The following is a 56,825-nucleotide window of genomic DNA, read 5'->3' as shown; positions in this document are numbered from 1 at the left end:
GCGGTACTGGAACTGGGTAACGCCACCGGTTTCGACGTGTACTTGCAGGATCAGGGCGGCGTGGGTCACGCCAAGCTGATGGAAGCGCGTAACCAGCTGTTGGGGATGGCGGCACAGAGCAAGATTCTGGCAGGCGTGCGTCCGAACGGTCTTAACGATGAGCCGCAATACCAACTGGTTATCGATGACGAGCGTGCGCAGGCCCTGGGCCTGAGCCTGTCGGACATCAACACCACGCTGTCCATCGCCATGGGTGGCAACTACGTCAACGACTTCATCGACCGCGGTCGGGTCAAGAAGGTGTACGTGCAGGGCGATGCCAGTGCGCGGATGAAGCCGGAAGACTTGAAGAAGTGGTACGTGCGCAACACCGCTGGCGAGATGGTGCCGTTTGCCTCGTTCGCCACCGGCGAGTGGGTGTTCGGCTCGCCGAAACTCTCGCGTTACAACGGTGTACCGGCAGAAGAAGTGCTGGGTACTCCGGCGCCGGGTTACAGCACCGGTGAGGCGATGGCCGAGGTCGAGCAACTGGCGAAGAAGTTGCCGGCGGGTGTTGGTCTTTCCTGGACGGGTCTGTCCTATGAAGAGCGGCTGTCCGGTTCTCAGGCGCCCGCGCTGTACGCACTGTCCATTCTGATCGTGTTCCTGTGTCTGGCGGCGCTGTATGAAAGCTGGTCGATTCCGATCGCGGTGTTGCTGGTCATCCCGCTTGGAGTTATCGGTGCGCTGATCGCGACGAGCCTGCGCGGCCTTTCCAACGACGTGTTCTTCCAGGTAGGTCTCTTGGTGACGGTGGGTCTGGCGGCGAAAAACGCCATTCTGATCGTCGAGTTCGCCAAGGAGCTGCATGAGCAGGGCAAGGGCATCGTCGATGCAACCATCGAAGCCTGCCGGATGCGTCTGCGGCCCATCGTGATGACGTCCATGGCGTTCATCCTCGGTGTGGTCCCGCTGGCGATTTCCTCGGGCGCCGGTGCCGGTAGCCAGCATTCGATCGGTACAGGCGTAATCGGCGGTATGATCACCGCAGTTATTCTGGCGATCTTCTGGGTACCGTTGTTCTTCGTTTCGATATCCTCGATGTTCAAAGGCAAACAGAAACACACTCCACACGATGAGGCTGGCCAATGAGCAAGTCCCTGATCTCGCTGGCGGTCACCGCGTTCATTCTCGGCGGCTGCTCGTTGATCCCCGAATACAAGCAGCCCGCCGCACCGGTGCCGGCTCAGTTCCCGCAAGGTCCGGCCTATTCGCCGGCCCAGGCGGCGAATCAGGCGGCGGCCGAGCAAGGCTGGCGTCAGTTTTTCCATGACCCGGCGCTGCAGCAACTGATTCAGACGTCGCTGCAGAACAACCGTGACCTGCGCGTTGCTGCGCTGAACATCGACGCTTACCGCGCGCAGTACCGCATTCAACGTGCGGATCTGTTCCCGGCCGTGGCAGCATCGGGCACCGGTACGCGTCAGCGCGTGCCGGGCGACCTGTCGCAAACGGGCGAGTCCGGTATCACCAGTCAGTATTCGGTGGGTCTGGGCATCAGCTCCTATGAACTGGATCTGTTCGGCCGGGTGCGCAGCCTCAGTGAGCAGGCGCTGCAGACTTACTTCGCCGGTGAAGAAGGCCGTCGCAGCACGCAGATCAGTCTGGTCGCCAACGTCGCCAACGCCTATCTGACCTGGGAAGCGGACAAAGAGCTGTTGAAGCTGACCCAGGACACGTTGGGCGCCTTCGAAGAAAGCTTGCGTCTGACCTCTCGCAGCAGCGAAGTGGGTGTGGCCTCGGCGCTGGACCTGGCGCAGTCGCGCACTTCCGTTGAGAGCGCCCGCGTCAAGCTGGCCCAGTATCAGCGGCTGGTAGCCCAAGACGAGAACAATCTGGTGCTGCTGTTGGGCACCAGTCTGCCGGCCAACCTGCCCGCCTCGAAACCGTTGAGCGCTGACATGCTCAATGAAATGCCAGCGGGTCTGCCGTCGGAATTGCTGCAGCGTCGTCCGGACATTCTTCAGGCCGAATACAGCCTGAAAGCCGCCAACGCCAACATCGGCGCGGCACGTGCCGCGTTCTTCCCGAGCATCAGCCTCACGGCCAGTGCCGGTACGGCAAGCGGCGATCTGAGCGGTCTGTTCAAAGGCGGCTCGGGGACGTGGCTGTTCGAGCCGACGATCAATCTGCCGATCTTCAACGCGGGCAGTCTGCGCGCAAGCCTCGACTACTCGAAGATCCAGAAAGACATTGGCGTCGCCAACTACGAGAAGGCGATTCAGACGGCGTTCCAGGAAGTCTCCGACGGTCTGGCCGCACGCAAGACCTACACCGATCAGCTCAAGGCGCAGACCGATTTCGTCAACGCCAACCAGGACTACTACCGTCTGGCCGAGCGTCGTTATCGCATCGGGATCGACAGCAACCTGACCTTCCTCGACGCCCAGCGCCAGTTGTTCACCGCGCAACAGTCGTTGATCACCGACCGCCTGTCGCAGCTAAACAGCGAGGTGAATCTGTACCGCGCGCTGGGTGGCGGCTGGTACGAACAGACCCCGACCGGCGAGCGTCAGCCCACCGCTGGCGATGTGCCGTCTACCCGCTTGTTCTGATACAACGTGCATGAAAAAACCCACCGATTGGTGGGTTTTTTTTTGCTGTCACTAGGGGTAACTCAAGCAGTGCGCGAGGATTCCTAAAAGGTCACGCCAACAAAAACTCCGTCACGCGCAGGGCGAAGACTTCACCCAGCTCGACGCTGGACAGGTGCGCCGCGTAATAGTCGGACAGTTCGCTGCCGTGGATGTGGTTCTGCAGGAAGTGCCCGTCCGCCACGGTGGTGACGGCGTCATGGCTGCCGCAGATGATCAGTGTGGGCACGGTGATCGAACCGACTTCCTTGCGCAGATCGGCATCCCGGACAGCCGCGCAGCAGGCGGCGTAACCCAGCGGAGAAGTCGCCGCCAGTACGTCGGTGACGGGCGTGACCTTGTCGGCGTGCTGGCTGGCAAAGTCAGGGGTGAACCAACGCCCAACCGCGCCGGCGCCCATTTCCTTCATTGCCCGCTCACCGCCCTTCTCCACCTGGGCGATGCGCGGCGCCCAAGTTTCCGTGTCGCCGATCTTCGCGGCGGTGTTGCACAGCACCAGCTTGTGCAGCCGATCGTTGGCATGAATACCCAGCCACTGACCGATCAGGCCACCCATGGACAATCCGCAGAAATGCGCGCGGTCGATTTTCAACGCATCAAGCAGCGCCAGCACGTCTTGTCCCAGCTGCGAGAGCGTGTAAGGCCCTTGGGTGACGAGGGACTGACCGTGGCCGCGGGTGTCGTAACGCACGACGCGGAATAACTTGCTCAGCGCCGGAATCTGCGCGTCCCACATGTGCAGGTCGGTGCCCAGTGAGTTGGACAGCACCAGCACCGGCGCATCCACCGGGCCATCAATTTGATAATGCAGTTCACCGTCTTCGAGTTGTACGAACGCCATGGCAGTCGCTCCGTGAAACACGTGGAATAAGTGTGATGAAGATGGACAGCACGCGCCCTGCAAAGACGCGCGCTCCAAGATCCGGGATCAGTGGTCTTCGTGCAGGTAAGCCGGCTTCTTCGGCAACCGCAGGCTGAACAGGAAAGCAATCGCCATCATCGCGGTGACATACCAGTAGAAGGTGTTTTCCATGCCCATGTTCTTCAGGCCCAGCGCCACGTATTCAGCGGAGCCACCGAAAATAGCGTTGGCCACGGCATAGGCCAGACCGACGCCCAGCGCACGCACCTGCACCGGAAACATCTCGGCTTTCACCAGACCGCTGATCGAGGTGTAGAAACTGACGATGGCCAATGCCAGGGTGATCAGCACGAACGCGATGACCGGGCTGGTAGTGGTTTTCAACGTCAGCAGCAGCGGCACCGTGCACAGGGTGCCCAGCCCGCCGAACCACAGCATCGAGGCGCGGCGGCCGATCTTGTCAGCGAGCATCCCGAACACCGGCTGCATGCACATGTACAGGAACAGCGCGCCGGTCATGATGTAGCTCGCGACCTTGGCATCCATGTGCACAGTGTTGACGAGGTATTTCTGCATGTACGTGGTGAAGGTGTAGAAAATCAGCGAGCCGCCGGCGGTGTAGCCCAGCACGGTAATGAACGCCGCTTTGTGATCGCGGAACAGCGCAGACATGCTGCCCGCGTCCTTGTTCTGACGCACTTCGGCGGTGGTGGTCTCTTTCAGCGACCGGCGCAGCACCAGCGAGATCACCGCCGCGACCGCACCGACCACGAATGGAATCCGCCAGCCGTAGGCTTTCAGCTCATCGGCACTGAGAAACTGCTGCAGGATGACCACGGTCAGCACGGCCAACAGCTGGCCGCCAATTAACGTCACGTACTGAAATGAAGCGAAAAACCCGCGTTGCCCCCGCAACGCGACTTCGCTCATGTACGTGGCGGTGGTGCCGTACTCACCACCCACCGACAGGCCCTGGAACAGGCGCGCCATCAACAACAGAAACGGCGCCCAGGCACCGATCGACGCGTAGGTTGGCAGACAGGCAATGACCAGCGAGCCGGCGCACATCATCAGCACGGAAATCATCATCGAGTTTTTGCGGCCGTGCTTGTCGGCCACGCGACCGAACAGCCAGCCGCCGATGGGACGCATCAGAAAGCCTGCGGCGAAGACGCCCGCGGTGTTGAGCAACTGAACGGTCGGGTCATCGGAAGGAAAGAATGCAGGCGCGAAATAGATGGCGCAGAAGGCGTAGACGTAGAAGTCGAACCATTCGACGAGGTTGCCCGATGAGGCGCCCACAATTGCGAAGATCCGCTTGCGCCGCTCTTCTCCGGTGTAGTGAGTCGTTGTCATTATTATCTCCCCAGGTGTTAGTAAGGTCAGCCAGTCTAAGACATAACCTGCAACATTTAGACTTAAGCAGTAACGTTTCGACATCACAAGGACAACCACCCAAGTCAGCAAGTTGCCCCTTTCGCGGAGGCAAGCGATGACTCGGAGGGCTGAGTTGCAAAAATGTCGTCTAGCGCTCTATTGCGAGGGCCAGCCCCTGCCCCACGCCGACGCACATCGTGGCCAGCGCTTTGCTGCCGCCGGTTTTCTCCAGTTGATGCAACGCCGTCAACACCAGCCGCGCGCCGCTCATGCCCAGCGGATGCCCCAGCGAAATCGAGCCTCCGTTTGGGTTCACCTTGGGTGAATCGTCAGCGATGCCCAATTCACGCAAGACCGCCAGGCCCTGGCTGGCGAATGCCTCGTTGAGCTCGATGACGTCGAAATCACTGACAGCCAGCCCCAGCCGTGCCACCAGCTTGCGTACCGCCGGGACCGGGCCAATGCCCATGACGCGAGGCTCAACGCCGGCGCTGGCCATCCCCAGTACGCGAGCGCGCGGCGTGAGGCCGTGTTTCTTTACCGCTTCGGCGGACGCCAGAATCATCGCCGCCGCGCCGTCGTTCAGGCCTGCCGCGTTGCCCGCTGTGACGGTTTTGCCAGCCCCGTTGACCGGCTTGAGCTTGGCGAGCGCTTCAAGGCTGGTGTCGGCACGAGGATGCTCGTCGGTGTCGACGACGGTCTCACCCTTTTTGTGGGCGACGCGCACGGGCACGATCTCCTCAGTGAAGAAGCCCGCGGCTTGAGCCGCCGCCGTACGCTGCTGGCTGCGCAGAGCAAAGGCGTCCTGATCCTCCCGGGATATGCCGAAATCCTCAGCGACGTTATCGCCGGTCTGCGGCATGGTCTCAACGCCGTACTGGTCTTTCATGTGCGGATTGACGAAACGCCAGCCCAAGGTGGTGTCTTCCAGCTTTTGGCCGCGTCCGAATGCCGTGTCGGCCTTGCCCATCACGAATGGGGCGCGGGACATGGACTCAACGCCGCCGGCAATGGCCAGCTCCATCTCTCCGCAGGCAATGGCGCGGAACGCAGAACCCACCGCGTCCAGGCCGGAAGCACACAAGCGATTGAGGGTCACGCCCGGCACGCTGGCCGGCAGACCCGCCAACAGCGCAGCCATGCGCGCGACGTTGCGGTTGTCCTCCCCGGCCTGATTGGCACAGCCGAGAAACACTTCGTCCAGCTCATCCCAATTGACAGACGGGTTGCGCGCCATCAGGGCCTTGATCGGCAGCGCTGCCAGATCATCCGCTCGAACGGTCGCCAGGCCGCCGCCAAAACGGCCGATGGGGGTGCGAATCGCATCGCAGATAAAAACGTCACGCATCATGCTTCTCCCGGCGCCTGGCCATGGGCGGCAGCGGTTCGCGCCTCCAGATCGCGCAGCGCGGTCAGTTCGTACTCGCTGGGTGCATCGGAAGTCTTCACGGTGTCGGCAAAACGCACGTCCCAACCGGTGGCGGCGATCACCTGCTCGCGGGTCACGCCGGGGTGCAGCGTGGTCACGACGAATTCGTGGGTGCCCGCTTCCGGCTCCATGATGCACAGGTCGGTGATGATGCCGACCGGTCCGGCGCCCGGCAGGCCGAGGCGCTTGCGGGAGTCGCCGCCTTCGCCGTGGCCAACCGAGGTCAGGAAGTCCAGCTTGTTGACGAAGGTCCGTGGCGATTGCTTGAGGATGATCAGCACTTCTTTGGCCGACCCGGCAATTTCCGGCGCGCCTCCGGCACCCGGCAGGCGTACTTTCGGCTGGTGATAATCGCCGACCACCGTGGTGTTGATGTTGCCGAACCGGTCGACCTGAGCCGCGCCGAGAAACCCGAGATCGACCCGCCCGCCCTGCAGCCAGTAACGGAAGATCTCACTGGTGGACACCACGGTATCAGCGGTTTCCGCCAGTTCGCCGTCACCGATGGACAGTGGCAGCACGTCAGGCTTGGCGCCGATCGGCCCTGATTCGTAAATCAGCACCACGTCGGGCGAGGAAGTGAGGCGCGCCAGATTGGCCGCTTTCGAGGGCAGACCGATGCCGACAAAGCACACGGCGCCGTTTTTCAACCGGCGCGCGGCGGCGACGGTCATCATTTCGTTGGTGGAATAAGTCATTGGTGAGCCTCCGCCGCGTGGGCCAGCTTGTTCTTGAACTCACTGAAGTCGCGGGTGCCATGGATGTATTCGTCGATCCAGGCGGTAAAGGCGTCACGGTCGCGGGCGATGGCGTCCCACGCCTGATAGAAACGGTTGTCGCGCTCGTGATAGCCGTGGGCGTAGGAAGGATGCGCGCCGCCTGGCACGACGCAAACCGCACTCAGCGCCCAGATTGGCAGCACGCAAGCGTTCATCGGCGCCTTGAGGTCATCGACAATTTCCTCGACCGTGACAATGCAGCGCTTGGCCGCCAACGCCGCTTCTTTCTGAACCCCGAGAATGCCCCATAGCAGCACGTTGCCTTTACGGTCAGCTTTCTGCGCGTGGATCACCGTCACGTCGGGGCGTACCGCCGGCACCGCCGCCAGCACTTCTCCGGTGAACGGGCAAGTGACCGACTTGATCAGCGGGTTGACCTTGGGCAGGTCCGAACCGGCATACGCCCGCAGCACCGCGAACGGCAGCCCGGATGCGCCCGCCACATAGGCATTGGCGAGGTCGGCGTGGCTGTGTTCTTCAATCTCCATGGGCTGCGGCCATTGCCGTTCGACGGCATCGCGAAGCCGATGCAACGAGCCAACCCCGGGATTACCGCCCCACGAGAAAATCAGCCGTTTCGCACAGCCTGCGCCGATCAATTGGTCATAGATCAAGTCAGGGGTCATGCGCACCAGGGTCAGATCTTTCTTCTTCTGACGAATGAGCTCATGTCCCGCCGCGGTAGGAATGAGGTGAGTAAAGCCTTCCAGTGCAACGATGTCGCCATCGTTGACGAACTGCTTCACGGCCTCGTGAAGGGAAAGAATTGCAGCCATGGGGTGCTCCAGGTTCACACTCGTTTGCCCCGCCATTTAAGGCGTGGCGTTGAGAATGAGGTTATGCCTGGGCACGGGCTGGAACAATCCGATAACCGACTAAGTGTTCGATCACCGAACGGAGAGTGACGGGCAGCTCATGGGTTCAACAGGCTGGGTCAGGTAAACAGCTGCGTGCTCAGGTCACGGCTGGCATTCAGCATGATCGGCAGAAACTTCTGCTCCAGGTCATTGCGCGCTACCCGACCCGCACTGGTGCTGACATTCAGCGCCGCGAGCACCTGACCCGAGGCGTCGTAGACCGGCACCGCGATGGAACGCAAACCCTGCTCCAGTTCCTGATCGACAATGCACCAGCCCTGTTGCCGCACTTGCTGCAGGCATTCGAGCAAGGCTTCCGGGGTGCGTAAGGTGCGGCTGGTTTTGGGTTGCAGATCGACGTGGTCGAGGTATTCCCGCAACGACACATCGTCCAGCGCCGCCAGCAGAATCCGGCCCATGGACGTGCAGTACGCCGGCAAACGTCCGCCCACCGCCAGATCCACAGAGATCAATCGCTGAGTCGTCGCGGAGCGGGCTATATAAAGAATGTCATCGCCTTCCAGCGTGGCCATGTTGCAGGCCTCGTGCAGTTGGTCACTCATGCGGTCGAGATAGGGCTGTGACGAAACCGCCAGGGGGGTCGAGGACAAATAGGCATGGCCAAGCGTCAGCACTTTAGGCAGCAGCGAGTAAGTGCGCCCGTCAGTGGTGGCGTAGCCCAACTTGATCAATGTATGCAGGCAACGACGAACCGCCGCCCTGGGGATTTCAGTGCGATGGCTGATCTGCGCGATGGTCAGGTGCCGCTTGCGTTCCTGGAACGCGTGAATGACGGCCAACCCTCGCGCCAGAGAGGTCATGAAATCAGGATCACCCGTGAGCGCCTGAATCCTTTTAGCAGGGGACGCAACAATCGGCGGCGCAAGTGACGTGAAAGAATTACGCAATTGATCGTTCATGCTGGCACCGTTCGTCGTGGCCGCGAAAGCCTTGTAGAACGCCACTCTCGCCGTTTTTGAAGCCCACGGCAAGCCAGCTTTGGGCGATTATCGAACGAGTGGGCGATAATCGCAATTGACCGGCTGCCCAGTTGCTTATACCTTTCACATGCCATATGAGGCTTCTTTGGATTACTGGTCAGGTACCCACTGAGAAGTCCCAGGCACGGTCTTGCTAACCCAAGGCCGTTTTTGTCTCTGCCCTCCGCATTTATGTGTAACCGTTTAAATACACATCATTGTCCGCACGGTCATAAGCCGAGAATTTTACGTCGCCAGAAAACTGCCTGCGGCGTTAAACATTTGACTCGCCAAGTTGCGTCATAAATCAGACTGTCCAACTTAGGAACCTTCGTACATAAAAAAGGTATAAATCCTCAGTTGTCCGGCTGCGACAGTCTCGACAGTTGACTCGCCTGCGCATCTTCGCGATAGTGGCCGTCATTGAAGCCCAATAACGCTATCGCGTGTTTAAATCCTCGCCCCATCTGGCATGGATCCAAACACACGCAGACATTGTTCGACTCGATCGCAATGTTCAGCGCCGGCAGGCCAATACCTTGGTCATCAGCCATCCTGCAGGCAATCAATAAAGAATGTTGCTACGACAGTTTTGTCATTCCGGTGCACGTAGCCGCCCTTGGTTGAAGTGTGAATCGTCTTGGCGCAGCGTCCCTGCCCGATGGTTATTCCTGATCCGATACATTGCGATCGTCAGGTCCGACACTTTCAGACTCGGCGTCATCACCGGGATTAAACTCGACCCGATCAGGTATTAACGTGACCAAAGATGAACTGCGCGCAGAATTAGAGCGCCAGGAACAACGTTACAAGGAAGTTTACGGCGGCGAAGTGACAACATACGCCGCCCAGCCCGAACCAGAGCGCAAGCCGTGGCGCAAACGGGCCAGCCTGCTTGACCAGGCGTTCAAGCAAGAGCTGCAAAAGATGGAAGAAGAACTCAAGGAAGAGCCATGAGCCGCCGCTTGCCTGTCGCTGACTCAAACAGCTGACGGCAAGCGTATTCATCGCGTTGAAGGCCAGGTTTTACAGACTCGTCCAGGGTTCAGGGGTGCTTCGCACTTTCTTTCCCGGCAGGAAGTCGACGGGCAAGCGGGACAGAAATTTCGTTGCAGGCTGCTACCAATGAGCGGCGCGCCTATCGCGCAGTTTTTTTTCTGTCATAATCCCGCCCCCTTAAGACCGGGTCAGAAAACCTTCCATGATCGATCTATTCAGCGGACTGGATGCTTGGGTAATTGTGAGCTTGTTGCTCGCCCTTGCGTTTGTCCTCACCTTCGAGTTCATCAACGGCTTTCATGACACCGCCAACGCGGTGGCGACAGTCATTTACACCAAGGCCATGCCGCCCCATCTGGCAGTATTTTTCTCGGGCGTGTTCAATTTCCTCGGGGTGCTCCTGGGTGGGGTCGGCGTGGCGTATGCCATCGTCCATCTGCTGCCGGTCGAGTTGTTGATCAACGTCAACACCGGTCATGGTCTGGCGATGGTGTTCTCGCTGCTGGCTGCGGCCATCACCTGGAACCTCGGCACCTGGTATTTCGGCATCCCGGCGTCCAGCTCCCATACATTGATCGGTTCGATTCTGGGTGTAGGCCTAGCCAACGCGCTGATCAATAACATCCCGCTGGGCGAAGGCGTGAACTGGCAGAAAGCGATCGATATCGGCGCCTCGCTGGTGTTCTCGCCACTGGCCGGTTTCATCGTGGCGGGTCTGGTCCTGTTGGCGCTGAAAGCCTGGCGCCCCCTCTCCAAGATGCACAAGACGCCGGAACAACGCCGCAAGCTCGATGACAAAAAACACCCTCCTTTCTGGAATCGCCTGGTTCTGGTGATTTCGGCGATGGCAGTGAGTTTTGTGCATGGCTCCAACGATGGGCAGAAAGGCATCGGCCTGATCATGCTGGTGCTCATCGGTATCGTCCCGGCGCAGTTCGTGCTGGACCTGAGCACCACGACTTACCAGATCGAACGCACCCGCGACGCGACCCAGCACCTGAGCCAGTTTTACCAGCGCAACAACGCGACGCTGGGCGAGTACCTGGCGCTGGGCAAATCGGCGGCGGGCGACTTGCCCGAGCGTTTCAGCTGCAACCCTGAGCAAACCGAGCCGACCATTGATGCTCTGCTGAACAACCTCAAGGGCGTCAACGACTACCACACCCTCGCACCGGAGCGTCGCATCGAAGTGCGTCGCTACCTGCTGTGCCTGGACGACACGGCACGCAAAGTCAGCAAGCTGCCTGCGCTGGATGCCCGTGAAAAATCGGATCTGGAGAAGCTGCGCAAGGACCTGACCGCGACCACTGAGTACGCGCCGTTCTGGGTCATCTTCGCCGTTGCACTGGCGCTGGGTATTGGCACCATGGTCGGCTGGAAACGCGTCGTGCTGACCATCGGTGAGAAGATCGGGAAGCAAGGCATGACCTACGCTCAGGGCATGTCCGCGCAGATCACCACCGCAAGCGCCATTGCGCTGGCCAACGTGTTCAGCCTGCCTGTTTCAACGACTCACATCCTGTCGTCCGGCGTGGCCGGGACCATGGTGGCGAACAAGAGCGGCCTGCAGGGCGGCACGGTTCGCAACATTCTCCTGGCATGGGTGTTGACCCTGCCCGCCACGGTCGCGCTGTCGGCAGGGTTGTTCTGGTTGGCGTCCAAAGCGCTGGCCTGACCTGACTGCACCGCCTGACCTGAAAAGCCCATTCATTGAATGGGCTTTTTTGTGGGTGCTCTAGCGGCGTTTCTTGCTGCCGCCCAGCAACGATCCCATCAACCCGCGCACCAGTTCGCGACCGATCTGGGTGGCGGCCTGGCGCATCGCACTCTTGACCGCCTGCCCCGCCAGCCCGCCCAGAAAACCACCGGCCATGTCGGCAAAGCCGCCTTCTGACTTCTCCTCAGCGGAAGGTTTCTGCGCGGGGTCCACTGATGCGCCCTTGCGCGCCAGGAGCATTTCATAAGCCGATTCGCGATCCACGGGTTTGTCGTAGCGACCGGCCAGTGGCGACCGTGCGATCAGCGTGTCGCGCTCAGCCTGGGTCAACGGCCCGATGCGCGATTGCGGCGGCGCGACCAACACACGCTGGACGATTTCAGGCGTGCCCTTGTCCTGCAGCGTGCCCACCAGCGCCTCACCGATGCCCAACTCGGTCAGCACCGAGAGCGCATCGAACTCGGGATTGGGGCGAAACCCGTCCGCAACGGCCTTCAGCGACCGTTGCTCCTTGCTGGTGAACGCGCGCAGGCCATGTTGAATGCGCAAACCGAGCTGCGCCAGAACGGAGTCCGGCAGATCCCCCGGCGACTGGGTGACGAAATACACGCCGACGCCTTTCGAGCGAATCAGCCGCACCACCTGCTCCAGCCGCTCCTGCAGCGCCTTCGGCGTATCCGCGAAGAGCAAATGCGCTTCGTCGAAGAACAGCGCCAGCAACGGTTTATCGGCATCGCCACGCTCAGGCAATTGCTCGAACAGCTCGGCCAGGAGCCACAGCAGGAAAGTGGCGTAGACCTTCGGCGACTCGTGCACCAACCGGCTGGCGTCCAGTAGATGAATCTGCCCGCGGCCATCGCTCGCGGGGTGCAAGATGTCTTCCAGTTGCAGCGCCGGCTCGCCGAACAAGGCCTCGGCGCCTTGCTGTTCAAGGATCGCCAGCCGACGCAGCAGCGCCTGACTCGACCCCGTGGTCATCAATGCGCTGTCGTCGCCGAGCACTTCGGGGTTGTCGCGCAAATGATTGAGCAGCTCCTTGAGGTCCTTGATGTCCAGCAACAACAGCCCTTCCCGATCCGCCACCTTGAACGCGGCGTACAGCGCCGATTGTTGGCTGTCCGTCAATTCCAGCAAACTTCCCAGCAGCAGCGGGCCCATTTCCGACAGGGTTGTGCGCAACGGATGGCCCGTTTCACCGTGCACGTCCCACAGTGTCACCGGATAGCCCTGAGGTTTATGGTGCAGCCAGGGCATGCCGGCGATTCGCTCGGCGATCTTGCCTTGAGGGTTGCCCGGGGCGCCGAGCCCGCAGAGATCACCCTTGATGTCCGCCGCGAACACGGCCACGCCGGCGTCGCTGAACACTTCCGCCAGGCGCTGCAAGGTGACGGTTTTCCCGGTGCCCGTCGCGCCGGCCACCAGCCCGTGACGGTTGGCCAGACGCATCGCCTGCCCGATCGGCTGGCCCTTCAGGTCAGCACCAATAAGAATCTGTTGTGAGTCAGGCATCCGTTCACCCAAGCGTTGCATTCGATATTTCCGAAGGGACTGCGGCGACAGCCCAATTGGACCGGCACCGCCGAGCCTCCCTCAGGCCACCTCGCTACTCTAGCGCAAGACTCTGGCGCAAGCGGCGTAACGCTAGTTCATGGGCGTAGGTGCGACGATCTGCAACCGAACATCTGTATCTGTGGATGGTCAACCCCAGAAGGACTGAATCAATGGACGAAGACATCCCATGCACATTGCTGACATGACCATGTTTTACGCCCCTGCAAGCGGCGGCGTGCGCACGTACCTGGATGCCAAACACCGCCGCCTCGCGCTTTACCCAGGCGTGCGACACAGCCTGCTGATCCCGGGCCCGCAAAGCAGTCATGAAGACGGCGTGTACCGGGTTCCGGCACCGCCCGTACCGTTTGGCAACGGCTATCGTTTTCCACTGCGCGTGGGTCCCTGGCGAGAGGCCCTGCGAAGTCTGCGGCCAGACCTCATTGAAGTCGGCGATCCTTATCTTACCGCCTGGGCTGCACTGGATGCCCGACGCCAACTGGACGTGCCAGTGATTGGCTTTTACCACTCCGACTTGCCGCTGCTGGTGAGCAACCGGATTGGCACCTGGCTGGGGGCCAATGTCGAGAATTACGTCAGCAAGCTCTACGGCAATTTTGACCGAGTGCTGGCGCCGAGCGCGGCGATGGCGGACAAGCTGATCCGCCTGGGTGTGAAGAATGTTAATGTGCAGCCGTTGGGGGTTGATCTGCAGACGTTCCATCCCTCCCGGCGAGATCCTGGTCTCAAGGCCGAGCTGGGCATGCCGGATGAAACCCACCTGCTTATCTTTGCGGGCCGAGGTTCGAAAGAGAAAAACCTGACCGTTCTGCTTGACTGCATGAAGGCGCTGGGCGCGGGTTATCACCTGTTGCTGGTAGGCTCCCATATGCCGACCGGCGTGCCGGCCAACGTCACGGTTGTGGATAAATTTCGTCCTGCTGCCGAAGTCGCGCGCCTATTGGCGAGTGCCGATGCGCTGGTACATGCCGGGGATCAGGAAACCTTCGGTCTGGTGGTGATTGAAGCCATGGCCAGCGGGATTCCGGTGGTGGCGGTCGATGCCGGGGCCTTCCGCGAAATCGTCCCCGAGCACTGCGGCCTGCTGTGCAAACCCAATCAACCACCGGCCATGGCGGCAGCGGTGCGTCAGCTGTTTGCCGAGAACGCCCCATTCCGAGGCGAAGAGGCGCGGCGTCATGTCGAGGCACATTATGCGTGGGACGCCGTGGTCGCCGGCTTGCTCGGTCATTACCAGGCAGTACTCGGCGCCCGTCAGCCGGTCTATGCCCATGGCTGAGATTCCCGCAATCACGCAGCGCAGCCTGTTACTGGTGCTCCACGACGTGGCCCCGCAAACCTGGCCGGATTATCGACCCTTCGTTGAGGCAGTCGACAAGCTAGGGAACATTCCCATCACCTGGCTGGTGGTGCCGAATTTCCACAAGCACGATCCGATCGACGCCAACCCGGATTTCCAGCGGTTGATGCACGACCGCCTCGCACGGGGCGATGAACTGGCGCTGCACGGTTATTACCATTGCGACGACAGCCCTGCCCCGCGCACGCCCCATGAGTTTTTCATGCGGCGCATTTACACCTGGGAGGGCGAGTTCTACACCCTAGACGAGCATCAGGCGATGCAACGGCTGGAAGCAGGCATGGAGGTGTTCCGGCGCAACGACTGGCCACTTCACGGATTCGTCGCTCCCGCCTGGCTGATGAGCGAAGGCACGCGCAATGCCCTGCGAAAATTGCCGTTGGACTACACAAGTGATGCCCAACACTTGTATCGTCTGCCGGACTTTTCCGAGATCGATGCGCCCGGGATCGTCTGGAGCGCTCGCAGCGCCTGGCGCCGGGGCGTATCGAAAATCGTCAGCAACCACCGTGAGGCTCAATTGCATAACGCCGCAACCATCCGTCTGGGGCTGCACCCCGTAGACATGCGCCACGACTTTTCCCGCCGTTACTGGCTGCAAGCCCTTGAGCGCTTGTTGAACGACGGCCGTACGCCGATGAGCAAATTTGCCTGGTTACAGGGCCTGAATGCCGCCAGGTCTGCGGCGTGAGGCGACTTGGCTGGCTCGCAGCAGCACTGATACTCGCCCTGCTGATTCCGTTCTTCATGGGCGGCGCAGACATGTTTCACCGCCTGCGCAACTTCCCGGTGACACTCTTGATCGGCATGTTCGTCATGGTGTTGGTGGGCTGGTGCATGAACACGATGCGCCTGCGCCTGTTGCTCGGCGACGCCGCCAGCGGCATCGGCATGCGCAAAAGTCTCGCTGTGGTGATGGCCACGGAATTTGCCTACTGCGCCACGCCCGGGGGCAGCGGCGCGCCCTTGACGCTGGTCGCACTGCTCTCGCGCAGCGGTATTGGTCCGGCGAAAAGCACAGCGGCCTTTGCCACTGACCAACTGATGGATCTGGTGTTTTTTCTCCTCGCGCTGATCGGCATCCTGATCTACGCGGTGTTCCACCAGCTCAGCGAAAACCTTGAATGGATGCTCATTGCCAGCGCCCTGCTGATCGGCGCCGGACTTTGTGCCTGTGCCGGTTTCGCGCGGTATCACCGACGCATCATTCTGTTCAACGGTCGGGTGCTCAAGCGCCTGAAACGCAAGAACACCACGCGTATTCGCTGGGCGCGCAAGCTGCTGCATTTCCGCGACGCGCTGGCTGAAACCTGGAAAATGCCCCACCGCATTCTGCTGCAGGTGTTTGCGCTGACCTGCGTGCACTGGAGTCTGCGTTACAGCGTGCTGTACCTGGCGCTGCAAGGGTTGGGCGTGAATATCGATTGGGCGTGGACGTTTCTGGTGCAGATGCTGTCGCTGAGCGCCGGGCAGTTCAGCCTGTCGCCGGGCGGTGCGGGAGCGGCGGAGTTGACGTCGGCGGCCTTGTTGGCGCCGATGGTGGGCAAGTCGACGGCAGCGGCGGCGATCCTCATCTGGCGGATCGTCACCTATTACTTCTATCTGGTCGCGGGCGGTCCGGTGTTTCTGTTGATGGTCGGGCGCCCCCTTTTGAACAAGTTACTGCGGATCAAGACGGTCTGATTCGTCTTCCTGTCTGGCAGACGTCAGTTCTTTCCATAACGCTTGAGCCCCCTCGAAGTCCGTGCCGTCTTCCGGCGACAGTGCGTCGACGTCGTAACGGCTCAGGCATCCCTCGCCAAGGGTCGGCGGGGCTTTGGATGTGGCTTTGTCGAGGGGGTCGGTCATGGTGATTCCGCCTGTCGTGCCGGAGAAGCTGCACTGTTCGCAAACAATCGAGTTGCAGTAAGCCGCTGAACTTAAGCGGCTCACCCAAACCGCTTAATCACTGCTTAATCAAAGACCACTGTCTTGTTGTCATGCACCAGCACGCGGTCTTCCAGGTGTGCGCGCAGGCCGCGAGCGAGCACCATCTTCTCCACGTCGCGACCGAAACGCACCATGTTTTCGATGCTGTCGCGATGGCTGACGCGCACCACGTCCTGCTCGATGATCGGACCGGCGTCCAGTTCTTCGGTGACGTAGTGGCAAGTAGCGCCGATCAGTTTCACGCCACGCAGCGACGCCTGGTGGTACGGCTTGGCGCCGACAAACGAAGGCAGGAAGCTGTGGTGAATGTTGATGACCTGGTGCGCGTATTCCCGGCACAGTTGCGGCGGCAGGATCTGCATGTAACGCGCCAGCACAACAACGTCGGCTTCGTGGTGTTTGACCAGACGCGAGACTTCGGCGAACGCCGGCTCTTTGTCTTTCGGATCAACCGGCACGTAGTAATAAGGAATGTTGTGCCACTCGACCATACTGCGCAGGTCCTGGTGGTTGGAAATCACGCAGGCGATTTCACAGTCCAGTTCGTCGCTGTGCCAGCGGTGCAACAGGTCGGCCAGACAATGGGACTCTCGGCTTGCCATGAGCACGACGCGCTTTTTCTGCGCGGAGTCGGTAATGCGCCAGTCCATCGAAAACTCTTCGGCGATGGGCGCAAAAGCTGCACGGAAACCTTCGAGGTCGAAAGGCAGGGTATCGGCACGCATTTCATGACGCATGAAAAACCAGCCGCTGAGATTGTCAGAGTGATGGCTCGCTTCGGTAATCCAGCCGTTGTACGAGGCCAGAAAGTTACTGACCTTGGCAACGATACCGACACGGTCCGGGCAAGCAATCACCAGACGAAAAGTGCGCATGTGAAAAACTCCAGAACTTCGCAAAGGCCGCCATTCTAGCGATTACCTGACGACTGTGCAGTACCCGTATGCCGCTGATTTCAGGCGGCAAAAAAGCGCACCCTTCGGGGATAAATGCATGAGTGCCGTACCGGTTCATCGGCGACGGAAATTCGACGCCAGACACTTCGCTGAAAACAGCAAGGTCATTGGCGTTCTATAACGCTACATGTGTATCTAAATCGAGGGTATGTCAGCGGCTATTTCAAAATGCTACGGATAAAACTTTTCTTAAATGTTTACTTGCGCAAACACTCTGATTATTATGCGCCCATCGCATCATGCCCATCACAACATAGGTATCCCCCATGTCACTGATCAACGAATACCGCGCAACAGAAGAAGCCATCAAAGAACTGCAAGCCCGCCTGCAAAATCTGCAACAAGACGACAAACTGCAGAAAGAACTTGAGTTCGAAGGCAAACTGCGCACGTTGATGGGCGAATATCAGAAATCCCTGCGCGACATCATCGCGCTGCTGGATCCAGACTCCAAAATGAAGGCTCCACGTGGCGCTGTTGTGAAGCCGGTCGGCACCAAACGCGCTCGCAAGGTCAAGCAATACAAAAACCCGCACAACGGTGAAATCATCGAAACCAAAGGCGGCAACCACAAGACGCTGAAAGAGTGGAAAGCCAAGTGGGGCGGCGACGAGGTTGAAGGCTGGGCAACTCTGCTGGGCTAATTGCCGGTTTTAGAGTCAGCCGTCGCGCAGAGATGTTCGACTCAAAAAGACGCCAGCCATGCTGGCGTTTTTTATTGCCTGCCATTTACCCCTATGCGCTTAAAGTCCCAGACGCTGTTTCAACACCAGCGAGTATTCCTGCCACTGGGCGAGCACTTTGAGTTGCTCGGGCGTGGCCTTCAGCGAGAGTTCGACCAGCGCACGGCTGAATGCCTTGAGCGTATTGGGGGCGCCGGCCTGAGGATCGCTCAGGCGCAACTGACAAAACGCCAACCAGCGCTGTTGCTCTGCAACGCTCAGGGTTTCGGCAAAGTTGCGGGCGCGGTAGCGGAATAACAATTCAGGCAATCGGGGATCATCGAACGGCCAGCCATCGGTAGCCAGTTGCTGGGGCTCGGCAATGCGCACCTGCTCGCAGAGACGACGATCCCGATCATTGATAAAGCCGTCGTACAACTGCTGTTCCGGATCCTCACTGACAGCGAAGTTGTCGTTGGCATAGACGCTTTTCAACTTGTCCTGCCAGATCGTCTGCCCTTCATTCAAGGCGGCCACGCGCGTTTTATAAACACTCATGTCCAGTTGCAGACGCTGACGGTCCTCCTCGCGAAGCACGCTCAGCGGGGCAATCACCGGACATTTATTAACATGCAGCAATTTCAGCGGAACCGGTAACTGGCCTTCGAGCAGATCTTCGCGGCGAGTATATAGACGCTGACGCAAGGTCTCGCCGTCTTCGTCCAGCAACGGGCTGTGGTCATGGAACAGGTCACAGACAATCAATGCATTTCGGTTCACCGGATGCCAAGCCAGCGGAAGTACGACGCTCACATAACTTCGCGCTGCGGAAAAACGACCCGATATATGCACAAGTGGCTGCATCAATCGAATCTGATCCTGCACCTTGTGCTTGAAGCGCAAGCCAAAAAGATAGTCGTAAAGTTTGGGTTGCTTATCGCGGAGCAGACGCGCCAACGCGATGGTTGCGCGGACATCGGAGAGCGCGTCGTGAGCATGGCCATGATCGATCCCGTTGGCCGCCGTCAGCCGCTCAAGTTTCAGCGTGACCCGGCCCTCTTCTTCCGGCCAGACAATGCCCTCCGGACGCAGCGCATACGCCGTGCGCACCACATCAATCAAATCCCAGCGGCTGTTGCCGCCCTGCCACTCGCGTGCGTAGGGATCGAAAAAGTTGCGATAAAGACTGTAGCGGGTCATCTCATCGTCGAAACGCAACGTGTTGTAACCCGCGCTGCAGGTGCCGGGCAGAGACATCTCCGCGTGCAGTCGGGTCATGAAGTCTGCTTCACACAAGCCTTTTTCCGCGAGCCGGTCAGGCGTGATGCCTGTTACCAGGCATGCCGCCGGATGGGGCAGGATGTCATCGCTGGGCTGGCAATACAGGTTGATCGGCTCGCCGATCTCGTTGAGCTGATCGTCCGTACGAATGCCCGCCACTTGCAGCGGCCGGTCGTTGCGTGGATTGATCCCGGTGGTTTCGTAGTCGTACCAGAAGATGCTGGAAGTCACGGGCTGATCCTGAACAAAAGACCGGGCGAGTTTAACAGATGCCCCCCCGCGCCTGACGCCAGCGAATACACACCGCGGCCCGGGATACGGCGACACAGTTTGTGCGAAAGTGGCGGCTGTCGAAGGCCAGTAAGTTGTAACAGGCTCTTTCCCACACATTGTCCAGAATCATCCCGTTGCTTAGCCACTCCGGCGTGGCTAGCATCAAACCTCTTCCAACGGCGTACCTTCCTCTATGTCCCTTTCCCATGCAGAGCCAGGATTTACTGCACCGCTTGCCCTGCTGGACACTCGTGTTCGCATGGAAACGCCCGAGGGCATAGACCTCATCCTGCGCCCTGCCGGGTTACTGTCCCGGTCAATTGCTTTCGCCATTGATCTGATGATTCGCGGCGCGCTACTGGGTGCGCTGTTTTTCGTGCTGGGAACACTGGGCGACTTCGGCACCGGGCTGTTCATGCTCGCGCTGTTTATCGGGACCTGGGGCTATATGGTGCTCTTCGAAGTGCTGCATCAAGGGCGCACTCCGGGCAAACAGATCATGGGGCTGCGGGTCATTCACGATGACGGCACCCCGATTGGCTGGTCGGCTTCAGTGCTGCGCAACCTGCTGCGCTTCGTCGACATGCTGCCCTTCGGCTATTGCGTCGGCGCGTTTACCTGTTTGCAGCATCCGCTGTTCAAACGCCTTGGGGATCTGGCGGCGGGCACGCTGGTCATCTATCGGGACGTGCCCCCGCAACGGCCGCCACTGGCTGAAGCCACCGCGAGGATTCCGCCGCTGCCCCTCTTGCTGGAGGAACAGCGCGCCATACAAGCCTTTGCCGAGCGGCAAGGCACACTTTCTTCGGCGAGGGCTCAAGAGCTTGCTGCCATCGTCACGCAGCCTTTGCAGTTGTCCAGCTCGCGAGATCCTCACTACCCGGTCCAGCAATTGAATGGCATAGCCCGCAGCCTGGCCGGCTCGTCATGAAGCAAAGCCTGTTCGAACAACGCCATGCAGAAGACTGGCAGCGTTTTGCAACACGCCTTGAGGCGCTGGAAGCGAGTCGCCGCAAAAGCGGGTCCGGTGCCGGCTTCAGCCGCGAATACCGTCAGATCTGCCAACAGCTTGCGCTGGCAATCGACCGTGGCTACGCCAGTCATCTGGTCGAGCAACTGCAGCAGCTTGCGATGCGTGGGCACCAGCAGTTGTATCGCCACCGAAGCCAGTTTAGTGCGCAGTTGCTGAGCTTTGTGCTGGCGGACTTCCCACGTCTGGTGCGTGCCGAATGGCGATGGGTCGCCCTCGCCGGCCTGCTGTTTTTTGGCAGCCTGACGCTCATGGCGCTGCTGGTCTACGGCTATCCGGATCTGGTCTACAGCGTCGTCAGCCCCGCCGATGTCGCCGGAATGCACGCCATGTACGAGCCCGCCGCACGGCGTATCGGGCAAACGGCCGAACGCGCGTCGAGCACTGACTGGCTGATGTTCGGTTACTACGTCATGCACAACGTCGGCATTGCTTTCCAGACCTTTGCCAGTGGCCTGCTGTTAGGCGTCGGCAGTCTGTTTTTTCTGTTTTTCAACGGACTGATGATTGGCGCGGTCGCGGGCCATCTCACCGACGCGGGCATGGGCACAACCTTCTGGCCGTTCGTGGTTGGACACAGCGCCTTCGAACTGACCGGCATCATGCTGGCGGGTGCAGCGGGGCTGAAACTCGGATGGGCACTGGTCGCTCCCGGCCGACTGCGCCGAGGCGAGGCACTGCGCCGCGCTGCACGGATCAGCGTGCGACTGATTGGCGGGGTCATGCTGTTCCTCCTCATCGCGGCATTCATTGAAGCGTACTGGTCGTCGATGAGCTGGCCGCCCGCGGCAGCCAAATATGGGGTGGGCGCTTCTTTGTGGTTGCTGGTCGGCGCCTACCTGACTCTTGCCGGACGCACGCCCCATGCGCCTGACTGACGCCAGCGTTGTCATACGCCCACGCACGCCGTGGGAGGCCCTCGACCTGGGCGTTCTCCTGGCGCAACGGCACCGCGCCTTGCTGATGACCAGCTGGGCCATCGTCACCTTGCCGATCTTCGCGCTGCTGACCCTGCTGCTGTGGGATTACCCGTCAGTGGCAGTCCTCGTGTTCTGGTGGCTCAAGCCAGCCTACGAGCGGCTGCCGCTGCTGATTCTGTCCCAAGCGCTGTTCGGCCCGGCACCGTCACTCAGGCAGGCGCTGAAAAGCTTTCCGTCGGCACTCAAGCCGCAGTTGCTCGCGAGCCTGACCTGGCGGCGTCTGAGCCTCAGCCGCAGTTTCTATCAGCCGGTGCAGCAACTGGAGGGACTAGACGGGTTGTCCCGGGCGCAGCGCATTACCGTGCTTGGCCAGAAGGATTCCCGGGCGGCGCGTCTGCTGACCGCGCTGGGCAGTACGCTCGAAATGACCTTCTGGATCGGCCTGATGGTGCTGTTCTACGCCATGATTCCCCCGCAGATCGAAGCGGACTGGTCATGGCGCAGCCTGCTGGACATCGAGGGTGAGTGGGACTGGCTGGAGCATTTGACCAACGGGTTTTATGCCCTAGTGCTGATCGTATGGGGCCCGGTTTATGTGTCCTGCGGATTTGCGCTGTACCTCAATCGCCGGACCACGCTGGAGGCGTGGGACATCGAGCTGGGTTTCCGCAAGCTGCGTCAGCGTGTTCTGGGCAGCGCACTGGCGGTGTTGCTGGGCGGGATCCTTGTGCTGACGTTGCTGCCGTCCGCCGTCATGGCAGAGTCTGCGGCAAACCAGTGGACGGCAGATCGGTCAATGGCGGACGAAATCCCCAGCGAGTCGGGCAATAGCTGCCCGCTGCCGCCGCTGGGCAACCCGCAGACCGACGAAGACGTTGCACCACCCGATTCACCTCGCCTGCTCAATCAGCCGCTGACCAGCCAGGCGTCGCAGAACGCCATCCATGCCGTGCTTGAACAACCGCCGTTCAAAAATCCCAAACCGGTGTCCGGATGGCGCATCGCCCAGCCCGCTGACGATGCCAAGCATGATGCCAAGTCAGCCGAGACACCGAACTGGCTGGCGCGACTGGTCGTCGGCGCGCTCAACGTAGGCAAGACCCTGTCGGCGGTATTCGGCGCGCTGCTGTGGACGCTGCTTGGCCTAACGGTCGCGTGGGTGATCTGGCGCTATCGGACCTGGTTCGCCACCTTCGTCGGCAAAAGCCCCCGCAAGGCGACGGCTCCACGAGACATCCCTCACCAACTCTTTGGCCTGCAGGTCCGCGCTGAAACCCTGCCGACGGATGTCGCCGATGCAGCGGAAAGACTCTGGCAACAGTCACCGCGCGAGGCATTGAGCCTTCTTTATCGCGCACTGCTGAGCCGCCTGTTGACCGATTACCAACTGCCGCTGAAAAGCGCCGACACCGAGGGCCAGATACTGGCGCGCATCGCCGAGCTCAAGCAGCCATCCCTTGATGACTTCAGCCATGAACTGACGCGCCACTGGCAGAACCTCGCCTACGGTCACCAAGTGCCGCCGGATCAGGCGCGACACACGCTGTGTTCAGGCTGGCGGAAGTTGTTCGCGCCGGGGGCAGGCGCATGAGCCGGCGCTGGATCATCGGGCTGGTCGCCGCGCTGATGCTGGTGAGCCTCGTCATCGCCAGTATGCCCGCGCTGAAGCGGCTCGAGCGTTATCAGGAAACCGTCGACCAGGGGCCTTCGCCTGAAGCGCTGGCCAACCCTTACCTCGCCGCGCAGACGTTCCTGCGTCAGCGAAACATTCAGGTGAAAACGGTTGAAACGCTCACCACTCTCCCTGACATCCGCGACCAGCCGCAAACGCTCATGCTGCTGGATTTCCGCGAAAGGATGACGCCGTCGGAGGTCAAGCGCTTGCTGGCCTGGACCCGATCAGGCGGCCGTCTTCTCTTTGTCGCCGAACAGCTGTGGGACCGGACCAAGGGAAGCAGCGGCGACCTGTTGCTGGATCAACTGCAGATTCACCAATTCCTCACCCAAGACCTGCAAGAGCAGGACCGCGAACGCCAGCGCGAGCAACTCAAGCCGGTCATCCCGCTGAGCACGCCGGACATTCAAGGCCCGGAAACGCCGTGGCCCGAGCTGACCAGGCTGTTCGTGCAAAACGAAAGCGACCCGGCCTACATGAGCTTTGACCCGGCCTTCCATCTGGATGATCCCGAGGACCATGCACAGTCATGGGCCAACAGCGCTGACGCCACGCACCTGCTGCAAATGGTGTACGGCTCTGGATTAATCACGGTTGTCACCGACGCCGACCTGTGGAAAACGCAGGCCATCGGCGAATACGATAATGCCTGGCTACTCTGGTATCTGAGCCAGGACAGCACCGTCACGATGGTGCTGCGTACTGAACACGACAACCTGTTCGGGCTGCTCTGGCAATACTTCCCCCAGGCGCTGCTCGCCCTGACGCTGTGCCTCGTTGCCACGCTGTGGCATGCAGGCATGCGCCATGGCCCCATGTTGCCGATCTTTGCGCGCGGCCGTCGTCAGCTCAGCGAACACCTGCGTGCAAGCGCCGACTTCATGCTCCGCCGCGAAGGCCAGCACGCCGCGTTGCGCGCCTTGCAGCAAGACATCCTGCGTCGCGCCCGGCAACGGCATCCCGGCTTTGAGACCCTGGCGGTCACCGAACAATGGCAAACGCTGGCGCGCATGACGCGTCAGTCCACCAGCCACATCGGCCAGGCGTTGCGTCCGCGGCCGGAGCAGCGCTTGTCCAGCAGCGAATTCACCCGTCAGGTTGCGTACCTGCAAGCCCTCAGGAATGCGTTGAATGCGTAAGCGGACAATCCGCAGCGTCATATCGCTGCGCTGGCGAGTGGTAATACCGAATCAGTCTTCGGCTGCGCCCAGAACTTTGTCGACATAGTTCTCGACGAACCAATCGGGCAAGTTCTCGAACCGGAATTCGAAATCGGTGCCGTCGGTGACTTCTGCAAGCAAGACAGCCTCGGCCTCCGAGTTATCGAAAATGTAAGCACGATGGGTCGCCTCGACTGCGGCAGGAAGTAAATCAAGGGAGCCCTTGTAGCGCTTGCGGATTTTGTCTTCGGGTACGTTGTGCCCACCCTCCGCAACCCGGTTGGCTACCCGTTGAATATTGATGTCCACAGAGTCGGTGGAAACGTAATAGAGGTATGTGCGATAGCCCTTGCGCTGCGCCAGCTCCAGAAACTCGACTTTGTCAGGGCTGGACATCACCGTTTCAAAGGTGAAATTTTCGCCAAGCTCCAGTAACTGATGTCGAATAAAATCGGCAATTGCCGAGGCGAAATAGGAATCCATGGGTACGCGCGTGAAATCAATGCGGTCGCCATCCAGACCGATCAACTTCGCCTGTACCTGCCTGTTGAATCTGACGAGCAGCGAATGCTGGTCGATAAATGAATGCAATATTTGGGGCGTGGTGTGAATTTTGTAGATGGAGAGGTCCAGAAAGCCGGTCGCTTTGACATCGTGTTCGATGTCATCGGCGTTCACGTAGATACCAATGAGGTTCGCCGGAACAAAGCCTTTCATCGTGGATTTGCCGCTGCCATTAGGCCCCGCCCAGCAGCGCGCCCTAGGCACTGGCTTTCAGCCGGCGAACCTTGTGCACCTTGCCTAACAGGACCTTGGTACGAGGCTTGGCTGGGGCGATCACCCGCACCGAGCCGTCAGCTTTGGCTTCAACCATATTGGAGCCCTGGATGCGGTACACAGTCAGCCCCGACGACAGCGCCCGGTAGTATGCCGAGAGGGTCGCGCTTGCAGCCAATACAGGGATTTTGTCCTCAAGGTTCAGCATGTCTTCTTCAGACAGTTTTTTTACGTCGACCTCAGCCATGATGTTCTCCGGCATTCAGTTTCATTCGGTAAGCAGCTTCGTCGGGATTCTAGCCCAACTGGGGCCACCAATCTTGACTGTGATGTGTCACAGGATCCGACTGGGTCCTCTCAGGGTTCTCGACATACACTCAAGATCGGACACATATGGATTCGGCTTTTTCCTATCAAACCTCGACGCACCACCGCCTCTGACCTTTGAGGCTCGATACATTCGCATGATGCGGCGAGCCAGGCAGCTCGTTCAGCGGTGCATTGGCAAAATCCCCGAAGTCAAATCAGGTAAGCACTCGATTTATGGACGATAAAACGGACTTGAACATTAGCAAAACGCCCGAGCATGCGAGCGATCAACCGACCGAGCCAAGCCACGCGTCTAATCACCTCCCCATCTCTGAAACCGTAGCCGTGGACCACAAACACACCGAGCCGGCCACCGCTTCGGGCAGCCATCCGGCTCAGCAGCGCCAGCGCGCGATTCATCTGGCCCAAGCGGTGCGGCATGAGTTGCAAAAAGCAGTCATCGGCCAGGACGCCGTCATCGATGATGTGCTGACCGCGCTGATTGGCGGCGGTCATGTGTTGCTCGAAGGCGTGCCCGGTCTGGGCAAGACGCTGCTGGTGCGGGCGCTGGCCCGGTGTTTCGGCGGCGAGTTTGCGCGCATTCAGTTCACCCCTGATCTGATGCCCAGCGACGTGACCGGCCATGCCGTGTACGACATGCAGAGCGAGCAGTTCAAGCTGCGCAAAGGGCCGCTGTTCACCCATCTGCTGCTCGCGGACGAGATCAACCGCGCCCCAGCCAAGACCCAGGCCGCGCTGCTTGAGGCGATGCAGGAACGTCAGGTCACACTGGAAGGCCGCGCGCTGCCGGTGCCGCAACCCTTCATGGTGCTGGCGACGCAGAACCCGATCGAGCAGGAAGGCACTTACCCGCTGCCCGAAGCCGAGCTCGACCGCTTCATGCTCAAGGTCCGCATGGATTATCCCCAGGCCGATCAGGAGCTGGAGATGGTCCGCCAGGTCACCCGCTCGACGCGCTCCGACATGCTCGATGTCCAGCCCCTTCGCACCTTGATGCAGGCAAAAGATGTGCTGGCGCTGCAACGCATCGCCGGCGATCTGCCGGTGGATGAACAGGTCCTCGATTACGCCGTGCGGCTGGCTCGCACCACTCGCACGTGGCCGGGCCTGACACTCGGCGCAGGGCCGCGGGCGTCCATCGCACTGATTCGGGGAGCGCGCGCACGGGCGCTGTTGCGTGGCGGCGAGTTCGTCGTACCTGACGACGTCAAAGGCTGCGCGCTGGCGGTGCTGCGTCATCGAGCGAGGCTAGCGCCGGAGCTGGACATCGAAGGCTTGTCAGTGGATCACGTGCTCAAGCAATTGCTGGATCAGGTGGCGGCGCCGCGTCGATGAAGCAACTGCTCAAGCCGTCGACACGCATGCTCTGGTGGCTGGCCGTCCTCCTCGGCGTCTCGGTGCTGCTCGGCATTCTGCAGGCATTGGGCCGCGGCCCGGCTGCCCGGCTGGACGGCTTTTTCTGGACCCTGCTGTGTGTGATGACTGCCGTCGCTGCGTTGGATGCCGCGTGGCTGTGGCGTCTGCCCTCCCCTCGGGCCAAGCGGCACCTGGCCGGCAGCCTGGGGATGGGACGCTGGAGCGAGGTGCGGGTCGAGCTGGAACACGATTCACCTCGCGCGCTTTCCTTAACCCTTTTTGATCATGGGCCTTCGGAGCCGGATGCCCGCTACGAAACCGAGAATCTGCCCCAGGACGTCGTGCTGCGTTCACAGCGCACCGCCCAGCTGACCTATCGGCTGCGTCCGGCCAGTCGCGGGGATTTCACCTTCGAACGGACCGAGATCCTTATCCGCAGCCCGCTGCGCCTGTGGTCATCCCGACGTTATGTGCCCACCCATGACGCTGTCCGGGTGTACCCGGATTTCGCCCGTTTGCACAACGGGCAATTGCTGGGCGTCGAGAACTGGCTCAGGCAGATCGGCATCCGCCAACAGCCGCGCCGGGGGCTGGGCCGGGAATTTCATCAGCTGCGCGAATTTCGTGAAGGCGACAGCCTGCGTCAGATCGACTGGAAGGCCACGGCCCGGCATCGCGCGCCCATTGCGCGGGAATATCAGGATGAGCGCGATCAGCAAATCCTGTTCATGCTCGACTGCGGCAGACGCATGCGCAGCCAGGACGGGGAGCTGACGCACTTCGACCATGGGCTGAACGCCTGCCTGCTGCTGAGCTACGTGGCGTTGCGTCAGGGCGACGCGGTCGGTCTTTCAACCTTCGCGGGCGAACAGGACCGGCATCTGCCCCCCGTCAAAGGCGCCGGCCAGCTGAACGTGCTGTTGAATCACCTCTACAACGTCAACGCGACCCAGCGCCCCGCCGATTACGCGGTAGCCATGCGAAATACCCTCGCGCGGCAGAAACGCCGGGCGTTGGTGGTGTTGATCACCAACTTGCGGGACGAGGATGACGAGCAGCTACTGGAAGCGGTCAAACAGCTGAGTCGACATCATCGCGTGCTGATCGCCAGTTTGCGCGAGGCCGTGCTCGACGATCTGCGTCAAGCACCGGTGCAGACCTGGCAAGAGGCCGTGGACTACTGCGGGACGGTCGATCTGCTCAACGCACGCAGCGGGCTGCATGAGCGTTTGGTCGCCCATGGCATCCCGGTGCTGGATGTGCGCCCCAGTGAGTTGGGGCCGGAGTTGGTCAGCCGATACATGAGCTGGAAAAAGGCCGGGGCTTTGTAGGACACCTGCCTTCAGGCGGAAGCCTCCAGCGGATAGAAACTGAAGTAGTGCTGCAAGGCCTGAATGAGGACAAAGTATTCCGCCGGCGCCGCTTGCAGGCGGAAGCCGGAATCGAACACGCGTGGGGTCTCGTCTTCATGACACCACAGGCAGCTGGCGTCGATATCGATGTTGTACAGGCCGTTCTTGCCGTCGGGCACCTTCAGGCGCAGCTGAAAATCAGCCCCCACCAGAATGGGCAGATCGCTGATCAGCATCAGGCCTTGCTCAGACACGTTACCCAGGCAACCCAACGGTTTATCGGTATACCGGTTGAACACTTGCAGGTAGTAAGGCAGTTGGTGACGTTCGATTCGTCTTTCATTAAGCATTCGGACACTCGCCCTGAGATGACCATTGAGCATGGCCGCGCTAGTGCTTTGGGATTCGGTTGCACGGAACTGCCAGACCCGTGACGCCAGAATCCATCAGTTGAAAAACCGATGACGACATCTGACTCATTCGGCACTGGCAAAAGTCACTGATCCGAGCGGCCGATCAGCGATAACCCCGCTTATCACCCTGCTTTCGGATCAGTGGCGCTGCCGCCTTCGTCAAAACACTTAGGTCCCTACTCATCGCAGCCTAGCTCAGGTTTTCGCGATATCCACCCGAAAACGCGACCGTATATCCAGTCGGGTGTAACTAGCGTGAAGCAGCACGCGGTGTGGCAGGCGGCGCGAGGTTGTCATGCCCCAGCTGGTGCAGGGTGTCCAGACGGGCCTTGGCGCGGAACGCGTACTCGCTTTCCGGGAACTGGGTGATGATGTACTGGTAGGTCTGCACGGCATCCATGTAGAACTTCTGGCGTTCCAGGCACTGGCCACGCAACATCGACACTTCGGGCTGGACATAGCGACGCGAACGGCTCTCGCGATCGACTTTCGACAGGTTGTACATCACCGCGTCACAGTCGCCCTGTGCGTAGGCGCGGTTGGCGTTGTTCAAATGGCTGTTCATTGCCCAGCGGGTGCAGCCACCCAAGGCAAGCAGCGCCACTAATATCATCACGATTCGCATGAGAGTCTCCTGTGCTCAGCCCTTGTATCGGCGTATTCCGGGATTTCTTCAAGGTCGATTTGACGGCCGCCGACCTGCCGATTGCCCAGCGATCCGGGGGGCAGGTAGTGCAAAGGAACAATGACTACAGAGCAATACAGTAGTAGCCTCTCGCTGCGCTTCATTTAAGGAGTTTGTGCATGACCGTTCGCCGCACCAAAATCGTAGCCACACTGGGCCCTGCCAGTAATTCGCCAGAAGTCATCGAGAAGCTGATTCTCGCTGGCCTGGACGTCGCCCGCCTGAACTTCTCCCACGGCACGCCCGACGAGCACAAGGCTCGCGCGAAGCTGATCCGCGACATCGCCGCCAAGAACGGCCGGTTCGTCGCGTTGCTGGGTGACCTTCAAGGCCCGAAAATCCGCATCGCCAAATTCGTCAACACGAAGATCGAGCTGAAGGTAGGTGACAAGTTCATCTTCTCCACCAGCCATCCTCTGACCGACGGCAACCAGGACATCGTCGGTATCGATTACCCCGATCTGGTCAAGGACTGCGGCGTCGGCGACGAGCTGCTGCTGGACGATGGACGCGTGGTCATGCGCGTTGACACGCAAACCGCCGACGCACTGCATTGCACCGTGACCATCGGCGGCCCGCTGTCGGATCACAAAGGCATCAACCGTCGCGGCGGCGGTCTCACGGCTCCGGCGCTGACCGAGAAAGACAAGCAGGACATCAAGCTCGCTGCCGAAATGGACCTGGATTACCTGGCCGTTTCGTTCCCGCGGGATGCGGCCGACATGGAATACGCACGCAAGCTGCGTGACGAATCCGGCGGCACGGCCTGGCTGGTGGCGAAGATCGAACGCGCCGAAGCGGTTGCCGACGACGAAACCCTCGATGCGCTGATCCGCGCCAGTGACGCGGTCATGGTTGCCCGTGGCGACCTGGGCGTGGAAATCGGCGACGCGGAGCTTGTGGGCGTCCAGAAGAAAATCATCCTGCACGCACGTCGCCACAACAAGGCGGTGATCGTTGCCACGCAGATGATGGAATCGATGATTTCCAGCCCGATGCCAACCCGCGCTGAAGTGTCCGACGTGGCCAACGCCGTGCTCGACTACACCGACGCCGTGATGCTGTCCGCTGAAAGTGCCGCCGGCTCCTATCCGGTCGAAGCCGTGGAGGCAATGGCGCGTATTTGCGTCGGTGCCGAGCGTCATCCGACCGGCAAGACCTCCAGCCACCGCGTCGGTCACTCATTCACCCGTTGTGACGAGAGCATCGCGCTGGCCGCCATGTACACCGCCAACCACTTCCCTGGCGTGAAAGCGATCATCGCGTTGACCGAAAGCGGCTATACCCCGCTGATCATGTCGCGCATTCGCTCCTCGGTGCCGATCTACGCGTTCTCCCCGCACCGCGGCACCCAGGCGCGCGCGGCGATGTTCCGTGGCGTTTACACCATTCCGTTCGACCCGGCGGCACTGCCGGCCGGTCAGGTCAGCCAGTCGGCTGTGGACGAACTGGTCAAGCGCGGTCTGGTCGAGCAAGGCGACTGGGTCATCCTGACCAAGGGCGACAGCTACCACACCATCGGCGGCACCAACGGCATGAAGATCCTGCACGTCGGCGACCCAATGGTTTAAGCGACACCGCCACACTAAAAAGCCCCGCCTCGTGAGAGTGCGGGGCTTTTTTATGTCTTTGAACCCATGGACTGTCAGCCCTTCTCCACAAATACGTCCGCCAGTAACTGACCACGGGGCAATCCGGCAATGAACAACCGCTTCGAGAACGCCTCGACGCTGGCAGGCGACCCGCACACCAGCGCAATGGTCTGACGAGACGTCACGCGCAACCCACTCAGCACGGCCGAGAAGTCCGCCAGCTCGATCGACTCCACGTGCAGGTTCGGATGCTGGATCGCCAGCTCGCCGAGAGCCTCCGCCAGATAATGCTCTTGAGGCTCGCGCGCCAGATGTATCAGGCGAATTTCACCCTGATGGCCCTGCCGCAACGCCTCGCGCAGCACAGCCCAGAGCGGGGCCAGTCCGGTGCCTGCGGCCAGCAGCCACAACGGCCGGTCCTGCCAGTCGGGGTCGTAGCGCAGCGCACCGCCCTGGAGTTCGCCGAGGCGGATCGGATCGCCCGGTTGCAGCGTGCGGGCGACATCAGCGAAAGCGCCCGGACGCTGGCAGTCGATGTGAAATTCCAGAAAGGGATCGTGCCCCTGCACGCTCGCCAACGAATAAGGACGCGCCACGCCGCTCGCAGTCCACAGCACCAGGTGCTGGCCGACGCGGTAGCGCAACGGGCGTTCGGGGTTCAGTCGCAGGCGCAACACCGACGGGCTCAGCCAGTCAGCTCCCACGACTGTCGACGGCAAGCCATCGCGCAAGGGGTCGAAGATTTCAACGGTCAGGTCGCTCGTCACCCGGCACTGGCACGACAGCCGCCAGCCTTGGGCGCGCTTGTCGGCATCCAGCGCATCGGGCGCGGCATCCGCCGGATCGCCACTGACGCAACGGACCATGCACGCGTGGCAACTGCCGGCGCGGCAGCTGTAGGGGACGGACAATCCGGCGTCGTTGAGGGCATCCAGCAAATTGGCCGCAGGCGCCACCGACCATTGCCGGCCGCCCACTCGCAACTCAGGCATCGGCATAATCCCAGGCGCCGTGGCAGCGGTTGCGGCCCTGGTGCTTGGCGCGATACAGCGACTGATCGGCCCGTTGCAGCGCCCGGTCCATGTGATCGCCGCGCTCGATAACCGTCATGCCGATCGACAGGCTCAGGTCCAACTCAGGGAACTCGGGCAGCGTGACATGGGTGAAAGCGAGCCGGATGCGCTCACAGCAGTCGACCAGTTGCGCACGGGTGCAGCGCGGGATCAGCAAGACGAATTCTTCACCGCCATAGCGCGCGAGAATGTCATCGGAGCGCAGGCACTGGGCCGCGGTTTTGCCGAACATCTGCAGCACCCGGTCACCCGCGGCGTGCCCATGGATATCGTTGACCCGCTTGAAGTGATCGAGGTCGATGAGCGCCAGTCCGGCAGTGTAATTGCCGTCCATGTGTTCGAGTTCGCGGGTGGCGATACGCAGGAAGTGACGGCGGTTACAGAGGTTGGTCAGCTCGTCGGTGGACGCCAGTTCTTCGAGCTGCAGCATCATGCCGCGCAGGGTTTCCTGATGCGCCTGCAAGGTGATGCGGCGCTGATGCATGCGGTTGCGCGAGTTCTGCACGAAGCGCGCGAACAGGCACAGCCAGGAAAAAACGATGAACAACGCGCAGGTCTGAATCGCCGCCAGCCCCGGATCGGCCAGGCGCCCGCGACTGGCGTCCCACAGGTTGATCCCGGCGAATCCCAGCAAGGCAAACAAGGCGCACCGCGCGAAGATACTGGGCCGCAGGTGAAACAATCCGAACATCAGCACCAGCACGTAAATGATCAGAAAGGTGCCGCGGGAGGCTTCCATATGGCTGATGAGAAACGTCTGCCAGGCCAGCCCAAGGAGCACCTGAAACTCGGTCAGGCTGGGGTCTTTGAAGCGTCGGTTGTAGCCACCGAAAAACACCAGGCTCAAGGCGGCCTGACAGAAAAGCACCAGCACACTGGTGCACCAGATCCCGAAGAAGGTGGCTTGATAGTAGCCGGTAAAATACGCCATCCATACGAGCATCAGCCCCAGCACATAGGTGCCGGTAGCGAGCGCGAAACGTTTCAGCAGCAAACGCTGGATAGTTTGGGCAGTCACTCGTTGACTCATCATGGGTATTAAGGGTCCGTCCCGTACCGGCAAGATGACCTGTGACACTTTTCAGGCACCAGATCAAAACCTTCCTGCGCCATGCGCGGTAATGCAGGCAGCTTGCCACTGTAGTGCTTGCGTAAAAAAATGACTATTCAAATCCCTGTCTTTCCGGACAGCCGTAGCAATCTGTTTCATGCATGATTCAGTGCGGGCGCCGTACGGCGTTTTCGACGACGGTTTGGCCTTTGGCGGATGTACCTTAATCGACCTCGGGTTATACTGCCGCGCCTTTTTTACCCTGACCACGCCGAGGTGTTGCCCGGCTGTCTGACGCCTGATCAAGATGCTTTCGTCCGGCCCAAGCGGTCCCGTCGCCACCCGCAATTAGAATGTTCCCGCCAAATCAGAGGAGCGCGCCCAATGACCGTGATCAAGCAAGACGACCTGATCCAGAGTGTCGCTGACGCCTTGCAGTTCATTTCTTATTACCACCCCGTTGACTTCATCCAGGCCATGCACGAGGCCTACTTGCGTGAGGAATCCCCTGCCGCACGGGATTCCATGGCCCAGATTCTGATCAATTCGCGCATGTGCGCCACCGGTCATCGGCCGATCTGCCAGGACACCGGCATCGTCACCGTGTTCGTCCGTGTCGGCATGGACGTGCGCTGGGATGGCGCCACCATGGGCCTCGACGACATGATCAACGAAGGTGTGCGTCGCGCCTACAACCTGCCGGAAAACGTCCTGCGCGCCTCGATCCTCGCCGATCCGGCCGGCGCCCGCAAGAACACCAAGGACAACACACCTGCGGTCATCCACTATTCCATCGTCCCGGGTAACACCGTGGAAGTGGACGTGGCGGCCAAGGGCGGCGGTTCGGAAAACAAATCGAAGATGGCGATGCTCAACCCGTCCGACTCCATCGTCGACTGGGTGCTGAAAACCGTGCCGACCATGGGCGCTGGCTGGTGCCCGCCGGGCATGCTCGGCATCGGCATTGGCGGTACGGCCGAGAAAGCTGCGGTGATGGCCAAGGAAGTCCTGATGGAATCCATCGACATCCACGAGCTCAAGGCACGCGGCCCGTCGAACCGTCTGGAAGAAATGCGTCTGGAGCTGTTCGAGAAGGTCAACCAACTGGGCATCGGCGCCCAGGGCCTCGGCGGTCTGACCACCGTGCTCGACGTCAAGATCATGGATTACCCGACCCACGCCGCGTCCCTGCCGGTGTGCATGATCCCCAACTGCGCCGCCACCCGTCATGCCCACTTTGTGCTCGACGGCTCCGGTCCGGCTTCGCTGGAAGCGCCGCCGCTGGACGCTTACCCGGAGATCGTCTGGGAAGCCGGCCCGTCGGCCCGCCGCGTCAACCTCGACACGCTGACACCGGAAGACGTGCAGAGCTGGAAGCCGGGCGAAACGGTCCTGCTCAACGGCAAAATGCTCACCGGCCGAGACGCGGCGCACAAGCGCATGGTCGAGATGCTGAACAAGGGCGAAACCCTGCCGGTGGACCTGAAGGGTCGCTTCATCTATTACGTCGGCCCGGTCGATCCAGTGGGTGACGAAGTGGTGGGCCCTGCCGGTCCGACCACGGCGACGCGGATGGACAAGTTCACCCGCCAGATCCTTGAGCAGACCGGCCTGTTGGGCATGATCGGCAAATCCGAGCGCGGCCCGACCGCCATCGAAGCGATCAAGGACAATAAAGCGGTTTACCTGATGGCCGTTGGCGGCGCCGCGTATCTGGTCGCTCAGGCGATCAAGAAGTCGCAAGTGCTGGCCTTCCCGGAACTGGGCATGGAAGCGATCTACGAGTTCGAGGTCAAGGACATGCCGGTGACGGTTGCTGTCGACAGCAAGGGCGAGTCGGTTCACATCACGGGTCCCGCCATCTGGCAGAAGAAGATCAGTGAGAGCCTGGCGGTAGAGGTGCAGTAAGCATTTCGATCGCTACAACGAAAAAGCCCGACCTGTGAGTCGGGCTTTTTTGTGGGCGATGGGTTGGGGGCGTTTACCCCCGCCGATCCAGCACATTCACCACCAACCGATCCAGCCATCCCCAGACACGCTCCTGAACCCGTCGCCACAGCGGTCTGGATTTCCAGCCGTCCAGGGTGATTTCGCTGCTCACGGCGAAATCCTTGGTAAAGCTCGTGGCCACGGCGTGAGTCAGCGCGGGGTCGATCGCTTCGAGGTTGGCTTCCAGGTTGAAGCGCAGGTTCCAGTGATCGAAGTTGCAGGAGCCTACGCTGACCCAGTCGTCGATCAGCACCATCTTCAGGTGCAGGAAGCATGGCTGGTATTCGAAAATTTTCACCCCGGCCTTGAGCAGGCGCGGGTAATAACGGTGGCCGGCGTAACGAACCGAGGGGTGATCGGTGCGCGGCCCGGTCAGCAACAAGCGCACGTCGACGCCCCGAGAGGCCGCACGACGCAACGCGCGGCGGACTTTCCAGGTCGGCAGAAAATACGGCGTCGCCAGCCAGATGCGCGTCTTGCTGGTGTTCAGCGCGCGCACCAGGGACTGCACGATATCCCGATGCTGACGGGAATCGGCATACGCCACGCGCCCCAGCCCATGCCCACCGACGGGCGCCTTGGGCAAGCGCGGCAGACCAAAGTTTTCCGCTGGCCGCCACGCCCGCCGCCGAGGGTTGGCGTGGAACTGGCGGTCGAACAGCGCTTGCCAGTCAATCACCAGCGGGCCGCGAATCTCGACCATCACCTCATGCCACTCGCTGCTGTTCAGGTCCGGGCGCCAGAATTCATCGGTGACCCCCGTCCCGCCCACCACCGCCAGCTCTTTGTCCACCAACAGCAGTTTGCGGTGGTCGCGGTAAAGGTTGCGCAGGCCGCGTCGCCAATGCACCCGGTTATAGAAACGCAGGATCACGCCCGAATCGGTCAGGCGCTTGCGCAAGCTGATCGTGAAAGCCGCTGAGCCGAAATCATCGAACAGGCAGCGCACGATGACCCCGCGACTCGCCGCACCCACCAGCGCCTGCACGATCGCTTCGGCACAGGCGCCGGCTTCGACCAGATACAGTTCGAGCTCGATCTGCTGCTGCGCGCCTTCGATCGCGGCGATCATGCGCGGAAAAAACTCAGGGCCGTCGATCAGCAGGTTGAACTGGTTTTCTTCGCGCCACGGAAAAATCGCGCCCCTCATGGGCGGCTCGCTGTGGTGGTCAGCAGGCAGGTTTGAGCAGCGCTTGCCGGGCGGGCAAGCGAGGATGGAATGCGAATGGACATGCAGACTCCAGAGGGTGCGATACGCAACCCTATCCGCCTGTCTGACCGCAGGCAAACTTCAACGTTCTACGGCACCGGCGATGACAGCCGGCAGCCCTGACGCTGGCCCTCCCAGCGCGCTTCGCTATCGCGGTCCAGCCCTGTCGCGGTGATGCGCTTGTTCAGGGCATCCTCGTGATCGTGCTGGGCAGCCACTGTTTGACGTAGCGGTGGCAATACTCCGCCGGGTTGTTCATGACGAAGCGGCACGAGCAATATTCCTTGGCGGTATAGGCGCTGATGATGCTGGGAAATACCTGCAGCTCAACCCGCCAGTTCCAGATCAGGCCGGCGATGATCAGCAGCACCAGTAGGGCGAGACTGCTGAACGGGCGGCGTCGGATGAATGCGTTGCGAGCGATCATTTGCCACCCTCCCCGGCCACAGCGCTCAGCGCCAGCTTGAGCAACTGATTGTGGTCGTAGCTGCCGTCGCGATCGTCGGCGTAACGAACGATCACCAGCTTCTCGCTGGGGATTACGTACAGCGCTTGCCCCCAATGGCCAAGTGCGGCAAAGGTGTCCGCCGGTGCGTCTGGCCACGGTTCAGGCTTGCCATCGGCGGTTTTGTTCAGCCACCAGTGACCGCCGGGGGCTTCATCGGGCGGGGTCGGGGTCAGGGATTTGAACGGCGTCAGGTTGAAATCAACCCAGGCCCTGGGCAGCAACTGGCGGTCTTGCCAGCGCCCGCCGCGTTCCATCAGCAGGCCGATGCGCGCCAAGTCGCGGGCCGTCATGTACGCGTAGGACGACCCGACAAAAGTACCGGCGGCGTCGCGCTCCCACGTGGCGCTGGAGATGCCCAGCGGCTCGAACAACGCAGTCCACGGGTAATCGCCGTAAGCGCTGTCACCGACCATGCCTTTCAGTGCAGCGGCGAGGACCGTGCTGTCGCCGCTGGAATACCGGTATGAAGTGCCCGGCGCACTGGCGACGCCGTGCTCGGCGGTGTACCGCGCCATGTCGCCGCGTCCCCGGGTGTAAAGCATCGCGACGACTGACGAGTTGAGCGGCGCGTATTCGTAGTCCTCCTGCCAGTTCAGCCCTGAGGCCCAGTGCAGCAGGTCCTGAAGCTTGATGTCGGGATGCACGCTGAATGGCGGGTAGAACCTGGCGACGGGGTCCTCAAGTTTGAAGCGGCCTTCAGCAAAAGCGACGCCCAGCACGCTGGCCAAAATGCTTTTGCTGATGGACCAGGTCAGGTGCGGGGTGTTGGTTCGGGTGACGCCGCCATAACGTTCGTACACCACTTCGCCATTGTGAATGATCAGCAGCGCGTCCGTGCGCACATCTTTGCGTTCGACCTCGTCGCGGGGCGGGAAGGCGTAGGCGTCGAGGGCAGCTACGGCAGCGCTTTCACTGAGCGGGCGCTCGGACCACTCCGGCGCGGGCCAGGTTTCGGCAGCGGCCGAACAGCTGATGAGGAACAGCGCGAGGGTGAACAGCAGACGGGTCATGAAGGGGACTCGGGCTCGGATGCAGGCAACCCTAGCAGGCAAAAATGACAGCACAGGGAACTCAAACCCCTGTCACGCAACCATCACCAAAGCTTAATGGTGGTGACACGGCCTCTCCCTAGCCTGAATTCGTACAGCAATGCTCGAACAATCAGTCGACCCGCCTGGACGAAGGCGGGATTACGGAGACGCCGCATGACTCAGATCGCCAGCATTCGAGACACCCGAACCGAACGTCGCCTGCAGGCAGAACGCCTGGTCGGTGAGAAGGCCCTGCAGGAAGCACAGGCTTTGCGCTTCAGTGTGTTCAGTGGCGAGTTCAACGCCAAGCTCAAGGGCGCCGAGCTGGGCCTGGACGTCGATGACTACGACGTACACTGCATGCACATCGGCGTGCGAGACCTGAGCAGCGGCCGCCTGGTCGCCACCACCCGTTTGCTGGACCACAAAGCCGCAAATACCCTGGGCCAGTTCTACAGCGAAGAAGAATTCAGCCTCCATGGCCTGCGCCATTTGCAGGGCCCGATCCTGGAATTGGGTCGCACCTGTGTCGATCCTTCCTACCGCAACGGCGGCACCATTGCCGTGTTGTGGAGCGAATTGGCCGAGATCCTCAACGAAGGCGGCTACAGCTACCTGATGGGCTGCGCCAGCATTCCGATGCAGGACGGCGGCATTCAGGCCCACGCGATCATGCAGCGCCTGCGCGAACGCTATCTGTGCACCGAGCACCTGCGCGCCGAACCGAAGAATCCCCTGCCAACGCTGGACCTGCCCAACAACGTGATCTGCGAGATGCCACCGCTGCTCAAGGCCTACATGCGCCTGGGCGCGAAGATCTGCGGCGAACCGTGCTGGGACGAAGATTTCCAGGTTGCCGACGTGTTCATCCTGCTCAAACGTGACGACTTGTGCCCCCGCTACGCCCGCCACTTCAAGGCAGCGGTGTGATGAGCACCTGGCGCAGTCATGCGCGCGTGGTGCGGGTGCTTTGGGTCATTGCGCTGGGCCTGAGCATCGCCGGCACTTTTACCTTGATGGAACGCCTGCGCATCGGCAATTCCATGGCCCGTCGCCAGCGCTGGACCGCCTGGTTCATGGCGCGCCTGAGTGCTGCGCTGCCGTTTCGCGTGAAAGTCAGCGGCAAGCTGCCCAGCGAGCCGATGTTGTGGGTGAGCAATCACGTGTCATGGACCGACATTCCACTGCTGGGGATGCTGGCGCCGCTGTCCTTCCTGTCCAAAGCCGAAGTGCGCACTTGGCCAGTCGCAGGCTGGCTGGCGTTGAAAGCCGGGACACTGTTCATCCGCCGGGGCTCTGGCGACAGCAAGGTGATTCAGAAGCAGATGGGCCAGCATTTGCTCGGCAAGCATTCGCTGGTGATCTTCCCCGAGGGCACCACCACCGACGGCCGCAGCTTGCGCACCTTCCACGGCCGCCTGCTGTCGAGCGCGATTGAAACCGGCGTGCCGGTGCAGCCTGTTGCCATTCAATATGTGCGGGACGGCCAGCCGGATCAGATCGCGCCGTTCATTGGCGACGACGACCTGCTCTCGCATCTGCGTCGACTGTTTGCCAATGAGGTGAGTGAGGTGCACATCCAGCTGCTCTCGCCGATCGCTTCCCAAGGGAAAGAACGCGCAGCGCTGGCGTTCGAAGCGCAGCAGGCGGTGCAGATCGCGTTGTTCGGCGAGGCGGTTCAACCGGCGATGGTACGGTCCGCCGCCAAAGCCGCTTGAGCAAACGCCTGAAGCTCAGGGTAAAACGCGCTGAAGTCGTCACTCAGCGGTCGATACAGCGCGTGCAGTTCCTGATAGACGCCGGCCAACCCTTCCGGCCGAGACAGGCGTCGCGAGATGCCGGCCAGCGCATCGCCCACCACCGAAAATTCCCGGTACGAACCCAACCAGTCCTGCGCTGCCATGCGCGGGGCAATCAGCGCCAGCCGCTCCGGCAACGCAGGCTCATCGGCCAGCACGCGGTAGACCTTGCGGGTGAAGGCGTCCAGCGGCTCGTTTGAATACTGATGCCAATCCCGCGCCAGGCAGTGGTCGAAAAACACATCCAGTGCGATGCCGGCATAGCGCCGACGGCCGTCGGGAAAACGCCCCAGCGCTTGTTTGATCAGCGGATGCGAATCGGTGAACGCATCGATGCGCCGATGCAGACGAATCGCGCTTTCGATGTCCGCCGGGAAACGTCCGGGCAGCAGCCCTTTGACGAAGTCGCCATACAGGCTGCCCAGCAATTGCGCCGGGGCCTGACCGCCGAGGTGCAGGTGTGCGAGGTAATTCATGGTGCTTGCCTTTATTGCCGCGGGCCTTCTTTTTGCGCCTGTCTCCGCTGAATGTGCGGGGGGCAATTCGCAATGACGTGGGTACAGTCGCCACATTCCCCGCGCCTGTAAAGCGGGATCGCCTTCGAACGCTCTACCAAACCACCGGGCCAAAACCATATCGTTATAACCCGATATAACGATTGAGCCTGGGCTAAGCACCGATTCATATTTGTATATCGCGATTTATAGATATAAGGTTCGCCCCATCGCGATACAGCGCACCTGCACTGAGAACGACATGCCCACTGACATCGACATCGACGAAATCATTAAAGCCCTGGCTCATCCGGTTCGCCGGCAAATTCTGGACTGGCTCAAAGACCCGGTTGCGACCTTCCCCGATCAGCGTCACACGATTGATGGCGGTGCCTGTGCCGGCCAGATCGACCAGCGCGCCGGTCTGTCCCAGTCGACCGTTTCGGCCCATCTGTCAACGCTGCAACGGGCCGGATTGATCACCAATCAGAAGCACGGCCAGTGGCATTTTTTCAAGCGCAACGAAGACGTCATTCAGGCGTTCTTGCAGCAACTGACGCAGCGGCTCTGAGCCCTTCGCCACACACCCGCTTTTCAGGAGACGCAACGTGCCCCTTTCATTACTCATTCTGGCCCTGAGCGCCTTTGCCATCGGGACGACCGAGTTCGTCATCATGGGCCTGCTCCCCGACGTCGCCAGCGACCTGGGCGTCAGCATTCCCGGCGCCGGCTGGCTGGTCACCGGCTACGCCCTGGGCGTCGCGATCGGCGCGCCGTTCATGGCCATGGCCACCGCAAAGCTGCCGCGTAAGGGTGCGCTGGTCACGCTGATGGGCATCTTCATTGTCGGCAACCTGCTCTGCGCACTGGCGGCGGACTACAACATCCTGATGTTCGCCCGCGTGGTCACCGCGCTCTGCCACGGCGCGTTCTTCGGCATCGGTTCTGTCGTTGCTGCGGGGCTGGTCCCGGCCAACCGCCGCGCCTCGGCCGTCGCGCTGATGTTTACCGGCCTGACCCTGGCCAACGTCCTCGGCGTGCCGCTGGGCACCGCGTTGGGACAACAGGCCGGCTGGCGCTCGACCTTCTTCGCGGTGACGGTGATTGGCGTCATCGCCTTCATCGGCCTGATTCGCTTCCTGCCAAGCAAACGCGACGAAGAGAAACTCGACATGCGCGCTGAACTCGCGGCGCTCAAAGGCGTAGGCATCTGGCTGTCGCTGAGCATGACCGCGCTGTTCGCAGCCTCGGTGTTCGCGCTGTTCACCTACGTCGCGCCGCTGTTGGGCGAAGTCACCGGCGTCTCACCGTTGGGCGTGACCTGGACGCTGATGCTTATCGGGCTTGGTCTGACGCTGGGCAACATCATTGGCGGCAAACTCGCCGACCGCCGACTGGCCGCTACGCTCATCGGCGTGTTCATCGCCATGGCGGTGATCTCCACGGTGCTGAGCTGGACCAGTACGGCGCTGATCCCGGCCGAGATCACCCTGTTTCTCTGGGCCACCGCCGCATTCGCCGCCGTGCCTGCCCTGCAGATCAATGTGGTGACCTTCGGCAAGGCCGCGCCCAATCTGGTGTCCACCCTGAACATCGGCGCCTTCAACGTCGGCAATGCGCTGGGCGCCTGGGTTGGCGGCAGCGTCATCGCCCATGGTTTCGGCCTGACCACCGTGCCGCTGGCAGCCGGCGCTCTGGCGGTCCTTGCCCTAGTGGTCACGTTGATCAATTTCCGTCAGCGCAACGATGCCGAACTGGCTGCCGTGACGAGCTGATTACCCTCATTTTTTGAAACCTGCGGATCCACCCTTTACCGACTGCACAAAGGATTTCACGATGACCACGATTTTTGACCCGATCAAGATGGGCGACCTGGAACTGGCCAACCGCATCGTCATGGCGCCGCTGACCCGCTGCCGCGCCGACGAAGGCCGCGTGCCCAACGCGATGATGGCCGAGTATTACGTACAGCGCGCCTCGGCCGGCCTGATCATCAGCGAAGCCACGTCGGTGATGCCGATGGGCGTGGGCTACCCTGACACCCCGGGCATCTGGTCCAACGACCAGGTGCGCGGCTGGGCCAACATCACCAAAGCCGTGCACGCGGCGGGCGGCAAGATCGTGCTGCAACTGTGGCACGTGGGTCGCGTTTCGCACCCGACTTACCTCAACGGCGAAACCCCGGTTGCGCCGAGCGCCATCCAGCCAAAAGGCCACGTGAGCCTGGTGCGTCCGCTGTCTGACTTCGTCACCCCGCGTGCACTGGAACTGGCGGAAATCGAAGAGATCGTCGACGCCTACCGCGTCGGTGCCGAAAACGCCAAGGCGGCCGGCTTTGACGGCGTCGAGATCCACGGCGCCAACGGTTACCTGCTCGACCAGTTCCTGCAAACCAGCACCAACACACGCACCGATGCCTACGGCGGCTCGCTGGAAAACCGCGCGCGTCTGTTGCTGGAAGTGACCGACGCCGCCGTTGAAGTCTGGGGCGCTGGCCGCGTCGGCGTGCACCTTGCACCCCGCGCTGATGCCCATGACATGGGCGACGCCAACCTGGCCGAGACCTTCACCTACGTCGCCAGCGAACTGGGCAAACGCGGCATCGCTTTCATCTGCGCCCGCGAACGGGAACTCGACGACAGCCTGGGCCCACGCCTGAAAGAAGCCTTCGGTGGGGTGTTCATCGCCAACGAGAAATTCACCAAAGAAAGCGCCAACGAGTGGCTGGCGACCGGCAAGGCGGATGCCGTGGCGTTTGGCGTGCCGTTCATTGCCAACCCTGACCTGCCAGCGCGTCTGGCCAAGGATGCCCCGCTCAACGAGCCGCATCCTGAAACCTTCTACGGCAAAGGCGCCGAAGGCTATCTGGACTACCCGACGCTGTAAGCAGGAAGGACGCGGAGCGTCGAGGGCTGCGTTCCCACGCGGAGCGTGGGAACGATCAAAACTGATGGCGCGCTCACTGGCCTCTTCCCGGCTAAAGCCGGTCCTACAAAAGCACCGTGCGCACCCGTAGGACCGGCTTCAGCCGGGAAGCTCTCGATCTGCTTTTGATCTGCTCTTGATCTTCCTACGCAGCAAGCCCAGTCACCACACATCGCGACGTGGGTGCAGGCTGAACGCAGGTTTCGCGGAGTGGGCCGAGCCGCATGGATGCGGCGAGCGCGCGCCGTCTTCCCGAACTACCCGAACTATTGCCCCCGCGCATTAATCTGCTGCGACAACGTCTGAATCTGGCTCTGCAACGTATTGATCGTCCGCGTCATCTGCCCACGGAACGCATCGAACTCCTGCAGACTCGCCCCCGACGAAGCAGCCGCCGCCGGACGATTCTCCAACTCACTCTTCACCACCACCATATCCTGCTCAAGCTGCTCGATCGCCTGACTGCCGTTCGCCTTCTTCAGGTTCGCCACATCCGCAGTCAAACCCTTCAACTGCGATTCCAGCCGCTCCTGCTCAGCCTGAATCGACTTGCCATCCGGCACCGCCGCCTTCAACGCCGCCAATTCTGTCGCCACGGCTTTCAACTGATCCTGCAACTGCTGATTCACCGCCTGCTGCTGCGTACTCTGCGTGCTGATCTGCTCCAGCCGCTTGTCCAGCCCGCCCTGCAAACCCGCCACACCCTGCTGCTGCCTGCTCTGATCGGCCAACTGATCCTGCAACTGCTTGATCTGCGCTTTCAACGCTTCACTGCTGCTCGCCATCGACTCAGTAGCGACCACCTTGCCGGAAATATCCTGCAAGCGCCCCGCCGCCTCTTCACTGATGCGCGCGAAACTTTCCTGGGTCGCGACCAGCTGCTGCTCCATCAACGACACCTGCTGGAAACTCCACCAGCCCAGGCCACAAAACGCGATAAACAACACACAGATCAGCGCCCACAACGCACCGGTACCGGGGGCCTTCACCTTCACCACCGGCGTGTCGCGGGAATACACCGTGGTGCGCTCGCGGGCACCCGGCGGTGGCAGAAAATCATCGTCATCATCTTTGGCGCTGAGGCTCGGGACGTCATCGACATCGTCATAGGGATCTTTGCGCATGGGTTTACCTTTGAAAACCGCTGAATCTGAATGGCTCGCAGTATAACCGCGGATGTTGACGCCTTTTACAACGGGCCGCCGTGCTGGGCTTTCCACCAGCCGCAGAACTCGTCGAGGGCGGTCCACACGCTCACGTCAGGCTGGTAATCCAGATAATGCCTGGCGCGACTGATATCAAGCGTGAAATCCCGGCTCATCACCTGCATCCCGATGCGCGACAGCGTCGGTTCAGGTTGACCCGGCCAGATCAGGCACGCCGCCTCATTCATGGCTGCGGCGGTGTAGGCCAGGCCGTAAGACCGATAACGCCTTACCGGCGGCAATTCCATCTGGCGCATGACGTAATTGACCACGTCCCAGAGCGGCACCGGCGCGCCATTGCTGATGTTGTAGGCCTTGCCCAGCGCAGCGCCGGCGGCCAGCAGACTGCTCAGCAGCGCCTCATTGAGGTTCTGAACGCTGGTGAAATCAACCTTGTTCAAGCCGTTGCCAATGATCGACAGGCGATTCTTGCGCTGCATCTCCAGCAATCGCGGGAAAATGCTGGTGTCACCCGCGCCGGTGACGAAGCGTGGGCGCAAGGCGATGACTTCCAGACCAAACTCTTCGGCACCAAACACCTTTTGTTCGGCCATGTATTTGGTCGCCGCATAGTGATTGCCGAAGCGCTTGGGCACTTGCTCCTCGCGGATATCGAGGTGCGATCGGCCATCAAAATAGATCGACGGCGACGACAGGTGCACCAGTCGCCTGACCCGTTGTTTCAGGCATGCTTCGACGACATTCTCGGTGACCTGAACATTGCCTTGGTGAAAGTCCTGACGTCGCCCCCATGTGCCGACCGCGCCCGCGCAATGGACTACGGCTTCGACGTCGTCACACAGTGCGTGAACCAGTTCCGGATCGGAAAGATCGCCCTGAATGAACTCGGCGCCGCGCCGTACCAGATGCTCGACACCCTCAGCACGACGGCCGCTGACCCGGACGCTCAAGCCTTGCTCCAGCGCGAAACGCGCAAAGCGTCCGCCGATGAAGCCGCCTGCGCCGGTGACCAGAATTTTCATTGCCTGCTCCGTTTAATCTTCTTTTGCCTGTGATCGCCGCGGCTGTTCTGCGAACAATCCCACACTCTGCTGCGTCGCCTGTTGACGTTCACTGCGCGTCCAACGGCACCAGCCACTGCCCTGCTTTTTTCGCCAGATGGTCCGTCAGCTCCGTCAGCAACCGGCCGCCGTTGCGCCAATGATGCCAGTACAAGGGCACATCAATGCAGTGATCGGGCAGCAACTCGACCAACAAACCACTCGCCAATTGTCCACGGACCTGCAACTCCGGCACCAGTCCCCAGCCCATTCCGGCTTCGACCATGCGCGTGAAACCTTCGGACGACGGACACAAATGATGCTCGAAACCGCCTTCGACACCCAGTGAAGCGAGGTAGCGATGCTGCAGGAAATCATCCGGGCCGAACACCAGCGCGGGCGACCGGGCGACCGCCTGAGGCGTCACGCCCTGTGGGAAATGCCGGCCAATGAAGTCAGGACTGGCCAACGCCCGATAACGCATGGCGCCGAGCAATAAACTCCGCGCCCCCGCCACTGGCCGTTCGCTGCCGCATAGACACGCAGCCACTTCACCGGCGCGCATGCGTTTGAGGCCGACGTCCTGGTCCTCGACCACCAGATCGGTGAGCAATCGATGCTCGGCACAGAAGTCCCCGACCGCAAGCGCCCACCAAGTCGCCAGGCTGTCGGCGTTCAGCGCGATGCGCAGACGTTCTGGCATGCCGCCCTCGTCCAGGGCCGGTACCACGCTTTGCAGATCCCGCTCCAGCAAGCGCACCTGCTGGACATGGTTGAGCAGCCGCCGACCGATTTCTGTCGGCGTGGGCGGCGTCGCCCGGACCAGCACCGGCTGGCCGACCCGCGCTTCCAGCAGCTTGATGCGCTGGGACACCGCAGACTGCGAAAGGCCGAGCACCTGAGCGGCGCGCTCGAAGCCGGCCTGCTCGATCACCGCCGCCAGCGCTGAAAGCAATTTGTAATCGAACATCAGTTTCTCTAATGAGTGATGAGCTTTATTGGTTTTTCTTATACCCGCTGTCGACCGACAATCGCCACCTCTGATTCACGGCACACCCTCAAGTAACGGCGGAACATCAATGACTGGCGAAACCTCTCTTGGCGCATTGCTGCGCAGCATGAACCCTGAACTCAACGAGGGTGACTACGTGTTCTGTACCGTGGCGGACAGCCGTCGCGTGGAGGGCATCGAAGTCATCGGCAGCTTCCGCGAGCGCGAAGGCCTGACCGTCATCCTCGAACGCAGCCAGGCACAGCAACTGGGCCTGGACTGCGATCACGTCATGGCCTGGATCACCCTGACCGTTCATTCCTCACTCGCAGCGGTCGGGCTAACGGCAGCGTTCGCCAGCGCACTGGGCCAGGCGGGCATCAGCTGCAACGTGGTCGCCGGCTTTTACCACGACCATCTGTTCGTGGGCAAAGACGACGCGCAGCAGGCCATGACGACCTTGCGCGCCCTGGCGACGAACGCCTGATCCCGGCAATCCTGAACTGATCGAGGCCCGACATCATGTGGCAAAGCTACCTCAACGGCCTGCTGGTTTCCCTCGGGCTGATCATGGCCATCGGCACCCAGAACGCCTACGTGCTGGCGCAAAGTTTGCGTCGCGAACACCACCTTTCCGTGGCCCTGCTGTGCATCGTGTGCGATGCGGTATTGGTGGCCGCCGGCGTGTTTGGGCTGGCCAATGTGCTGGCCCACAACCCCACGCTTCTGGCGGTAGCGCGCTGGGGCGGTGTGGTGTTTCTGCTGTGGTACGGCGCCATGGCACTGCGTCGCGCGTTGTCGCCGCAAAGCCTCGCTCAGGGCGATGCCGACAGTCAGCGTTCACGCCGCGCGGTATTGCTGACCGCCTTGGCAGTGACCTTGCTGAACCCGCACGTTTACCTCGATACCGTGTTGCTGATCGGCTCGCTCGGCGCGCAGCAAGCGGTGCCCGGCGCCTACGTGGCCGGGGCCGCCAGCGCTTCGGTGTTGTGGTTTTCGACGCTGGCGATCGGCGCCGCCTGGCTGGCCCCGTGGCTGGCACGCCCAACGACCTGGCGCCTGCTGGACCTGATGGTGGCGGTGATGATGTTCAGCGTAGCGGTGCAATTGATCAGAACGGCGTGAATATTCGTCTCGCCGACGCGCATTTCAGCGCAACGCTCTGGAACCTCTATCCCACACAGTTGTTGCGTGGTTAAGGTCAGGGGCCGGTGCTATGATCCAGCCCCTGCGCTGCAAAGAGTACAAACTCGCCAGCGTAAGTTCTGTCTGGCCGCCCGTGATCGGCCTTGCGCAAACCGCAACTGACCTGATTAGGAGAATTACCATGGCTTTTGAATTGCCTCCGCTGCCGTACGCACATGATGCTCTGGCACCGCACATCTCCAAGGAAACTCTGGAATACCACCACGACAAGCACCACAACACCTATGTCGTGAACCTGAACAACCTGGTGCCAGGCACCGAGTTCGAAGGCAAGACTCTGGAAGAAATCGTCAAGACCTCTTCGGGCGGTATCTTCAACAACGCCGCTCAAGTCTGGAACCACACGTTCTACTGGAACTGCCTGGCGCCAAACGCCGGCGGCCAACCGACTGGCGCTCTGGCTGACGCGATCAACGCTGCTTTCGGCTCCTTCGACAAGTTCAAGGAAGAATTCAGCAAGACCTCCATCGGCACTTTCGGCTCCGGCTGGGGCTGGCTGGTGAAGAAAGCTGACGGTTCCCTGGCACTGGCCAGCACCATCGGCGCCGGCAATCCGATCACCAGCGGCGACACCCCGTTGCTGACCTGCGATGTCTGGGAACACGCTTACTACATCGACTACCGTAACCTGCGTCCTAAGTACGTCGAGGCGTTCTGGAACCTGGTCAACTGGAAGTTCGTTGCCGAGCAGTTCGAAGGCAAAAGCTTCACCGCCTGATGAATGCTTGAATGCTCGAATGAAAAAAAGCCCGGCACGTCCGGGTTTTTTTTCGCCTTCTGTTTGTCGTTTATGTATTGTCTGGAAGCGATAGCGGACTAATATCAAATTTCGTGCTGATTCAAACGGCTGGGCTCAAGTTTTCCCCGCGTACGACCGACACAGTACGGATAGCCTGAGTGGTCTGCCTATTAACTGTTTTCCCGATTGATGGGGTCACGCGCACGCCAGAAGCGTCTGATCCGAATGCCTGCATTGCCAGTGCTTGCATGCAGGCAGCCCGCTATCAGCATGGATAAAGGAATGGCCATTTGAAGCTGGAACTCAAAGACAGCTTGTCGGTGAAGCTGCTCCGCGTTGTGCTGCTTTCAGCGCTGATCGTGGGGGTCGTGCTCAGTTGCGCACAGATCGTCTACGACGCATACAAAACCCGCCAGGCCGTTGCCACGGACGCAGCGCGTATCCTCGACATGTTCCGCGACCCGTCGACCCAGGCCGTCTATAGCCTGGACCGGGAAATGGGCATGCAGGTCATCGAAGGGCTGTTTCAGGACAAAGCCGTGCGCCAGGCGTCCATCGGTCATCCCAATGAGACGGTGCTCGCCGAAAAATCCCGAGACCTCGAAGCCACCCACACCCGCTGGCTGACCGATCTGATCCTTGGCCAGGAACGGAGCTTCACCACGCAACTGGTCGGCCGCAGCCCGTACAGCGAATATTACGGCGACCTGCGCATCACCCTGGACACCGCCACCTACGGCGAAACATTTCTTACCAACTCGATGATCATCTTCATCTCCGGCGTGTTGCGCGCGCTGGCGATGGGTCTGGTTCTGTACTTGGTTTATCACTGGCTGTTGACCAAACCGCTGTCGAGAATCATCGAGCACCTGACCAGCATCAACCCCGACCGCCCCAGCGAACACCAATTGCCCTTGCTCAAAGGCCACGAAAAAAACGAGCTGGGGGTCTGGGTCAATACCGCCAACCAACTGCTGGCGTCCATCGAGCGCAACACCACCCTGCGCCACGAAGCTGAATCCAGCCTGTTGCGGATGGCCCAATACGACTTCCTCACCGGTCTGCCGAATCGGCTGCAGCTGCAGAAGCAACTGGACAAAATCCTCGTCGACTCCGGAAAAGTGCAGCACCGTGTCGCGGTGTTGTGCGTGGGTCTGGATGACTTCAAAGGCATCAACGAACAATTCAGTTATCAGGCCGGCGATCAGTTGCTGCTGGCGCTGGCCGATCGCCTGCGCAGTCACAGCGGTCGCCTCGGCGCCCTTGCCCGGCTGGGCGGCGACCAGTTCGCGCTGGTTCAGGCCGATATCGAACAGCCTTACGAGGCCGCCGAGCTGGCGCAGAACATTCTCGACGACCTGGAAGCGCCCTTCGCCGTCGATCAGCAAGAGATTCGTCTGCGCGCCACCATCGGCATCACGCTGTTCCCCGAAGATGGCGACAGCACCGAGAAGCTGCTGCAGAAAGCCGAACAGACCATGACGCTGGCCAAGACCCGCTCGCGCAATCGCTACCAGTTTTATATCGCCAGCGTCGACAGCGAGATGCGCCGTCGTCGCGAGCTGGAAAAAGACTTGCGCGAAGCCATGGCCCGCGAGCAGTTTCATCTGGTCTATCAGCCGCAGATCAGCTATCGCGATCACAGTGTCGTCGGTGTCGAGGCGTTGATCCGCTGGATTCACCCCGAACACGGCTTCGTGCCGCCCGACCTGTTCATCCCGCTGGCCGAGCAGAACGGCACCATTATCGCCATCGGCGAGTGGGTGCTGGATCAGGCCTGCAAACAGCTGCGCGAATGGCACGACCAGGGCTTCAGTGACCTGCGCATGGCGGTGAACCTGTCCACGGTGCAGCTGCACCACGCCGAATTGCCGCGGGTGGTGAACAATCTGTTGCAGATCTACCGCCTGCCGCCCCGCAGTCTGGAGCTGGAAGTCACGGAAACCGGCCTGATGGAAGACATCACCACCGCCGCGCAGCACTTGTTGAGCCTGCGCCGCTCCGGCGCGTTAATCGCCATCGATGACTTCGGCACCGGTTATTCGTCGCTGAGTTATCTGAAAAGCCTGCCGCTGGACAAGATCAAGATCGACAAGAGCTTCGTGCAGGACCTGCTCGACGACGATGACGACGCGACGATCGTGCGCGCCATCATCCAGCTCGGCAAAAGTTTGGGCATGCAGGTGATCGCCGAAGGCGTGGAGACCGCCGAGCAAGAGGCGTACATCATTTCCGAGGGCTGCCACGAAGGTCAGGGGTATTTCTACAGCAAGCCGCTGCCGGCGCGGGAGCTGCTGGTTTACCTGAAGCAAGCCCAGCGCACTCACAGCGAGGCGCTCTGACACAACGGGCTTTCGACGCAAAGGCGCATCCTTGGAAACACCGCCGCGCCTGCGGACATCCTGAATCATCCCCTGAAACAGCTTGAAATATCTCCCTCCGCCGGCTTGGGCAAATGGCCTTTACACAGAATGCAAATCTTTCGCATTATGTCGCAGCATTTTCTGGCGTTCGCCACCGTTCACACCTCTTCTCGATGCAGGATTCCGTCATGATTCGTATGCCCCTGGCAACCGCAAGTCTGCTGGCTGTCGCCATTGCTCTGGCCGGTTGTGATCAAGGCAAGGACAAGCCCGCCGCCGCAGCGCCTGCCCCTGCACCGGCCGCAGCCGCCGCGCCGGCTCCAGCGCCGACCTCCGCCGCCGCGCCTGCCCAGCCCAACGAAACGGCCACCCGGGCAGTGGTCGCCAACTACGCCAATATGGTATTCGCCGTTTTCAGCGACGCCGAATCCACTGCCAAAAAGCTCAGCACAGCAGTCGACGCTTTCCTCGCCACACCCAATGACCAGACCCTGAAAGCAGCGCGAGACGCCTGGGTTGCGGCGCGGGTGCCGTACATGCAGAGCGAAGTGTTCCGCTTCGGCAACACCATCATCGACGACTGGGAAGGTCAGGTGAACGCATGGCCGCTGGACGAAGGCCTGATCGACTACGTCGCCAAGGATTACCAGCACGCGTTGGGCAATCCGGGCGCCACTGCCAACATCATCGCCAACACGTCAGTGCAAGTGGGCGAGGACAAAGTCGACGTCACAGAAATCACCCCTGAAAAACTCGCCAGCCTGAACGAGCTCGGCGGTGCGGAAGCCAACGTGGCGACCGGTTACCACGCCATCGAATTCCTGCTCTGGGGCCAGGACCTGCACGGCACCGGCCCGGGCGCCGGCGAGCGTCCGGCCAGCGACTACATCGAAGGCCAGGGCGGCACCGGCGGCCACAATGATCGCCGCCGCGCCTACCTGAAAGCCGCCACCGACCTGTTGGTCAGCGACCTCGAAGAAATGGTCAACAACTGGAAGCCGGGCGTCGCCGACAACTACCGCGCCACGCTGGAAGCTGAGTCCGCCGAGAGCAGGCTGCGCAAAATGCTGTTCGGCATGGGCAGCCTGTCGCTCGGTGAACTGGCGGGCGAGCGCATGAAAGTCGCGTTGGAGGCCAATTCCAGCGAAGACGAGCACGATTGCTTCAGCGACAACACCCACAACTCGCATTTCTATAACGGCTTGGGCATCCGCAACGTCTACCTGGGTGAATACACCCGCGTCGACGGCAGCAAAGTGAGCGGCGCGAGCCTGTCCTCGCTGGTCGCCACCGCCGACGCCGCCACCGACCAGACCGTGCGCGCTGATCTCGATGCGACCCAGGCGAAGCTGCAGGTCATCGTCGACCACGCCAACAAGGGCGAGCATTTCGACCAACTCATCGCGGCGGGCAATACAGCGGGCAACCAGGTCGTGCGCGACGCGATTGCCGCGCTGGTCAAACAGACCGGCGCGATCGAACAAGCCGCTGGCAAGCTGGGCATCACTGACCTGAACCCGGACAACGCCGACCACGAGTTCTGATCCACTTCAAACCGGTGGGACCGCGCCTTCCCGACTGAAGTCGGTCCCGCTGCAAACAAATGCCGACCCGTCCACGGGCCGGCATTTTTTTCGTCAATCGACGCCTGAAAGTCCCAGCAAAACGGCGTTGTTTGGGGACCGGTCTGTAAGCGTTGTAGGGCATTTCCTGTTCGCTCCTTGTCGGATTGAACACGCCTCCCCCGCCGCTGATCATGCGCACTTCCTTGACCCCACCCTATCCAGGAGGAGACAGAAAGTGCCCAAGAGAAACAATAAAAGGCGCCGCGTCAGTAAGCTCAAAGCCAACGATTACGGTATTCACCTGCTGGTCGGCGTCAAGGGCCCGCGTGCCTGGAAGGTGACGATCTACCGCGACGGCAGAACCTTCAACCGACTGTTTTCCTTCTCCCGCTACGGCGGCCGAGATCCGGCACGCCAAGCCGCCGACGCGTGCCGTGACCAGCTGCTGCTGGCCCACCTGCCCAAGCTCAGCCGCGACATCCGTCAACGCATCATCGCCACCAACACCAGCGGTTATCCGGGGGTGCATTACCGCTGTTACACCGGCATCGCCTATTGGGTGGCGCGGACCACGCTGCGCAACGGCAGCAGTGTCACCAAGTCATTCAGGGTCGAACATTACGGCTACGAGAGGGCCAAGGAGCTGGCGATCCGCGAACGCGAACGGCAGCTCGACGGCATTGGCGATTACCGGTCATTCAAGGTGGTCGAGGGCGAGCGGCGTCTCATGCAACTGCTGGTGGAAAACCCGGCGCTGGAGATCGCCGGCGCGTGAGTTTTGCGGGCCCGTCACCCGCGGATGATTTGGTAACAACACGTTACGAGAGGGCCTGCAAACGCTAATCCCTCTTATTCATCAAACTCGGGGCTGGTAAGCTTGCTCGCCCCGATTTCCCGCCTTTGCAGGACCTGTATGACTGCGTGGTTCCGTCCTTCGTTTCTCCTGCTGATGGCGCTTGCCATGAGTGGGTGCGATGACGCCCCGCGTTTCACCGCCGCCGAGCCGGGCGAGTCGCGCTCCGGCGGCGCCACCACCGTCAACAAAAGCGACCGCAATGCGTTTTCCATGCCTTCAGCCAACCTGTCGCCCGTCCGGCGGCTGGACTTCAGCGTAGGCAACAGCTTTTTCCGCAACCCCTGGGTGATTGCCCCGTCGACTACCACTGCCCGCGACGGCCTGGGTCCGTTGTTCAACACCAACGCCTGCCAGAACTGCCACATCAAGGACGGCCGCGGCCACCCGCCCGAGCCCGGCGCCGACAACGCCGTGTCAATGCTGGTGCGCCTGTCGATTCCCGACGATCCGGCGTTCGCCGAACACATCAAGCAGTTGGGTCTGACGCCCGAACCTGTGTACGGCAAGCAACTCCAGGACATGGCCATCCCCGGCGTCACGCCTGAGGGCAAGGTGCGGGTCGATTACGATTCGATGACCGTGCATTTTCGCGACGGCACCCCGGTACACCTGCGCCGCCCTACCCTGCAGATCACCCAACCCGGTTACGGCCCGATGCACCCGCAGACGCGAGCTTCCGCGCGCATTGCTCCGCCAATGATCGGCCTCGGGCTTCTGGAAGCCATTCCGCAGGCGGCGATTCTGGCCAACGCCAACCCCAACGATGAGCAAGGCAACGGCATCACCGGCACACCCAACTGGGTCTGGGACGATGCGCAGCAGAAAACCGTCCTCGGCCGTTTCGGCTGGAAAGCCTCGCAGCCGAGCATCCAGCAGCAGAATGCCCACGCGCTGGCGGGTGATATGGGCCTGACGTCCACTTTGATGCCGGTCGACGACTGCACGCCGTCGCAGTCTGCGTGCCTCGCCGCGCCCAACGGCAACGGCCCGAACGGCGAGCCGGAAGTCAGCGACAATATCCTGCGGCTGATCACCTTCTACACCCGCAACCTTGGCGTCCCGGCGCGCCGCGACGTGGCCGACCCGCAGGTGCTGGCGGGCAAGAGCCTGTTCTTCAAGGCCGGCTGCCAGCAATGCCACACGCCTGAATTCACCACTTCCGCCGACGCCGCCGAGCCCGAACTGGCGAATCAGGTCATCCGCCCCTACACCGATCTGTTGCTGCATGACATGGGCGAAGGCCTGGCCGACAATCTCAGCGAATTTCAGGCCAGCGGCCAGCAGTGGCGCACCCCGCCGCTGTGGGGCATCGGCCTGACGCACACCGTCAGTGGCCACACCCAGTTTCTGCACGACGGACGTGCCCGCGACCTGATGGAAGCCGTGCTCTGGCATGGCGGCGAGGCGCTGCCGGCGCAACGTCAGGTGCTCGCCTTTGACGCGGAGCAACGCGCGGCGCTGCTGGCGTTCTTGAATTCTCTCTAACGTATTTCTGAAGATAAGGAGTCGGGCATGTTCCGCCCCAAGTTGTTGCTCACCAGCCTCGCCGCACTGGCTTTGGGCGCGTGCGCGCCGTCGGACCCGCAAGCCGTGACGTCTGCCGCCATCGCCAGTCAGGTCATCCTGCCGACCTACAGCCGTTGGGTCGATGCCGACCGGCAACTGGCGATCAGTGCGCTGTCCTACTGCCAGGGCAAATCCGATCTGGACACCGCCCGCGCCGACTTCCTGCACGCGCAAAAAGCCTGGGCCGAGCTGCAACCGCTGCTCATCGGGCCGCTCGCCGAAGGCAATCGCGCCTGGCAGATTCAGTTCTGGCCGGATAAGAAAAACCTCGTCGGCCGTCATGTGGAGCAACTGGTCACCGCACAGCCGCAGATCAGTGCTGACGCCCTGGCGAAATCCAGCGTCGTGGTTCAGGGCCTGTCGGCCTATGAATACATCCTGTTCGACGCCGACATCGACATGGCCAACGCTGAGCAGAAAGCCCGCTACTGCCCGCTGCTGATGGCCATCGGCGAGCGTCAGAAGGCGTTGGCAGAAGACATCCTCAACAGCTGGAACAGCAACGACGGCATGCTCGCTCAGCTGAGCAAGTTTCCCAACCAGCGCTACGCCGATTCCCACGAGGCCATTGCCGAGTTGCTGCGCGTGCAAGTGACCGCACTGGACTCGTTGAAGAAAAAGCTCGGCACGCCGCTGGGCCGTGGCACCAAGGGTGTGCCGCAGCCGTTTCAGGCGGAAGCGTGGCGCAGCAAGGCTTCGCTCAGCAGCTTGCAGGCGAGTCTGGCGAGTGCCCAGACGGTCTGGGCCGGTGTTGATAACAAGGGTTTGCGCGGGCTGTTGCCGAAAGAGCAGAAGCCTTTGGCCGACAAGATCGACGCCGCCTACGCTGAGAGCAACCGCCAACTGGCCGCGCTGAAACCTCCCCTCGGGGATCTGCTGGCCACCGAAGAAGGCCGCCAGCAGCTCAACGCTTTCTACGACAGCCTCAACGTGGTCCATCGCCTGCACGAAGGCGAACTGGCCAAGGCGTTGGGCATTCAACTGGGCTTCAACGCCAATGATGGTGACTGATATGTTGCGACGTCAGGCTCTGGGTCTGGGCAGCCTGCTGCTCAGCGCCGTCACCTTTGGCGGCTGGACACTCTTCGCGAAAAAAGGCGAAAGCCCGCTGCTGTTGTCCGCCCGAGACGACGGCAACGGCCAGCACTTCGCGGTGGGTTATCGCGTCGACGGCACGCAAGTGTTTGCCACGCCTGTCGCCCAGCGCTGTCACGACATCATCAATCACCCGAACCTGCCGATCGCGCTGTTCGTCGCGCGCCGGCCGGGGACCGAAAGCTACCTGATCGACCTGCGCGACGGTCGTCTGCTGCAAACCATCACCTCGCAACCCCATCGACACTTCTACGGCCACGCGGTCATTCACAAGGACGGCGAATGGCTGTACGCCACCGAAAACGACACAACGGAGCCGGGCCGCGGACTGTTGGGCGTGTATCGATTTGTGGATGAGCGGCTGCAACGCACCGGTGAAATTGCCACCCACGGCGTCGGGCCCCATCAGGTTTCATGGATGCCGGACGGCGAAACCCTTGCAGTCGCCAACGGCGGCATTCGCACCGAGGCCGAGAGCCGCGTCGAAATGAACCTCGACGCCATGGAGCCCAGTCTGGTGCTGATGCAGCGCGACGGCACGCTGCTGAGCAAAGAGACGCTGTCGCAACAGATGAACAGCGTGCGGCATATGGCGATCGCCCGCGACGGCACCATTGTCGCGGGGCAGCAGTTCATGGGGCCTTCCCACGAATCCGCCGAGCTGCTCGCCATCAAGCGGCCGGGCCAGCCGTTTCAAGCGTTCCCGGTGGCCGAGCAACAACTGCAGGCGATGGCGCATTACACCGCCAGCGTCGCCATTCACAACGACCTGCGGCTGGTGGCACTGACCGCGCCGAGGGGCAATCGCTTCTTCATCTGGGACCTGGACAGCGGCTCGCTGAAGCTGGATGCGCCGCTGCCCGACTGCGCCGGGGTGGGCGCGGTGGCGGACGGCTTCGTCGTGACCTCGGGTCAAGGGCGTTGCCGTTTCTATGATTGCCGGGAGACAGCGCTGGTCGCCAAGCCCCTGGAGCTGCCGGCGGGGTTGTGGGATAACCATCTGCATCTGGTTTGATGGTGGATCTACGGCTGCCGCGCGGGCCTCTTCCCTGGCAAGCCCGCTCATCGAAACATGACAACGCCGCAGATGTATCTGCCGACAGGTGAACTGTGGGAGCGAGCTTGCTCGCGAAGACGATGGAACATCCGCTAAATCTTCAGAGCCTGAAATTCCGTCTTCGCGAGCAAGCTCACTCCTACAG

The 56,825-nt window shown here is 61.3% G+C and carries 53 protein-coding genes and 1 pseudogene (1 of these 54 running past the window's edge); 30 read left to right on the top strand and 24 right to left on the bottom strand.

The annotated features are described in order from the left end of the window. On the top strand, positions 1–1,131 hold the final stretch of the coding sequence (locus tag QMX88_RS02740; RefSeq protein WP_192171689.1) for an efflux RND transporter permease subunit. Its footprint begins 2,004 nt before the window's first position; the window shows 1,131 of its 3,135 coding nt (coding positions 2,005–3,135); its start codon lies beyond the left edge, outside the window; it ends in the stop codon at positions 1,129–1,131. Further along, positions 1,128–2,594, top strand: coding sequence for an AdeC/AdeK/OprM family multidrug efflux complex outer membrane factor (locus QMX88_RS02735; RefSeq protein ID WP_282366050.1), 1,467 nt, complete (start codon positions 1,128–1,130; stop codon positions 2,592–2,594). Before QMX88_RS02740 ends, QMX88_RS02735 begins: the two co-directional genes overlap by 4 nt. Before the next feature lie 91 nt (positions 2,595–2,685). Here QMX88_RS02735 and pcaD read toward each other — a convergent pair whose 3' ends face one another. The 7 genes from pcaD to QMX88_RS02700 form a co-directional block, all read right to left on the bottom strand. Beyond that, positions 2,686–3,474: a 3-oxoadipate enol-lactonase gene (gene pcaD / locus QMX88_RS02730; protein WP_282366048.1), complete on the bottom strand. Its 789-nt coding sequence runs from the start codon at positions 3,472–3,474 to the stop codon at positions 2,686–2,688. An 87-nt stretch (positions 3,475–3,561) separates the two neighbouring features. Beyond that, positions 3,562–4,851: an MFS family transporter gene (locus QMX88_RS02725; RefSeq protein WP_282366046.1), complete on the bottom strand. Its 1,290-nt coding sequence runs from the start codon at positions 4,849–4,851 to the stop codon at positions 3,562–3,564. A gap of 169 nt (positions 4,852–5,020) precedes the next feature. After that, on the bottom strand, positions 5,021–6,223 hold the full coding sequence (pcaF, locus tag QMX88_RS02720) for a 3-oxoadipyl-CoA thiolase (RefSeq protein WP_282366045.1): 1,203 nt from the start codon (positions 6,221–6,223) through the stop codon (positions 5,021–5,023). After that, positions 6,220–6,999 carry a CoA-transferase subunit beta gene (locus tag QMX88_RS02715; RefSeq protein WP_282366044.1) on the bottom strand — a complete coding sequence of 260 codons (780 nt, stop codon included), beginning with the start codon at positions 6,997–6,999 and terminating at the stop codon, positions 6,220–6,222. Before QMX88_RS02715 ends, pcaF begins: the two co-directional genes overlap by 4 nt. Next, positions 6,996–7,856 carry a CoA transferase subunit A gene (locus QMX88_RS02710; protein ID WP_282366042.1) on the bottom strand — a complete coding sequence of 287 codons (861 nt, stop codon included), beginning with the start codon at positions 7,854–7,856 and terminating at the stop codon, positions 6,996–6,998. The genes QMX88_RS02715 and QMX88_RS02710 overlap by 4 nt, the downstream gene beginning before the upstream one ends. Positions 7,857–8,014: 158 nt before the next feature. Continuing rightward, positions 8,015–8,857 carry a pca regulon transcriptional regulator PcaR gene (gene pcaR, locus QMX88_RS02705; RefSeq protein ID WP_192171696.1) on the bottom strand — a complete coding sequence of 281 codons (843 nt, stop codon included), beginning with the start codon at positions 8,855–8,857 and terminating at the stop codon, positions 8,015–8,017. A gap of 416 nt (positions 8,858–9,273) precedes the next feature. Beyond that, positions 9,274–9,471, bottom strand: coding sequence for a hypothetical protein (locus QMX88_RS02700; protein WP_282366037.1), 198 nt, complete (start codon positions 9,469–9,471; stop codon positions 9,274–9,276). Positions 9,472–9,676: 205 nt separating this feature from the next. Here QMX88_RS02700 and QMX88_RS02695 point away from each other — a divergent pair, with 205 nt between their 5' ends. Beyond that, entirely contained in the window at positions 9,677–9,874 is a 198-nt protein-coding gene (locus QMX88_RS02695; protein WP_037014498.1) for a hypothetical protein, read from the top strand. Between the two features lie 244 nt (positions 9,875–10,118). Next, entirely contained in the window at positions 10,119–11,591 is a 1,473-nt protein-coding gene (locus QMX88_RS02690; RefSeq protein WP_282366030.1) for an inorganic phosphate transporter, read from the top strand. 60 nt (positions 11,592–11,651) lie between these two features. Here the strand turns inward: QMX88_RS02690 and QMX88_RS02685 are convergent, their stop codons facing one another. After that, a complete protein-coding gene (locus QMX88_RS02685; protein ID WP_282366029.1) occupies positions 11,652–13,142 on the bottom strand; it encodes a helicase HerA-like domain-containing protein in 1,491 nt (496 codons plus the stop codon). A gap of 229 nt (positions 13,143–13,371) precedes the next feature. Between QMX88_RS02685 and QMX88_RS02680 the strand changes: the two genes are divergently transcribed. From QMX88_RS02680 to QMX88_RS02670, 3 genes are read left to right on the top strand one after another with little or no spacing between them, the layout of a single operon-like run. After that, positions 13,372–14,484, top strand: coding sequence for a glycosyltransferase family 4 protein (locus QMX88_RS02680; protein ID WP_282366027.1), 1,113 nt, complete (start codon positions 13,372–13,374; stop codon positions 14,482–14,484). Next, positions 14,477–15,256, top strand: a complete 780-nt coding sequence (locus QMX88_RS02675) for a DUF2334 domain-containing protein (RefSeq protein ID WP_442969425.1) — start codon at positions 14,477–14,479, stop codon at positions 15,254–15,256. Before QMX88_RS02680 ends, QMX88_RS02675 begins: the two co-directional genes overlap by 8 nt. Beyond that, positions 15,253–16,248, top strand: coding sequence for a lysylphosphatidylglycerol synthase transmembrane domain-containing protein (locus QMX88_RS02670; RefSeq protein ID WP_282366025.1), 996 nt, complete (start codon positions 15,253–15,255; stop codon positions 16,246–16,248). The genes QMX88_RS02675 and QMX88_RS02670 overlap by 4 nt, the downstream gene beginning before the upstream one ends. Here the strand turns inward: QMX88_RS02670 and QMX88_RS02665 are convergent. Both QMX88_RS02665 and purU read right to left on the bottom strand, forming a co-directional pair. Then, the gene (locus tag QMX88_RS02665; protein WP_282366023.1) at positions 16,225–16,413 is read right to left on the bottom strand and encodes a hypothetical protein; all 189 of its coding nucleotides are present in this window, start codon (positions 16,411–16,413) and stop codon (positions 16,225–16,227) included. The genes QMX88_RS02670 and QMX88_RS02665 overlap by 24 nt on opposite strands. 104 nt (positions 16,414–16,517) lie before the next feature. After that, positions 16,518–17,369: a formyltetrahydrofolate deformylase gene (purU, locus tag QMX88_RS02660; protein ID WP_282366021.1), complete on the bottom strand. Its 852-nt coding sequence runs from the start codon at positions 17,367–17,369 to the stop codon at positions 16,518–16,520. A gap of 347 nt (positions 17,370–17,716) precedes the next feature. On the opposite strand from purU, the gene mvaT reads away from it, so the two are divergent. Next, positions 17,717–18,094, top strand: a complete 378-nt coding sequence (mvaT, locus tag QMX88_RS02655; protein WP_192171704.1) for a histone-like nucleoid-structuring protein MvaT — start codon at positions 17,717–17,719, stop codon at positions 18,092–18,094. 99 nt (positions 18,095–18,193) lie between these two features. Here the strand turns inward: mvaT and sbcB are convergent, their stop codons facing one another. Beyond that, positions 18,194–19,624 (bottom strand): exodeoxyribonuclease I, encoded by a 1,431-nt coding sequence (gene sbcB / locus QMX88_RS02650; RefSeq protein ID WP_282366018.1) that lies wholly within the window; start codon positions 19,622–19,624, stop codon positions 18,194–18,196. Between the two features lie 235 nt (positions 19,625–19,859). On the opposite strand from sbcB, the gene QMX88_RS02645 reads away from it, so the two are divergent. Genes QMX88_RS02645 through QMX88_RS02630 form a run of 4 tightly spaced genes read left to right on the top strand, consistent with a single transcriptional unit; the run spans position 19,860 to position 24,430 of the window. Further along, positions 19,860–20,597, top strand: coding sequence for an RDD family protein (locus tag QMX88_RS02645; RefSeq protein WP_282366016.1), 738 nt, complete (start codon positions 19,860–19,862; stop codon positions 20,595–20,597). Next, positions 20,594–21,574, top strand: a complete 981-nt coding sequence (locus tag QMX88_RS02640; protein ID WP_282366014.1) for a stage II sporulation protein M — start codon at positions 20,594–20,596, stop codon at positions 21,572–21,574. The genes QMX88_RS02645 and QMX88_RS02640 overlap by 4 nt, the downstream gene beginning before the upstream one ends. Beyond that, positions 21,561–23,207 (top strand): DUF4129 domain-containing protein, encoded by a 1,647-nt coding sequence (locus QMX88_RS02635; protein ID WP_282366012.1) that lies wholly within the window; start codon positions 21,561–21,563, stop codon positions 23,205–23,207. The genes QMX88_RS02640 and QMX88_RS02635 overlap by 14 nt, the downstream gene beginning before the upstream one ends. Further along, positions 23,204–24,430 (top strand): DUF4350 domain-containing protein, encoded by a 1,227-nt coding sequence (locus QMX88_RS02630; RefSeq protein ID WP_282366010.1) that lies wholly within the window; start codon positions 23,204–23,206, stop codon positions 24,428–24,430. Before QMX88_RS02635 ends, QMX88_RS02630 begins: the two co-directional genes overlap by 4 nt. Before the next feature lie 51 nt (positions 24,431–24,481). Here the strand turns inward: QMX88_RS02630 and QMX88_RS02625 are convergent, their stop codons facing one another. Both QMX88_RS02625 and QMX88_RS02620 read right to left on the bottom strand, forming a co-directional pair. Then, a complete protein-coding gene (locus QMX88_RS02625; protein ID WP_192171710.1) occupies positions 24,482–25,168 on the bottom strand; it encodes a zeta toxin family protein in 687 nt (228 codons plus the stop codon). Positions 25,169–25,211: 43 nt separating this feature from the next. Continuing rightward, on the bottom strand, positions 25,212–25,475 hold the full coding sequence (locus tag QMX88_RS02620) for a hypothetical protein (protein WP_192171711.1): 264 nt from the start codon (positions 25,473–25,475) through the stop codon (positions 25,212–25,214). Positions 25,476–25,771: 296 nt separating this feature from the next. On the opposite strand from QMX88_RS02620, the gene QMX88_RS02615 reads away from it, so the two are divergent. Both QMX88_RS02615 and QMX88_RS02610 read left to right on the top strand, forming a co-directional pair. Beyond that, positions 25,772–26,893, top strand: a complete 1,122-nt coding sequence (locus tag QMX88_RS02615) for an AAA family ATPase (protein ID WP_282366002.1) — start codon at positions 25,772–25,774, stop codon at positions 26,891–26,893. Then, positions 26,890–28,245 carry a DUF58 domain-containing protein gene (locus QMX88_RS02610; RefSeq protein WP_282366000.1) on the top strand — a complete coding sequence of 452 codons (1,356 nt, stop codon included), beginning with the start codon at positions 26,890–26,892 and terminating at the stop codon, positions 28,243–28,245. The genes QMX88_RS02615 and QMX88_RS02610 overlap by 4 nt, the downstream gene beginning before the upstream one ends. An 11-nt stretch (positions 28,246–28,256) precedes the next feature. Here the strand turns inward: QMX88_RS02610 and QMX88_RS02605 are convergent, their stop codons facing one another. Continuing rightward, positions 28,257–28,616 carry a PilZ domain-containing protein gene (locus tag QMX88_RS02605; protein WP_192171714.1) on the bottom strand — a complete coding sequence of 120 codons (360 nt, stop codon included), beginning with the start codon at positions 28,614–28,616 and terminating at the stop codon, positions 28,257–28,259. A 313-nt stretch (positions 28,617–28,929) separates the two neighbouring features. Beyond that, on the bottom strand, positions 28,930–29,304 hold the full coding sequence (locus QMX88_RS02600) for a tetratricopeptide repeat protein (protein WP_074884629.1): 375 nt from the start codon (positions 29,302–29,304) through the stop codon (positions 28,930–28,932). 179 nt (positions 29,305–29,483) lie between these two features. Between QMX88_RS02600 and pyk the strand changes: the two genes are divergently transcribed. After that, positions 29,484–30,935 carry a pyruvate kinase gene (gene pyk / locus QMX88_RS02595; RefSeq protein WP_282365990.1) on the top strand — a complete coding sequence of 484 codons (1,452 nt, stop codon included), beginning with the start codon at positions 29,484–29,486 and terminating at the stop codon, positions 30,933–30,935. A 74-nt stretch (positions 30,936–31,009) separates the two neighbouring features. Here the strand turns inward: pyk and QMX88_RS02590 are convergent, their stop codons facing one another. After that, complete coding sequence (locus QMX88_RS02590) at positions 31,010–31,948, bottom strand: iron-sulfur-binding ferredoxin reductase (protein ID WP_282365988.1); 939 nt, start codon at positions 31,946–31,948, stop codon at positions 31,010–31,012. Continuing rightward, positions 31,941–33,047, bottom strand: a complete 1,107-nt coding sequence (locus QMX88_RS02585) for a GGDEF domain-containing protein (protein ID WP_192171717.1) — start codon at positions 33,045–33,047, stop codon at positions 31,941–31,943. Before QMX88_RS02585 ends, QMX88_RS02590 begins: the two co-directional genes overlap by 8 nt. A 417-nt stretch (positions 33,048–33,464) precedes the next feature. On the opposite strand from QMX88_RS02585, the gene QMX88_RS02580 reads away from it, so the two are divergent. Further along, positions 33,465–34,988: a fumarate hydratase gene (locus QMX88_RS02580; protein WP_081567934.1), complete on the top strand. Its 1,524-nt coding sequence runs from the start codon at positions 33,465–33,467 to the stop codon at positions 34,986–34,988. Positions 34,989–35,061: 73 nt separating this feature from the next. Here QMX88_RS02580 and QMX88_RS02575 read toward each other — a convergent pair whose 3' ends face one another. From QMX88_RS02575 to QMX88_RS02565, 3 genes and pseudogenes are all read right to left on the bottom strand, one after another. Beyond that, positions 35,062–36,219, bottom strand: a complete 1,158-nt coding sequence (locus QMX88_RS02575; protein ID WP_282365977.1) for a phospholipase D-like domain-containing protein — start codon at positions 36,217–36,219, stop codon at positions 35,062–35,064. 149 nt (positions 36,220–36,368) lie between these two features. Continuing rightward, positions 36,369–36,706: pseudogene (locus tag QMX88_RS02570) on the bottom strand (amidase). Continuing rightward, positions 36,703–37,797, bottom strand: a complete 1,095-nt coding sequence (locus QMX88_RS02565; RefSeq protein WP_282365975.1) for a serine hydrolase domain-containing protein — start codon at positions 37,795–37,797, stop codon at positions 36,703–36,705. The pseudogene QMX88_RS02570 and the gene QMX88_RS02565 overlap by 4 nt, the downstream one beginning before the upstream one ends. 195 nt (positions 37,798–37,992) lie before the next feature. Between QMX88_RS02565 and olsB the strand changes: the two genes are divergently transcribed. Both olsB and QMX88_RS02555 read left to right on the top strand, forming a co-directional pair. Further along, positions 37,993–38,748 (top strand): L-ornithine N(alpha)-acyltransferase, encoded by a 756-nt coding sequence (gene olsB, locus QMX88_RS02560; RefSeq protein WP_282365973.1) that lies wholly within the window; start codon positions 37,993–37,995, stop codon positions 38,746–38,748. Next, positions 38,748–39,536, top strand: a complete 789-nt coding sequence (locus QMX88_RS02555; protein WP_282365971.1) for a lysophospholipid acyltransferase family protein — start codon at positions 38,748–38,750, stop codon at positions 39,534–39,536. The genes olsB and QMX88_RS02555 overlap by 1 nt, the downstream gene beginning before the upstream one ends. Here the strand turns inward: QMX88_RS02555 and QMX88_RS02550 are convergent. Continuing rightward, positions 39,497–40,093, bottom strand: coding sequence for an acyl carrier protein phosphodiesterase (locus tag QMX88_RS02550; RefSeq protein ID WP_282365970.1), 597 nt, complete (start codon positions 40,091–40,093; stop codon positions 39,497–39,499). The two genes, QMX88_RS02555 and QMX88_RS02550, sit on opposite strands and share 40 nt — an antisense overlap. A gap of 280 nt (positions 40,094–40,373) precedes the next feature. Here QMX88_RS02550 and QMX88_RS02545 point away from each other — a divergent pair, with 280 nt between their 5' ends. The 3 genes from QMX88_RS02545 to QMX88_RS02535 all read left to right on the top strand — a co-directional run bounded on the left by QMX88_RS02545 (position 40,374) and on the right by QMX88_RS02535 (position 42,997). After that, entirely contained in the window at positions 40,374–40,682 is a 309-nt protein-coding gene (locus tag QMX88_RS02545; protein ID WP_282365968.1) for an ArsR/SmtB family transcription factor, read from the top strand. Between the two features lie 37 nt (positions 40,683–40,719). Continuing rightward, entirely contained in the window at positions 40,720–41,886 is a 1,167-nt protein-coding gene (locus QMX88_RS02540) for an MFS transporter (RefSeq protein ID WP_282365966.1), read from the top strand. Positions 41,887–41,947: 61 nt separating this feature from the next. Further along, on the top strand, positions 41,948–42,997 hold the full coding sequence (locus QMX88_RS02535; protein WP_282365964.1) for an alkene reductase: 1,050 nt from the start codon (positions 41,948–41,950) through the stop codon (positions 42,995–42,997). A 305-nt stretch (positions 42,998–43,302) separates the two neighbouring features. On the opposite strand, the gene QMX88_RS02530 is transcribed toward QMX88_RS02535, so the two are convergent. The 3 genes from QMX88_RS02530 to QMX88_RS02520 form a co-directional block, all read right to left on the bottom strand. Continuing rightward, the gene (locus QMX88_RS02530; RefSeq protein ID WP_282365962.1) at positions 43,303–44,160 is read right to left on the bottom strand and encodes an ATPase; all 858 of its coding nucleotides are present in this window, start codon (positions 44,158–44,160) and stop codon (positions 43,303–43,305) included. Positions 44,161–44,225: 65 nt separating this feature from the next. Beyond that, on the bottom strand, positions 44,226–45,224 hold the full coding sequence (locus QMX88_RS02525) for an NAD-dependent epimerase/dehydratase family protein (protein ID WP_282365960.1): 999 nt from the start codon (positions 45,222–45,224) through the stop codon (positions 44,226–44,228). A gap of 88 nt (positions 45,225–45,312) precedes the next feature. After that, positions 45,313–46,212 carry a LysR family transcriptional regulator ArgP gene (locus QMX88_RS02520; protein ID WP_282365958.1) on the bottom strand — a complete coding sequence of 300 codons (900 nt, stop codon included), beginning with the start codon at positions 46,210–46,212 and terminating at the stop codon, positions 45,313–45,315. A gap of 109 nt (positions 46,213–46,321) precedes the next feature. On the opposite strand from QMX88_RS02520, the gene QMX88_RS02515 reads away from it, so the two are divergent. The 9 genes from QMX88_RS02515 to QMX88_RS02475 all read left to right on the top strand — a co-directional run bounded on the left by QMX88_RS02515 (position 46,322) and on the right by QMX88_RS02475 (position 56,638). Next, positions 46,322–46,720 (top strand): ACT domain-containing protein, encoded by a 399-nt coding sequence (locus QMX88_RS02515; RefSeq protein WP_282365956.1) that lies wholly within the window; start codon positions 46,322–46,324, stop codon positions 46,718–46,720. A 35-nt stretch (positions 46,721–46,755) separates the two neighbouring features. Then, positions 46,756–47,358 carry a LysE/ArgO family amino acid transporter gene (locus QMX88_RS02510; protein WP_282365954.1) on the top strand — a complete coding sequence of 201 codons (603 nt, stop codon included), beginning with the start codon at positions 46,756–46,758 and terminating at the stop codon, positions 47,356–47,358. 202 nt (positions 47,359–47,560) lie between these two features. Beyond that, a complete protein-coding gene (locus QMX88_RS02505) occupies positions 47,561–48,157 on the top strand; it encodes a superoxide dismutase (protein WP_065992213.1) in 597 nt (198 codons plus the stop codon). 311 nt (positions 48,158–48,468) lie between these two features. Then, positions 48,469–50,520: a putative bifunctional diguanylate cyclase/phosphodiesterase gene (locus QMX88_RS02500; protein WP_192171732.1), complete on the top strand. Its 2,052-nt coding sequence runs from the start codon at positions 48,469–48,471 to the stop codon at positions 50,518–50,520. 209 nt (positions 50,521–50,729) lie between these two features. Beyond that, the gene (locus tag QMX88_RS02495) at positions 50,730–52,085 is read left to right on the top strand and encodes an imelysin family protein (RefSeq protein WP_282365947.1); all 1,356 of its coding nucleotides are present in this window, start codon (positions 50,730–50,732) and stop codon (positions 52,083–52,085) included. Between the two features lie 256 nt (positions 52,086–52,341). Next, complete coding sequence (locus tag QMX88_RS02490) at positions 52,342–52,881, top strand: AP2/ERF family transcription factor (RefSeq protein WP_065992198.1); 540 nt, start codon at positions 52,342–52,344, stop codon at positions 52,879–52,881. A gap of 138 nt (positions 52,882–53,019) precedes the next feature. Beyond that, on the top strand, positions 53,020–54,447 hold the full coding sequence (locus tag QMX88_RS02485; RefSeq protein ID WP_282365940.1) for a di-heme oxidoreductase family protein: 1,428 nt from the start codon (positions 53,020–53,022) through the stop codon (positions 54,445–54,447). Between the two features lie 27 nt (positions 54,448–54,474). Further along, positions 54,475–55,539, top strand: a complete 1,065-nt coding sequence (locus QMX88_RS02480; RefSeq protein WP_282365938.1) for an imelysin family protein — start codon at positions 54,475–54,477, stop codon at positions 55,537–55,539. 1 nt (position 55,540) lies between these two features. After that, positions 55,541–56,638: a DUF1513 domain-containing protein gene (locus QMX88_RS02475; RefSeq protein ID WP_282365936.1), complete on the top strand. Its 1,098-nt coding sequence runs from the start codon at positions 55,541–55,543 to the stop codon at positions 56,636–56,638. The last annotated feature ends 187 nt before the right edge of the window (positions 56,639–56,825 follow it).

The sequence above is a fragment of the Pseudomonas sp. PS02290 genome (genome assembly GCF_029960075.1).
Lineage (GTDB): Bacteria > Pseudomonadota > Gammaproteobacteria > Pseudomonadales > Pseudomonadaceae > Aquipseudomonas.
This window is presented reverse-complemented; position numbering and strand designations above follow the sequence as displayed.

Excerpts from the sequence above, each read along its gene's own strand:
- QMX88_RS02735 (WP_282366050.1), top strand. The coding sequence starts at position 1,128 with ATGAGCAAGTCCCTGATCTCGCTGGCGGTCACCGCGTTCATTCTCGGC.
- pcaD (WP_282366048.1), bottom strand. The coding sequence starts at position 3,474 with ATGGCGTTCGTACAACTCGAAGACGGTGAACTGCATTATCAAATTGAT.
- QMX88_RS02725 (WP_282366046.1), bottom strand. The coding sequence starts at position 4,851 with ATGACAACGACTCACTACACCGGAGAAGAGCGGCGCAAGCGGATCTTC.
- pcaF (WP_282366045.1), bottom strand. The coding sequence starts at position 6,223 with ATGATGCGTGACGTTTTTATCTGCGATGCGATTCGCACCCCCATCGGC.
- QMX88_RS02715 (WP_282366044.1), bottom strand. The coding sequence starts at position 6,999 with ATGACTTATTCCACCAACGAAATGATGACCGTCGCCGCCGCGCGCCGG.
- QMX88_RS02710 (WP_282366042.1), bottom strand. The coding sequence starts at position 7,856 with ATGGCTGCAATTCTTTCCCTTCACGAGGCCGTGAAGCAGTTCGTCAAC.
- pcaR (WP_192171696.1), bottom strand. The coding sequence starts at position 8,857 with ATGAACGATCAATTGCGTAATTCTTTCACGTCACTTGCGCCGCCGATT.
- QMX88_RS02700 (WP_282366037.1), bottom strand. The coding sequence starts at position 9,471 with ATGGCTGATGACCAAGGTATTGGCCTGCCGGCGCTGAACATTGCGATC.
- QMX88_RS02690 (WP_282366030.1), top strand. The coding sequence starts at position 10,119 with ATGATCGATCTATTCAGCGGACTGGATGCTTGGGTAATTGTGAGCTTG.
- QMX88_RS02685 (WP_282366029.1), bottom strand. The coding sequence starts at position 13,142 with ATGCCTGACTCACAACAGATTCTTATTGGTGCTGACCTGAAGGGCCAG.
- QMX88_RS02680 (WP_282366027.1), top strand. The coding sequence starts at position 13,372 with ATGCACATTGCTGACATGACCATGTTTTACGCCCCTGCAAGCGGCGGC.
- QMX88_RS02675 (WP_442969425.1), top strand. The coding sequence starts at position 14,477 with ATGGCTGAGATTCCCGCAATCACGCAGCGCAGCCTGTTACTGGTGCTC.
- QMX88_RS02665 (WP_282366023.1), bottom strand. The coding sequence starts at position 16,413 with ATGACCGACCCCCTCGACAAAGCCACATCCAAAGCCCCGCCGACCCTT.
- purU (WP_282366021.1), bottom strand. The coding sequence starts at position 17,369 with ATGCGCACTTTTCGTCTGGTGATTGCTTGCCCGGACCGTGTCGGTATC.
- mvaT (WP_192171704.1), top strand. The coding sequence starts at position 17,717 with ATGTCACTGATCAACGAATACCGCGCAACAGAAGAAGCCATCAAAGAA.
- QMX88_RS02645 (WP_282366016.1), top strand. The coding sequence starts at position 19,860 with ATGTCCCTTTCCCATGCAGAGCCAGGATTTACTGCACCGCTTGCCCTG.
- QMX88_RS02640 (WP_282366014.1), top strand. The coding sequence starts at position 20,594 with ATGAAGCAAAGCCTGTTCGAACAACGCCATGCAGAAGACTGGCAGCGT.
- QMX88_RS02635 (WP_282366012.1), top strand. The coding sequence starts at position 21,561 with ATGCGCCTGACTGACGCCAGCGTTGTCATACGCCCACGCACGCCGTGG.
- QMX88_RS02630 (WP_282366010.1), top strand. The coding sequence starts at position 23,204 with ATGAGCCGGCGCTGGATCATCGGGCTGGTCGCCGCGCTGATGCTGGTG.
- QMX88_RS02625 (WP_192171710.1), bottom strand. The coding sequence starts at position 25,168 with ATGAAAGGCTTTGTTCCGGCGAACCTCATTGGTATCTACGTGAACGCC.
- QMX88_RS02620 (WP_192171711.1), bottom strand. The coding sequence starts at position 25,475 with ATGGCTGAGGTCGACGTAAAAAAACTGTCTGAAGAAGACATGCTGAAC.
- QMX88_RS02615 (WP_282366002.1), top strand. The coding sequence starts at position 25,772 with ATGGACGATAAAACGGACTTGAACATTAGCAAAACGCCCGAGCATGCG.
- QMX88_RS02610 (WP_282366000.1), top strand. The coding sequence starts at position 26,890 with ATGAAGCAACTGCTCAAGCCGTCGACACGCATGCTCTGGTGGCTGGCC.
- QMX88_RS02605 (WP_192171714.1), bottom strand. The coding sequence starts at position 28,616 with ATGCTTAATGAAAGACGAATCGAACGTCACCAACTGCCTTACTACCTG.
- QMX88_RS02600 (WP_074884629.1), bottom strand. The coding sequence starts at position 29,304 with ATGCGAATCGTGATGATATTAGTGGCGCTGCTTGCCTTGGGTGGCTGC.
- pyk (WP_282365990.1), top strand. The coding sequence starts at position 29,484 with ATGACCGTTCGCCGCACCAAAATCGTAGCCACACTGGGCCCTGCCAGT.
- QMX88_RS02590 (WP_282365988.1), bottom strand. The coding sequence starts at position 31,948 with ATGCCTGAGTTGCGAGTGGGCGGCCGGCAATGGTCGGTGGCGCCTGCG.
- QMX88_RS02580 (WP_081567934.1), top strand. The coding sequence starts at position 33,465 with ATGACCGTGATCAAGCAAGACGACCTGATCCAGAGTGTCGCTGACGCC.
- QMX88_RS02575 (WP_282365977.1), bottom strand. The coding sequence starts at position 36,219 with ATGAGGGGCGCGATTTTTCCGTGGCGCGAAGAAAACCAGTTCAACCTG.
- QMX88_RS02565 (WP_282365975.1), bottom strand. The coding sequence starts at position 37,797 with ATGACCCGTCTGCTGTTCACCCTCGCGCTGTTCCTCATCAGCTGTTCG.
- olsB (WP_282365973.1), top strand. The coding sequence starts at position 37,993 with ATGACTCAGATCGCCAGCATTCGAGACACCCGAACCGAACGTCGCCTG.
- QMX88_RS02555 (WP_282365971.1), top strand. The coding sequence starts at position 38,748 with ATGAGCACCTGGCGCAGTCATGCGCGCGTGGTGCGGGTGCTTTGGGTC.
- QMX88_RS02550 (WP_282365970.1), bottom strand. The coding sequence starts at position 40,093 with ATGAATTACCTCGCACACCTGCACCTCGGCGGTCAGGCCCCGGCGCAA.
- QMX88_RS02545 (WP_282365968.1), top strand. The coding sequence starts at position 40,374 with ATGCCCACTGACATCGACATCGACGAAATCATTAAAGCCCTGGCTCAT.
- QMX88_RS02535 (WP_282365964.1), top strand. The coding sequence starts at position 41,948 with ATGACCACGATTTTTGACCCGATCAAGATGGGCGACCTGGAACTGGCC.
- QMX88_RS02530 (WP_282365962.1), bottom strand. The coding sequence starts at position 44,160 with ATGCGCAAAGATCCCTATGACGATGTCGATGACGTCCCGAGCCTCAGC.
- QMX88_RS02525 (WP_282365960.1), bottom strand. The coding sequence starts at position 45,224 with ATGAAAATTCTGGTCACCGGCGCAGGCGGCTTCATCGGCGGACGCTTT.
- QMX88_RS02520 (WP_282365958.1), bottom strand. The coding sequence starts at position 46,212 with ATGTTCGATTACAAATTGCTTTCAGCGCTGGCGGCGGTGATCGAGCAG.
- QMX88_RS02515 (WP_282365956.1), top strand. The coding sequence starts at position 46,322 with ATGACTGGCGAAACCTCTCTTGGCGCATTGCTGCGCAGCATGAACCCT.
- QMX88_RS02510 (WP_282365954.1), top strand. The coding sequence starts at position 46,756 with ATGTGGCAAAGCTACCTCAACGGCCTGCTGGTTTCCCTCGGGCTGATC.
- QMX88_RS02505 (WP_065992213.1), top strand. The coding sequence starts at position 47,561 with ATGGCTTTTGAATTGCCTCCGCTGCCGTACGCACATGATGCTCTGGCA.
- QMX88_RS02495 (WP_282365947.1), top strand. The coding sequence starts at position 50,730 with ATGATTCGTATGCCCCTGGCAACCGCAAGTCTGCTGGCTGTCGCCATT.
- QMX88_RS02485 (WP_282365940.1), top strand. The coding sequence starts at position 53,020 with ATGACTGCGTGGTTCCGTCCTTCGTTTCTCCTGCTGATGGCGCTTGCC.
- QMX88_RS02480 (WP_282365938.1), top strand. The coding sequence starts at position 54,475 with ATGTTCCGCCCCAAGTTGTTGCTCACCAGCCTCGCCGCACTGGCTTTG.
- QMX88_RS02475 (WP_282365936.1), top strand. The coding sequence starts at position 55,541 with ATGTTGCGACGTCAGGCTCTGGGTCTGGGCAGCCTGCTGCTCAGCGCC.